General features: G+C 62.9%; 55 protein-coding genes (2 of these 55 cut by a window edge). 34 read left to right on the plus strand and 21 right to left on the minus strand.

The window, feature by feature from the left end:
- Window positions 1-2,744 carry the 3' portion of a calcium-binding protein gene (locus tag ACEOAC_RS21520; RefSeq protein ID WP_413443790.1) on the plus strand. It extends 2,497 nt beyond the left edge of the window, so only the last 2,744 of its 5,241 coding nucleotides appear in the window; the start codon falls outside the window, past its left edge; it ends in the stop codon at window positions 2,742-2,744.
- Window positions 2,745-2,860: 116 nt separating this feature from the next.
- On the opposite strand, the gene ACEOAC_RS21525 is transcribed toward ACEOAC_RS21520, so the two are convergent.
- Complete coding sequence (locus ACEOAC_RS21525; protein ID WP_413443789.1) at window positions 2,861-3,469, minus strand: cysteine hydrolase family protein; 609 nt, start codon at window positions 3,467-3,469, stop codon at window positions 2,861-2,863.
- Window positions 3,470-3,591: 122 nt separating this feature from the next.
- Here ACEOAC_RS21525 and ACEOAC_RS21530 point away from each other — a divergent pair, with 122 nt between their 5' ends.
- The 12 genes from ACEOAC_RS21530 (at window position 3,592) to ACEOAC_RS21585 (ending at window position 18,161) form a co-directional block, all read left to right on the plus strand.
- Window positions 3,592-4,494: a LysR family transcriptional regulator gene (locus ACEOAC_RS21530; RefSeq protein ID WP_413628576.1), complete on the plus strand. Its 903-nt coding sequence runs from the start codon at window positions 3,592-3,594 to the stop codon at window positions 4,492-4,494.
- A gap of 195 nt (window positions 4,495-4,689) precedes the next feature.
- On the plus strand, window positions 4,690-6,030 hold the full coding sequence (gene miaB / locus ACEOAC_RS21535) for a tRNA (N6-isopentenyl adenosine(37)-C2)-methylthiotransferase MiaB (RefSeq protein ID WP_241811328.1): 1,341 nt from the start codon (window positions 4,690-4,692) through the stop codon (window positions 6,028-6,030).
- A gap of 31 nt (window positions 6,031-6,061) precedes the next feature.
- Window positions 6,062-7,195 (plus strand): PhoH family protein, encoded by a 1,134-nt coding sequence (locus ACEOAC_RS21540; protein ID WP_413443928.1) that lies wholly within the window; start codon window positions 6,062-6,064, stop codon window positions 7,193-7,195.
- Window positions 7,182-7,637 carry an rRNA maturation RNase YbeY gene (gene ybeY / locus ACEOAC_RS21545; RefSeq protein WP_039875009.1) on the plus strand — a complete coding sequence of 152 codons (456 nt, stop codon included), beginning with the start codon at window positions 7,182-7,184 and terminating at the stop codon, window positions 7,635-7,637. The genes ACEOAC_RS21540 and ybeY overlap by 14 nt, the downstream gene beginning before the upstream one ends.
- 287 nt (window positions 7,638-7,924) lie before the next feature.
- Window positions 7,925-9,586, plus strand: a complete 1,662-nt coding sequence (locus ACEOAC_RS21550) for a methyl-accepting chemotaxis protein (RefSeq protein WP_039875050.1) — start codon at window positions 7,925-7,927, stop codon at window positions 9,584-9,586.
- Between the two features lie 277 nt (window positions 9,587-9,863).
- The gene (locus ACEOAC_RS21555) at window positions 9,864-10,742 is read left to right on the plus strand and encodes an HlyC/CorC family transporter (protein WP_413443927.1); all 879 of its coding nucleotides are present in this window, start codon (window positions 9,864-9,866) and stop codon (window positions 10,740-10,742) included.
- A 95-nt stretch (window positions 10,743-10,837) separates the two neighbouring features.
- Window positions 10,838-12,394 carry an apolipoprotein N-acyltransferase gene (lnt, locus tag ACEOAC_RS21560; RefSeq protein WP_413443926.1) on the plus strand — a complete coding sequence of 519 codons (1,557 nt, stop codon included), beginning with the start codon at window positions 10,838-10,840 and terminating at the stop codon, window positions 12,392-12,394.
- Between the two features lie 133 nt (window positions 12,395-12,527).
- Complete coding sequence (gene glyQ / locus ACEOAC_RS21565; protein WP_077237376.1) at window positions 12,528-13,439, plus strand: glycine--tRNA ligase subunit alpha; 912 nt, start codon at window positions 12,528-12,530, stop codon at window positions 13,437-13,439.
- An 82-nt stretch (window positions 13,440-13,521) separates the two neighbouring features.
- Complete coding sequence (gene glyS / locus ACEOAC_RS21570; protein WP_413443925.1) at window positions 13,522-15,642, plus strand: glycine--tRNA ligase subunit beta; 2,121 nt, start codon at window positions 13,522-13,524, stop codon at window positions 15,640-15,642.
- A gap of 87 nt (window positions 15,643-15,729) precedes the next feature.
- A complete protein-coding gene (gmhB, locus tag ACEOAC_RS21575) occupies window positions 15,730-16,287 on the plus strand; it encodes a D-glycero-beta-D-manno-heptose 1,7-bisphosphate 7-phosphatase (RefSeq protein ID WP_006462865.1) in 558 nt (185 codons plus the stop codon).
- Window positions 16,288-16,345: 58 nt separating this feature from the next.
- The gene (locus tag ACEOAC_RS21580; protein ID WP_102661735.1) at window positions 16,346-17,131 is read left to right on the plus strand and encodes a lysophospholipid acyltransferase family protein; all 786 of its coding nucleotides are present in this window, start codon (window positions 16,346-16,348) and stop codon (window positions 17,129-17,131) included.
- Window positions 17,132-17,183: 52 nt separating this feature from the next.
- Window positions 17,184-18,161, plus strand: a complete 978-nt coding sequence (locus ACEOAC_RS21585; protein ID WP_077237472.1) for a M48 family metallopeptidase — start codon at window positions 17,184-17,186, stop codon at window positions 18,159-18,161.
- 19 nt (window positions 18,162-18,180) lie between these two features.
- On the opposite strand, the gene ACEOAC_RS21590 is transcribed toward ACEOAC_RS21585, so the two are convergent.
- The 8 genes from ACEOAC_RS21590 to ACEOAC_RS21625 form a co-directional block, all read right to left on the minus strand.
- Window positions 18,181-20,313 (minus strand): TonB-dependent receptor, encoded by a 2,133-nt coding sequence (locus tag ACEOAC_RS21590; RefSeq protein WP_413443924.1) that lies wholly within the window; start codon window positions 20,311-20,313, stop codon window positions 18,181-18,183.
- Window positions 20,314-20,495: 182 nt separating this feature from the next.
- Complete coding sequence (locus ACEOAC_RS21595; protein WP_244436278.1) at window positions 20,496-21,749, minus strand: chloride channel protein; 1,254 nt, start codon at window positions 21,747-21,749, stop codon at window positions 20,496-20,498.
- Between the two features lie 158 nt (window positions 21,750-21,907).
- Window positions 21,908-22,312 (minus strand): lactoylglutathione lyase, encoded by a 405-nt coding sequence (gene gloA, locus ACEOAC_RS21600; protein ID WP_006462860.1) that lies wholly within the window; start codon window positions 22,310-22,312, stop codon window positions 21,908-21,910.
- Window positions 22,313-22,539: 227 nt separating this feature from the next.
- Window positions 22,540-22,929 carry a hypothetical protein gene (locus ACEOAC_RS21605; protein WP_006462859.1) on the minus strand — a complete coding sequence of 130 codons (390 nt, stop codon included), beginning with the start codon at window positions 22,927-22,929 and terminating at the stop codon, window positions 22,540-22,542.
- Between the two features lie 170 nt (window positions 22,930-23,099).
- A complete protein-coding gene (gene rsmA / locus ACEOAC_RS21610) occupies window positions 23,100-23,882 on the minus strand; it encodes a 16S rRNA (adenine(1518)-N(6)/adenine(1519)-N(6))-dimethyltransferase RsmA (RefSeq protein WP_241811321.1) in 783 nt (260 codons plus the stop codon).
- Window positions 23,883-23,913: 31 nt separating this feature from the next.
- On the minus strand, window positions 23,914-24,942 hold the full coding sequence (gene pdxA / locus ACEOAC_RS21615; RefSeq protein ID WP_413443923.1) for a 4-hydroxythreonine-4-phosphate dehydrogenase PdxA: 1,029 nt from the start codon (window positions 24,940-24,942) through the stop codon (window positions 23,914-23,916).
- Window positions 24,943-25,068: 126 nt separating this feature from the next.
- The gene (locus ACEOAC_RS21620) at window positions 25,069-26,577 is read right to left on the minus strand and encodes a peptidylprolyl isomerase (protein WP_241811319.1); all 1,509 of its coding nucleotides are present in this window, start codon (window positions 26,575-26,577) and stop codon (window positions 25,069-25,071) included.
- A 25-nt stretch (window positions 26,578-26,602) separates the two neighbouring features.
- Entirely contained in the window at window positions 26,603-28,888 is a 2,286-nt protein-coding gene (locus tag ACEOAC_RS21625; protein WP_413445183.1) for an LPS-assembly protein LptD, read from the minus strand.
- A 97-nt stretch (window positions 28,889-28,985) separates the two neighbouring features.
- Between ACEOAC_RS21625 and ACEOAC_RS21630 the strand changes: the two genes are divergently transcribed.
- The 5 genes from ACEOAC_RS21630 to upp all read left to right on the plus strand — a co-directional run bounded on the left by ACEOAC_RS21630 (window position 28,986) and on the right by upp (window position 34,125).
- Window positions 28,986-30,017 carry an aminoglycoside phosphotransferase family protein gene (locus ACEOAC_RS21630; protein WP_241811317.1) on the plus strand — a complete coding sequence of 344 codons (1,032 nt, stop codon included), beginning with the start codon at window positions 28,986-28,988 and terminating at the stop codon, window positions 30,015-30,017.
- Between the two features lie 10 nt (window positions 30,018-30,027).
- Window positions 30,028-30,744 carry an N-acetylmuramate alpha-1-phosphate uridylyltransferase MurU gene (gene murU, locus ACEOAC_RS21635; protein ID WP_413445184.1) on the plus strand — a complete coding sequence of 239 codons (717 nt, stop codon included), beginning with the start codon at window positions 30,028-30,030 and terminating at the stop codon, window positions 30,742-30,744.
- Window positions 30,741-32,087, plus strand: a complete 1,347-nt coding sequence (locus tag ACEOAC_RS21640) for an aminopeptidase P N-terminal domain-containing protein (RefSeq protein ID WP_413445185.1) — start codon at window positions 30,741-30,743, stop codon at window positions 32,085-32,087. The genes murU and ACEOAC_RS21640 overlap by 4 nt, the downstream gene beginning before the upstream one ends.
- Window positions 32,088-32,217: 130 nt before the next feature.
- Window positions 32,218-33,366 (plus strand): FAD-dependent monooxygenase, encoded by a 1,149-nt coding sequence (locus ACEOAC_RS21645; protein WP_413628577.1) that lies wholly within the window; start codon window positions 32,218-32,220, stop codon window positions 33,364-33,366.
- 111 nt (window positions 33,367-33,477) lie between these two features.
- Window positions 33,478-34,125 carry a uracil phosphoribosyltransferase gene (gene upp / locus ACEOAC_RS21650; protein WP_006461705.1) on the plus strand — a complete coding sequence of 216 codons (648 nt, stop codon included), beginning with the start codon at window positions 33,478-33,480 and terminating at the stop codon, window positions 34,123-34,125.
- Between the two features lie 82 nt (window positions 34,126-34,207).
- On the opposite strand, the gene ACEOAC_RS21655 is transcribed toward upp, so the two are convergent.
- The 4 genes from ACEOAC_RS21655 to ACEOAC_RS21670 form a co-directional block, all read right to left on the minus strand.
- Entirely contained in the window at window positions 34,208-35,647 is a 1,440-nt protein-coding gene (locus ACEOAC_RS21655) for an NAD(P)(+) transhydrogenase (Re/Si-specific) subunit beta (RefSeq protein WP_006461706.1), read from the minus strand.
- Window positions 35,644-35,958, minus strand: a complete 315-nt coding sequence (locus ACEOAC_RS21660; protein ID WP_006461707.1) for an NAD(P) transhydrogenase subunit alpha — start codon at window positions 35,956-35,958, stop codon at window positions 35,644-35,646. The genes ACEOAC_RS21655 and ACEOAC_RS21660 overlap by 4 nt, the downstream gene beginning before the upstream one ends.
- Before the next feature lie 62 nt (window positions 35,959-36,020).
- On the minus strand, window positions 36,021-36,383 hold the full coding sequence (panD, locus tag ACEOAC_RS21665) for an aspartate 1-decarboxylase (protein WP_006461708.1): 363 nt from the start codon (window positions 36,381-36,383) through the stop codon (window positions 36,021-36,023).
- Between the two features lie 90 nt (window positions 36,384-36,473).
- Window positions 36,474-37,589, minus strand: a complete 1,116-nt coding sequence (locus ACEOAC_RS21670) for a Re/Si-specific NAD(P)(+) transhydrogenase subunit alpha (protein ID WP_077237389.1) — start codon at window positions 37,587-37,589, stop codon at window positions 36,474-36,476.
- Window positions 37,590-37,755: 166 nt separating this feature from the next.
- On the opposite strand from ACEOAC_RS21670, the gene ACEOAC_RS21675 reads away from it, so the two are divergent.
- From ACEOAC_RS21675 to bfr, 9 genes are all read left to right on the plus strand, one after another.
- Window positions 37,756-38,247, plus strand: a complete 492-nt coding sequence (locus ACEOAC_RS21675) for an NUDIX hydrolase (RefSeq protein WP_077237390.1) — start codon at window positions 37,756-37,758, stop codon at window positions 38,245-38,247.
- Between the two features lie 39 nt (window positions 38,248-38,286).
- Window positions 38,287-39,393, plus strand: a complete 1,107-nt coding sequence (mnmA, locus tag ACEOAC_RS21680) for a tRNA 2-thiouridine(34) synthase MnmA (RefSeq protein WP_039874133.1) — start codon at window positions 38,287-38,289, stop codon at window positions 39,391-39,393.
- Window positions 39,394-39,613: 220 nt separating this feature from the next.
- A complete protein-coding gene (gene hemP, locus ACEOAC_RS21685) occupies window positions 39,614-39,802 on the plus strand; it encodes a hemin uptake protein HemP (protein ID WP_006461712.1) in 189 nt (62 codons plus the stop codon).
- A 95-nt stretch (window positions 39,803-39,897) separates the two neighbouring features.
- On the plus strand, window positions 39,898-40,221 hold the full coding sequence (locus ACEOAC_RS21690; RefSeq protein WP_006461713.1) for a hypothetical protein: 324 nt from the start codon (window positions 39,898-39,900) through the stop codon (window positions 40,219-40,221).
- Between the two features lie 30 nt (window positions 40,222-40,251).
- On the plus strand, window positions 40,252-40,479 hold the full coding sequence (locus tag ACEOAC_RS21695; RefSeq protein WP_006461714.1) for a bacterioferritin-associated ferredoxin: 228 nt from the start codon (window positions 40,252-40,254) through the stop codon (window positions 40,477-40,479).
- Between the two features lie 9 nt (window positions 40,480-40,488).
- Window positions 40,489-41,187, plus strand: coding sequence for an energy transducer TonB (locus tag ACEOAC_RS21700; RefSeq protein ID WP_413628578.1), 699 nt, complete (start codon window positions 40,489-40,491; stop codon window positions 41,185-41,187).
- 121 nt (window positions 41,188-41,308) lie between these two features.
- Window positions 41,309-42,040 carry a MotA/TolQ/ExbB proton channel family protein gene (locus ACEOAC_RS21705; protein ID WP_039874140.1) on the plus strand — a complete coding sequence of 244 codons (732 nt, stop codon included), beginning with the start codon at window positions 41,309-41,311 and terminating at the stop codon, window positions 42,038-42,040.
- Entirely contained in the window at window positions 42,040-42,456 is a 417-nt protein-coding gene (locus ACEOAC_RS21710; RefSeq protein WP_077237473.1) for an ExbD/TolR family protein, read from the plus strand. Before ACEOAC_RS21705 ends, ACEOAC_RS21710 begins: the two co-directional genes overlap by 1 nt.
- Window positions 42,457-42,724: 268 nt before the next feature.
- Complete coding sequence (gene bfr, locus ACEOAC_RS21715; protein WP_006461718.1) at window positions 42,725-43,204, plus strand: bacterioferritin; 480 nt, start codon at window positions 42,725-42,727, stop codon at window positions 43,202-43,204.
- A 100-nt stretch (window positions 43,205-43,304) separates the two neighbouring features.
- Here the strand turns inward: bfr and ACEOAC_RS21720 are convergent, their stop codons facing one another.
- On the minus strand, window positions 43,305-43,919 hold the full coding sequence (locus tag ACEOAC_RS21720; protein WP_006461719.1) for a glutathione S-transferase family protein: 615 nt from the start codon (window positions 43,917-43,919) through the stop codon (window positions 43,305-43,307).
- Between the two features lie 233 nt (window positions 43,920-44,152).
- Here ACEOAC_RS21720 and purB point away from each other — a divergent pair, with 233 nt between their 5' ends.
- The 6 genes from purB (at window position 44,153) to ACEOAC_RS21750 (ending at window position 49,792) form a co-directional block, all read left to right on the plus strand.
- Complete coding sequence (purB, locus tag ACEOAC_RS21725) at window positions 44,153-45,520, plus strand: adenylosuccinate lyase (RefSeq protein ID WP_006461720.1); 1,368 nt, start codon at window positions 44,153-44,155, stop codon at window positions 45,518-45,520.
- 353 nt (window positions 45,521-45,873) lie between these two features.
- The gene (locus ACEOAC_RS21730) at window positions 45,874-46,398 is read left to right on the plus strand and encodes a cytochrome b (RefSeq protein WP_006461723.1); all 525 of its coding nucleotides are present in this window, start codon (window positions 45,874-45,876) and stop codon (window positions 46,396-46,398) included.
- Window positions 46,399-46,450: 52 nt separating this feature from the next.
- Window positions 46,451-47,014: a YceI family protein gene (locus tag ACEOAC_RS21735; protein WP_413444816.1), complete on the plus strand. Its 564-nt coding sequence runs from the start codon at window positions 46,451-46,453 to the stop codon at window positions 47,012-47,014.
- Window positions 47,015-47,107: 93 nt separating this feature from the next.
- The gene (locus ACEOAC_RS21740; RefSeq protein ID WP_413444817.1) at window positions 47,108-47,680 is read left to right on the plus strand and encodes a YceI family protein; all 573 of its coding nucleotides are present in this window, start codon (window positions 47,108-47,110) and stop codon (window positions 47,678-47,680) included.
- Between the two features lie 213 nt (window positions 47,681-47,893).
- Window positions 47,894-48,529 (plus strand): pyridoxamine 5'-phosphate oxidase, encoded by a 636-nt coding sequence (pdxH, locus tag ACEOAC_RS21745; protein ID WP_413444818.1) that lies wholly within the window; start codon window positions 47,894-47,896, stop codon window positions 48,527-48,529.
- 57 nt (window positions 48,530-48,586) lie between these two features.
- Window positions 48,587-49,792, plus strand: coding sequence for an SAM-dependent methyltransferase (locus ACEOAC_RS21750; protein ID WP_077237398.1), 1,206 nt, complete (start codon window positions 48,587-48,589; stop codon window positions 49,790-49,792).
- Window positions 49,793-49,887: 95 nt separating this feature from the next.
- Here the strand turns inward: ACEOAC_RS21750 and msrA are convergent, their stop codons facing one another.
- A complete protein-coding gene (gene msrA, locus ACEOAC_RS21755; protein WP_006461728.1) occupies window positions 49,888-50,421 on the minus strand; it encodes a peptide-methionine (S)-S-oxide reductase MsrA in 534 nt (177 codons plus the stop codon).
- Between the two features lie 203 nt (window positions 50,422-50,624).
- Between msrA and ACEOAC_RS21760 the strand changes: the two genes are divergently transcribed.
- Entirely contained in the window at window positions 50,625-51,134 is a 510-nt protein-coding gene (locus tag ACEOAC_RS21760; RefSeq protein ID WP_006461729.1) for a flavin reductase family protein, read from the plus strand.
- Between the two features lie 60 nt (window positions 51,135-51,194).
- On the opposite strand, the gene ACEOAC_RS21765 is transcribed toward ACEOAC_RS21760, so the two are convergent.
- From ACEOAC_RS21765 to fba, 6 genes are all read right to left on the minus strand, one after another.
- Entirely contained in the window at window positions 51,195-51,932 is a 738-nt protein-coding gene (locus ACEOAC_RS21765; protein WP_241811301.1) for an OmpW/AlkL family protein, read from the minus strand.
- 370 nt (window positions 51,933-52,302) lie between these two features.
- The gene (locus ACEOAC_RS21770; protein WP_241811300.1) at window positions 52,303-53,355 is read right to left on the minus strand and encodes an L-threonylcarbamoyladenylate synthase; all 1,053 of its coding nucleotides are present in this window, start codon (window positions 53,353-53,355) and stop codon (window positions 52,303-52,305) included.
- Between the two features lie 16 nt (window positions 53,356-53,371).
- Window positions 53,372-54,577 (minus strand): 5-(carboxyamino)imidazole ribonucleotide synthase, encoded by a 1,206-nt coding sequence (locus ACEOAC_RS21775; RefSeq protein WP_413444705.1) that lies wholly within the window; start codon window positions 54,575-54,577, stop codon window positions 53,372-53,374.
- Window positions 54,574-55,071, minus strand: a complete 498-nt coding sequence (purE, locus tag ACEOAC_RS21780; protein ID WP_413444704.1) for a 5-(carboxyamino)imidazole ribonucleotide mutase — start codon at window positions 55,069-55,071, stop codon at window positions 54,574-54,576. Before purE ends, ACEOAC_RS21775 begins: the two co-directional genes overlap by 4 nt.
- A gap of 4 nt (window positions 55,072-55,075) precedes the next feature.
- On the minus strand, window positions 55,076-55,972 hold the full coding sequence (locus ACEOAC_RS21785; protein ID WP_006461734.1) for a phosphoribosylaminoimidazolesuccinocarboxamide synthase: 897 nt from the start codon (window positions 55,970-55,972) through the stop codon (window positions 55,076-55,078).
- Window positions 55,973-56,059: 87 nt separating this feature from the next.
- A protein-coding gene (gene fba / locus ACEOAC_RS21790; protein ID WP_413444703.1) for a class II fructose-bisphosphate aldolase crosses the window boundary here: on the minus strand, window positions 56,060-56,078 show its end. The gene runs 1,046 nt beyond the window's last position; the window shows 19 of its 1,065 coding nt (coding positions 1,047-1,065); its start codon lies beyond the right edge, outside the window; its stop codon occupies window positions 56,060-56,062.

Below are 56,078 nucleotides of genomic sequence, written 5' to 3' on the forward strand. Positions count from 1 at the left end.
CCTATGGTGGCGAAGGCCGGGACGATGTCACGGGCGGAGATGGCGACGACATCCTTTCTGGAGACGACCTCACGCTCAATACGGCCGGCGCAAAGCATGGGGATGACTTCGTTGACGGCGGTGCGGGCAACGACACCCTGTTCGGCAACGGCGGTCAGGACGATCTGTGGGGCGGCGAGGGGGATGACCGGATCTGGGGCGATGATGCATTCACGCCGCTCAGGTTTCACGGTGACGACTGGATTTCCGGCGGGGCCGGCAATGACAAGATCTATGCCGGTGGCGGCGATGACACTGCCTATGGAGACGAGGGCAATGACCTGGTGGTAGGGGGCGAAGGCGATGACCTGCTGTACGGTGGAGAAGGAAACGACCGCCTGGTGGGAGACCTGCCGTCTGCCGCGGATCGCGACGCGGGTACGCACCTCTATGTGAGCGCCACCGAATGGAGTGCCAAGTTCTATCAGACGCAACTGGCCAATGGCACGCTGACCAGCTATGCCGAACGCTATCAACCCGATGAGGCGGCCCCGGGCGGAAACGACGTGCTGGACGGCGGCGCGGGGGACGACACGCTGATGGGCGGACGAGGTAATGACATCCTGCTGGGCGGCACGGGCAATGATACCTACCTCTTCAATCTCGGCGATGGCGTCGACTTCATCAGAGAAGCCGCAGGAAAAGCGGGCGATGTCGATACCCTGCGACTAGGTAGCGGGCTGACGGCCGCTGCTACGGTGGTGACTCGCCAAGGCGATGATCTGAGCCTGAACTGGGGCGGCGATGATGCCGTGATCGTGAATGCCTTCTTTGCGGCAGACGAGTCGGGCCGCATCGAGCAGGTCGTGTTTGCAGATGGCACGCGATGGAGTGCGGATGCGCTTGCAGCACATGCCCGATCGGACGCGCCAGACAACGGCGGGGACGACCATATCGAAGCGGCGCACCTCTACACCCGCAGCAGTCTGGTGCGGGACAGCTTCCTCAGCAGAAACGCCAGCGTCATCAGTACCAGCGGCAAACTGGCTGATCTGGATCTGATGAGCAGCAGCTTCACCCTCAATGGGGCCTCAGTTGCCGGTGACTATGCTGCCCGTGTCATCCAGCTCGACACCCGGGTCACGGGTCAGGCCACGGCGTGGATCGGTTTCTATGACGGGGCCGTCTACAGCAAGGCCGTCCGGGTCCGGTTTGCCGACAAGGCTGATGGTGGCATCACCGCCACTGTACTCAACGCCAAATACACCGAAGGAAATGTGCTGGACACGGACTTCAACTGGGACAGCCATGGCAAACTGACCAATGTGGCAACCAGCAACTCGGGCGCCGGTTATGGCTTGGCCAGCATGCGCCTGAAGGGTGCGCCGACCTTTGCCGATGGCAGGCGCTTCGAAGGCGGCGCTGGCAATGATACGGTCGACTATCGAGCAGGCTATGTGGAGGGGACCCGCTTGGGCATCGACGCCTCGCTCGCGCGCGGGACCGTCATCGTCGGTGGCGGCACGGACAGGCTGATCGGCATCGAAAACCTGGGCGGCACCGACGCGGCCGATCGCCTGGCCGGCGACGCCAACGGCAACCGGCTCGAAGGCTATGGTGGTAATGACCTGTTTGTCACCGGCACAGGCCGGGATCAGGTGTCCGGCGGCGACGGCAACGACCGCATCGAGGTGGCACATCACTACACGCGCAGCAGCCTGACATGGGATCGTTACCTGACCAAGAACGCCAGCGTCATCAGTACCAGCGGCAAGCTGGCTGATCTGGACCTGGCCGGTAGCCACTTCATCCTCAACGGTGCTTCGGTCGCCGGCGATTACGCCGCGAGGGTGATCGAGCTCGACACCAGCGTTGCCGGTCAGGCCACGGCATGGATCGGCTTCTATGACGGGGTGGTCTACAGCAAGGCCATGCAAATCCGCTTTGCGGATCGGGTTGAGGGCGGTTTGACGGCTACCGTACTCAATGCAAAATACACATACGGCAACGTGCTCGATACGAACTTCAACTGGAACACCAACGGCAAACTGACCAATGTGGCGACCAGCCACACCGCCGGTGGCTACGGTCTGGCCAGCATGAGCTTGTACGGCCTACCAGCCTTTGATGACGACAAGGTGCTGGTGGGTGATGCCGGCAACGACACGGTCGATTACCGGGCCAATTATCTGGGGGGTGCCGGGATTGGCATCGATGCCTCGCTGGCAAGGGGCACGGTCATTCTCGGAGATGGAGCAGATACGCTGATCGGCATTGAAAACCTGGGCGGTACCGATGCAGCCGACCGCCTCGTCGGCGACGCCAATGACAACCGGATCGAAGGCTATGGAGGCAATGACATCCTTTCCGGCGGGCGAGGAAACGATATCTTGATCGGAGGGAGCGGCAGCGATACTTATCTGTACAGCGCGGGCGATGGAAAGGACATCCTTGTAGATCACGACAAGACTGGCCGCACCGATATGCTGATGTTGACGGACATTGACCGGAACCAGCTGTGGTTCCGTCATGTGGGCAATGATCTGCAGATCGATGTGCTGGGTACGGCGGACCAGATCAGGGTGAAGGACTGGTACGTCGGCGGTGCCAGCGGGACAGACAATCACATCGAGCGTATCGGCACTGCAGACGGCTGGACCCTCTACGACAGCGAAGTCGACAAGTTGGTGCACGCAATGACGGCCTTTGCGCCACCTGAGGCTAGTCAGACACGCTGGACCACCGGACAGGTGATCCTGGCGTGACGCACTGCAGGTCGTTTCCGCAGCTGGATTCGCGACTGGCGGCTCCATGAAAAGCGCTACCGGATAGGTAGCGCTTTAGCTTGAGTGTTAGAGGCTGCGAACTTCCCCGGTCATTGTCAGGCGGTCGCCAGCGCGTTCGCATCCGATACCACGGTGGCGAAACGATCCGCCAGCTCGACCAGGGCCACGCGCTGGATGTCGGCGGCGCTGATGGGCTGGCCGCCCAGCGGGTCCGGCAGGTCACGCGTGGCGCAGGCGGCAGCGACCACGGTACTGGCGTAGCCGTGATCCAGCGCAGAACGCACGGTGGCGCTGACGCACATGTGGGTGGCGAAGCCGGCCACGATCAGGGCGCGGCGACCGGTCTTCTGCAGGGACTCATCCAGGGTGGTGCCGGCAAAGGCGTTGGGCAGGCTCTTGTGCACGATCAGCTCGCCGGGCTCGGCCTGCAGGCCGTCGATGATGGCCACATGCGGCCCTTGTGGATCGAACATGGCAGCACCCGGCTTGCTATGGTGGACCACGTGGATCACCGGTGCGCCAGCAGCGCGCGCCTGTGCCAGCAGGGTGGCGATCTGGCCGACGGCAGCATCGATGCCGGCCAGCGGTGCTCGGCCGGTGGTGTATTCGGTCTGATGGTCGATGATGAGCAGGACGGCTTCCTGCCAGGTGGCGGCGCGGGAAGTGCCGCCGGCGATCTGGATCAGGGTCTGTGGCGTGGACATGGGTGACTCCTTGTCTGAAGAAGGGAAGAAGGAAATTCGAAAAGATGCTGCAGAACGTTGATGACAGGCCATCTTAGTCCGATAAAATTCGCACCACCATCCCCCGCCATCGACAGCCACCTGTGAAAAAATTGACAGCCCTTCCCCCCGCCACCCAATCCGCGCACGCAGCCTTGCAAGCCGACTGGGAGAGCCTGCGCAGCTTTGTCGCCTTCATCGACGCCGGCAGCTTTTCCGGCGCGGCGCGCTTGCTGGGGGTGACGCACGCCACCATCGGCCGCCGCCTGCAGCAGCTGGAGGCGGCGATGCAGGCGCCGCTGTTCATCCGGCGCGCCGACGATGTCGAGCTCACCCGCCTGGGCGAAAGTGTGCTGACGGCCGCCCGCGCCATGCAGGAACAGACCCGGCAACTGGCCCGCACCCTGGCCGGTGAAGACCTGCGGCTGGAAGGCAAGCTGCGCCTGGCCTGCACCGATGCCATCGGTACCCTGTTCCTGGCGCCGCGCCTGCCGGCGCTGTTGCAGCAATGGCCGGCGCTGGACGTGGAACTGGCACTGGGCCACCAGACGCTCAGCCTGGCCCGGCGCGAGGCCGACCTGGCGCTGCGTTTCGCCCGGCCGCAGGATGGCGAACTGATCGCGCGCCGGCTGGGGAGGGTGCGCTTCTACCTGTGCGGCACGCCGGCCAATGTCGCCCTGTGGCGTGGCGCCCGCAAGACGGCGCCCTTCGTCGGCTATGACGATGGCGTGCCCGACATTCCGGAGACGCAGTGGATTGCCACCCATGCGGCCGGCAACCCGGTGCGCTTTCGCAGCACCAGCCTGGTGGCGCAGTGCATGGCGGCGCGCGCCGGGGTCGGACTGGCGCTGCTGCCCAGCTACCTGCTGGCGCCGGAATTGCAGACTGTGGACGCCGCGCCACAGCTGGAGCGCGAGCTGTGGGCGGTCTTTCACCGCGACCTCAAGGCCCTGCCGCGCCTGCGTGCGGTACTGGACTGGCTGCTGGACTGCTGCGGCGAACTCTGAGCCGATTCCCGGCGATACGCCGCCCGCAGGCCACGCCCGGCCTGGCGCGGCCTGCGGTGATATAATCGCGAACCTTCGAGGATGGGCTCCTCCACCGCTGCAGCAGCAGATTCCAGCGGCCCGCCGCCCTCCTCCTTGCCGGCGCCCGCATGGGTCCATGCGGCCTCTCCAGCGCTCTACGCCTGAAACAGATTTATGCAGAAAAAAGTATTCATCAAAACCTTCGGCTGCCAGATGAACGAGTACGACTCGGACAAGATGGCCGACGTGCTCAATGCCTCCGACGGTCTCATCAAGACCGACCGTCCGGAAGAGGCGGACGTGATCTTGCTCAACACCTGTTCCATCCGCGAAAAGGCGCAGGAAAAGGTGTTTTCCGACCTGGGCCGGTTGCGCGCACTGAAGAAGGACAATCCCGACCTGCTCATCGGCGTGGGCGGTTGCGTGGCGTCACAGGAAGGGGATGCCATCATCAAGCGCGCACCCTTCGTGGACATGGTGTTCGGCCCGCAGACCCTGCACCGGCTGCCGCAGATGATCAGCGAGCGACGCTACAGCGGGCGCCCGCAGGTGGACATCAGCTTCCCGGAGATCGAGAAGTTCGACCACCTGCCCCCGGCGCGGGTGGAAGGCGCCAGTGCCTACGTGTCGATCATGGAAGGCTGCAGCAAGTATTGCAGCTACTGCGTGGTGCCCTATACCCGTGGCGAGGAAGTCTCGCGCCGCTTCGAGGACGTCTTGACCGAGGTGGCCGGCCTGGCTGATCAGGGCGTGAAGGAAATCATGCTGCTGGGCCAGAACGTGAATGCCTATCGCGGCGTGATGGAAGATGGCGAGATCGCCGACTTCGCGCTGTTGATCGAGTACATCGCCGAGCTGCCCGGCATCGAGCGCATCCGCTTCGTGACCAGCCATCCCAAGGAATTCTCGCAGCGCCTGATCGATACCTATGCCAAGGTCCCCAAGCTGTGCAACCACCTCTACCTGCCGGCCCAGCATGGCTCGGACCGTACCCTGGCGGCCATGAAGCGCGGCTATACGGCGCTGGAATACAAGTCGGTGATCCGCCGCATGCGCAAGGTGCGCCCCGATATCACGGTGCAGTCGGACTTCATCGTCGGTTTCCCCGGTGAGACCGAGGAAGATTTCGAGGCCTTGATGAAACTGGTGGCCGATGTCGGCTTCGACAACAGTTTCTCGTTTATCTTCAGCGCCCGCCCCGGCACGCCGGCAGCCAACTTGCCCGACGATACGCCGGCCGAGGTCAAGCTGGCGCGTCTGCAGCGTCTGCAGGCCGCACTCAACGACAACGCCGCCAAGATCAGCGCAGCCCAGGTCGGCTCAGTGCAGCGCATCCTGGTCGAAGGCATTTCCAAACGCCGCGAAGATGAATTGCAGGGCCGCAACGAGAGCAACCGCGTGGTCAACTTCGATGGTGGACCGAATGGCCAGCGCCTGATCGGCCAGATCATCGAGGTCCGTATCACCGAGGCCTTCCCGTTCTCGCTGCGCGGCGAGATCGTCACGCGGCATTGATATTTCAATCCCCCCCAACCGGAAACGTGCATTGAAAAAAGTCCCCAACCAGCCTCACCACTTCACCCCCCAGCCGCTGGACAACCGGCGCCTGGCCAACCTGTGCGGCGCACTCGATGAAAATCTGCGTCAGATTTCCGCCGCGCTGGACGTGACCATCTTCCGCCGTGGCGACCGCTTCGTGGTCACGGGCACCAATGCCGAACGTGCGGTGGAAGTGCTGGAGCGCTTCTATGAAAAGGCGGACCGCCCGGTCGCCGTCGACGACATCCAGCTGGCCCTGGTCGAGCAGCGCGCCAATGCCGCCGCCGATGAAGAAGCCGGCCTGCCACCGCTGCCGGCACGGCGTGGCAAGACTGCTGCGGCTGCTGCAGCTGCAGCCGCTGCCGACGACGACAAGACGGACCAGGACCCGCTGCCCGAGAGCCCGGTGTTGAAGACCCGCAAGCACGACCTGCGCGGCCGCACCCCGCACCAGAGCCAGTATCTCAACGCCATCCTGGAGCACGACATCACCTTCGGCGTGGGCCCGGCCGGCACCGGCAAGACCTATCTGGCAGTGGCCTGTGCAGTCGATGCGCTGGAGCGCGATGCCGTGCAGCGCATCGTACTCACGCGCCCGGCAGTGGAAGCGGGCGAGCGCCTGGGCTTCCTGCCGGGAGACCTGGCGCAGAAGGTCGATCCCTACCTGCGCCCGCTCTATGACGCGCTGTATGACCTGCTGGGCTTTGACCGTACGCAGAAGCTGTTCGAGAAGCAGGCCATCGAAATCGCGCCACTGGCCTACATGCGCGGGCGCACGCTGAACCACGCCTTCATCATCCTCGACGAGGCCCAGAACACCACGCCGGAACAGATGAAGATGTTTCTCACCCGCATCGGCTTCGGCAGCAAGGCCGTCATCACCGGTGACGTCACCCAGGTGGACCTGCATCATGGCCAGAAAAGCGGCCTGGTCGACGCCATCTCTGTACTGCACGATGTACGCGGCATCGCCTTCTCGCGCTTTACCAGTGCCGACGTGGTGCGTCACCCGCTGGTGGCGCGCATCGTCGATGCCTATGACGCCGCCGGCAACAGCCGCCCCGATACCGCGCGCGCCACTGCCCGCACCGCCACCAATCTCTTGACCAAGTCCGCCAGGCCCCACAATGCCAAAACCTAAACTTACGCTGTCGGTGCAATACGCCGACGACCGCCTCAAAGAGGCCATCACCCGTCCCCTGCTGCGCCGCTGGGTGCAGGCCGCACTGTTCGCGCCGGCCGAACTGACGCTGCGTTTCGTGGGCAGCGAGGAAGGCCGCGACCTGAACCGCGACTATCGCGGCAAGGACTACGCCACCAACGTGTTGACCTTCGCCTATACCGAAGACGAGGACAGTGAAGTCACCCAGGCCGACATCATCTTCTGTACTGACGTACTGGAAAAGGAAGCGGCCGAGCAGAAGAAGAGCGTGGAAGAACACACCGCCCACCTGGTGGTGCACGGCGTATTGCATGCGCAGGGCTACGACCATGAGGACGACGAAGAAGCCAACGAGATGGAGGCGCTGGAAACCGAGATCCTGGCCGGGTTGGGCTATGGCAATCCTTATGCCGCGCGCTGACGCGATGCGCTGAGGGTGCCGCCCTTGCCTTGATGGATGAACGGTCTGCTGCGGCAGGCCGTTTTTTTCGTCTGCTTGCCGGACATCAAGCAGTTGCCAACCTGGCTACGACAAATCTGATCGATGGGAGCACATCGATATTCAAACCCGAGATTGTGATGACGGTATATCAATGAAGCCCGTCTTTCACATCGGTTTTTCTGCAAACTTTAAGGAAAAACCTGATGGGAATTTGCCTCCTGCTGGACAAGAATGGAGGCACACAATTATTCATCGGGGAGAAGGTCATGAAGAACTGGAAGATCGGCCACCGTCTTGGCCTGGGTTTCGCAGCAGTCCTGGTATTGCTGGTGGCAGTGGCCGCTTTCGGCCTGCAGCAGGTGTCGCGCCTGAACGATCGCATCGTCTTCCTGACCTCCATTGACGAGGGCAAGCTGGAAGCCTTGTCCAAAGTGCAATTCGCCATCGGCCTGCGCGCCATCGCAGCCCGCAACCTGACCCTGGTGACTGATGCCGCCGAGCAAAAGAATGATCTGGCGCTGGTGGGCTCTTCGCAGCAGGACATCGACGCCGGCATGGCCGCACTGACCAAGCTGATGCAGGACCCGGCCACCACCCAGCAGGAACGCGACATGCTGGAGCAGTTGCGCAAGCTGGAAGCGCAGTATCTGCCGGTGGCCGTCAACATCGTCAAGCTGGCCACTTCGCAGCAGACCGATGCCGCGCGTGCTTCGCTGGTCAAGGATTGCATGCCTATCCTGAACCGCGTCATCACCCATGTTGCACAATTCAACAAGATGCTGCGCAGCAATTCGGAAGCCAACGTGGAACAGGCCGAAGCCGCCTATGACCTCGCCAAATGGACCATGCTGGGCGCCAGCCTGGCCGCCCTGATGCTGGGAGGCCTGATCGCCTGGCTGCTGACCCGCTCCATCTCCCGTCCGCTGGCCCAGGCCGTGAGTGTGGCGCAAAGCGTGCAGGCCGGTGACCTGGGCAGCCATATCGAAGTGAACAGCAAGGATGAGCTGGGTCAGTTGATGGCCGCACTCAAGGGCATGAACGAGAGCCTGGTGGCCATCGTGGGCGAAGTGCGCCATGGCACCGACACCATCGCCGTGGCTTCCGACGAAATCAAGCGCGGCAACATGGACCTGTCCAACCGCACCGAACAGCAGGCCAGCTCGCTCCAGGAGACCGCCTCGGCCATGGAACAGCTGACCGCCACCGTCAAGCAGACCGCCGACAATGCCCGTGAAGCCCGTCGCCTGGCCGATAACGCATCGCAAGTCGCTGCCAAGGGTGGCGCCGCAGTGGGCCGGGTGGTAGAGACCATGCATTCGATCAGCGCGTCCTCGCACAAGATCGTGGACATCATCAGCGTCATCGATGGCATCGCTTTCCAGACCAACATCCTGGCCCTGAATGCGGCCGTCGAAGCGGCCCGTGCCGGCGAACAAGGCCGCGGCTTTGCGGTGGTGGCCTCCGAAGTGCGCACCCTGGCGCAACGCTCGGCGGTCGCCGCCAAGGAAATCGAAGCACTGATCAACGAGTCGGTGGCCAAGGTGGCTGCCGGCGAACAGCAGGTCGGCGAAGCCGGATCGACCATGCAGGAAGTGGTCAAGAGCATCGGCAGCGTGACCCAGATCGTGCAGGACATCAGCGCCGCCAGCAGCGAGCAGACCACCGGCCTGGAACAGATCAACAGCGCCGTCGCCCTGATCGACGAAGCCACCCAGCAGAACGCCGCACTGGTGGAAGAAGCAGCCGCTGCCGCCGCGTCGATGCAGCAGCAGACCGAAGCGCTGACCGATGTGGTGAGCGTGTTCAAGCTCTCCCCCACCCAGGGCCAGGCAGCACCGGTTGCCGTCTCCGCCAACCCGCAGCGCAGCCAGCAGCAGCGCGCCGAGGTGCAGGGCGGCGGGCAGATGGAAGCGCTCAGCTATGCCTAAGCAGGCATAAGCGGGCATAAGCGGGCATAAGCGGGCATAAACGGACAACAGCGAGCGCCCAGCGATACGATTTCCCTGAAGTAGTTCTTGCCGGCATCAGTGATGCCGGCTTTTTTCGTCCATGCGCAACGACACCGCCGGCTTGCGTTTCCGGGCGGCAAGCGCGGCGCCAAGGATGAGCTGGAGAGCGCTGTTGCCGGGTCCCTTTAGTGGACTTGTCACATAATTGTTGTATCCTATGGCTCTTCGAAACTACGTCGGGCTCGCGCCTAACGCCATGCAAGATCACCCTAGTAGCGTCAAATCTGACGCTAAACCCCATCGTTCTCTGTTTGAACGACTCACCGCACTGATTTCCCCCGAGCCCGAGAACCGGGCAGAACTGCTCGAAGTGTTGCATGACGCCCACGAGCGCAACCTGATCGATGCCGATGCGCTGTCGATGATCGAAGGCGTGTTCCAGGTGTCCGACCTGGCCGTGCGCGACATCATGGTCCCGCGCTCGCAGATGGACACCATCGATATCTCCAAACCCATCGAGACCTGGATGCCGGAAGTGCTGGCGACCTCGCACTCGCGCTTCCCCGCCGTGGATGGCGAGCGCGACAAGGTCATCGGCATCCTGCTGGCCAAGGACCTGCTGCGTTACTATGCGGAGGAATCCTTCGACGTGCGCGACATGCTGCGCCCGGCCATCTTCATCCCTGAATCCAAGCGCCTCAACGTACTGCTGCGCGACTTCCGCGCCAACCGCAATCACATGGCCGTGGTGGTCGACGAATATGGTGGCGTGGCCGGCCTGATCACCATCGAGGACGTGCTGGAACAGATCGTCGGCGACATCGAGGACGAATACGATTTCGACGAAGCCGAAGACAACGTGCTGGCCCTCAAGGACGGTCCGAACGGTCCGCGCTGGCGCGTCAAGGCGCTCACCGAACTGGCCCAGTTCAACGAGGAAGTGGGCAGCCGCTTCTCCGAGGACGAGGCCGATACCATCGGCGGGCTGGTCGCCAACCATGTGGGCCGCGTGCCGCGCAAGGGCGACGAGTTCGATATCGATGGCCTGCATTTCGAAGTGCTGCGCGCCGATGCGCGCCAGGTGCATGTACTGCTGGTGTCCAAGCTCCCCCCGGCACCGGTGGACGAAGAGTGACGTTCTGATCTGCCAGCCTTTCCAGCGTGAATTCCCCTGCCTCCCCTGAATTGCACTCCCCGCCCGGGGAGGTCGCCGCTCGCGGTCGCCTTGCCATGACCGTCGGCCTGTTGCTGCCGGTGGCGGCAGGTGCGCTGAATGTCTTCGCCTTTGCCCCGTTCAAGTGGTGGCCGCTGCAGATCGTCGCGCTGGCCTGGCTGTTCCACGGTGTACTGGCACGGCCGCAGGCCAGTGTGCGCGGCCACTTCCTGCGTGGCTGGCTGTATGGCTTCGGCTGGTCGGCGGCAGGCGTGCACTGGCTCTACATCAGCATGCACGACTACGGTGGCATGCCGGGCTGGATGGCGGCGCTGGCAGTAGGCCTGCTGGCGCTGTACCTGGGTCTCTATGCCGGCGCGGCCACGGCCCTGGCGGGCTGGCTGCGCAATCGCTGGTCGTCTTCGCCCCTGCTGCTGGCGCTGTTCATGCTGCCGGCCCTGTGGACCTTGTCGGAATGGCTGCGCGGTTGGGTATTCACCGGTTTCCCCTGGCTGATCTCGGGCTATGCCCACACGGTGGGGCCGTTGGCCGGCTTCGCCCCGGTCGGCGGGGTCTATCTGGTGGGCTGGGTCGCGGCGCTCATTGCCGGCAGCCTGGCCCTGCTGTGGATGGGGCTGTGCCGCAAGGGTGTGGCCGGTACCGGCCAGCGCATCGTGCTGCCGCTGTGCGCGGCCGCCCTGCTCTGTGCAGGCGGCGTGGCACTGCGGCTGGTGAAGTGGACTGCGCCACAGGGCCAGCCGATCACGGTGCGGCTCCTGCAAGGCAACATCCCGCAGGAAATGAAGTTCTCCAACGATGCCCTGGTATCCACGCTGGGGATGTATGAACAGATGATCAGCGCGGCCCCGGCGGACCTGATCGCCACGCCGGAAACCGCCATCCCGCTGCTGCCCCAGCAATTGCCGCCGGATTACCTGGAACGCATCGCCCACTTTGCGCAACTCAGCGGTAGTCACCTGGCGCTGGGCATCCCGCTGTCCGATGGACCGCAGCAGTATGCCAATTCGGTGCTTGGCTTCGGCCCCGGCGTCGGGTCGGCACTGATGCCTTACCGCTATGACAAGCACCACCTGGTCCCCTTCGGCGAGTTCATCCCGCCCGGTTTCCGCTGGTTCGTCGACCTGATGCATATCCCGCTGGGTGACATGACGCGCGGCGCGCCGGTGCAATCGCCCATGGGCGTGAAGGACCAGTGGATCCTGCCCAACATCTGCTACGAAGACCTGTTCGGCGAGGAAATCGCCGGTCAGTTGCGCGATGCCTACCGCGCCGGCCAGCCGCAGGCCAGCGTGCTGCTGAACCTGTCCAACATCGCCTGGTTCGGCAACTCCATCGCCCTGCCCCAGCACCTGCAGATTTCGCAGATGCGTACCCTGGAAACCGGCCGCCCGATGCTGCGGGCCACCAATACCGGCGCCACCGCCGTGATCCTGCCGGGCGGTGCCACCAGCGAGCTGCCGCCCTATACCCGCGGCGTACTGGCCGGCCAGGTGCAGGGCTATGGCGGCCAGACACCCTACATTCTGCTGGGCAACAAGCTCATCGTCGGCATTGCGCTGTTGATGCTGCTGCTGGCCTGGGGCCGCAACAAGGCTGCCCGTATCCGGCACTGATGCCGGCACTGATGCCCGCGCTGGCCCCCAGCGCGCCGCCGGTCCCGTCCAAAACCGGGTCAAACGCCCCAAAAGACGCTAAAATCCAAGGTTTTCGCAATTCCTCCGCCGGTTCGCCAGGCAACCACACACGATGCTGACATTTCAACAAATCATCCTCAAGTTGCAAGAATATTGGGACGCCCAGGGCTGCGCGCTGCTGCAACCTTATGACATGGAAGTCGGCGCAGGTACCTCGCACACCGCGACCTTCCTGCGCGCGATCGGCCCCGAGCCGTGGCGCGCCGCCTATGTCCAGCCCTCGCGCCGTCCCAAGGATGGCCGCTATGGCGAAAACCCCAACCGCATGCAGCATTACTACCAGTACCAGGTGGTGTTGAAGCCGGCCCCGGAAAACATCCTGGACCTGTACCTGGGTTCGCTGGAAGCCCTGGGCCTGGACCTGAAGCAGAACGATGTGCGCTTCGTCGAGGATGACTGGGAAAATCCCACCCTGGGCGCCTGGGGCCTGGGCTGGGAAGTCTGGCTCAATGGTATGGAAGTGACGCAGTTCACCTATTTCCAGCAGGTCGGCGGTCTGGACTGCAAGCCGGTGCTGGGCGAGATCACCTATGGCATCGAACGCCTGGCGATGTACCTGCAGGGCGTGGAAAACGTCTATGACCTGGTCTGGACCGAATGGACCGAGAACGGCGTCAAGAAACACCTGACCTATGGCGATGTGTTCCACCAGAATGAGGTGGAGCAATCGACCTTCAACTTCGAGTATTCCAACACCGAGTTCCTGTTCTCGCTGTTCTCCAACTACGAAGCCGAAGCCAAGCGCCTGATGGAGGTGCCGCTGGCACTGCCGGCCTACGAGCAGGTCCTCAAGGCGGCACACACCTTCAACATGCTCGACGCCCGTGGCGCCATCTCGGTGACCGAGCGTGCCGCCTACATCGGTCGCATCCGCAACCTCTCGCGTTCGGTGGCGCAGGCCTACTTCGAATCGCGCGAACGCCTGGGCTTCCCGATGCTGGGCGAGGCCAAGGTTGCAGCCTGAAGAGCGGGCTGAACACGGCCAATGACATCATGCGGCGTCGGCCCAGGGCCGGCGTCCCGAGCAAGACAGCAAGACAGACAACATGAACCAGACACTCCTCGTAGAACTCGTCACCGAAGAACTGCCACCCAAGGCCTTGGCCAAGCTGGGCGATGCTTTTGCATCCGGCATTTTCAACGGCCTGCAAAGCCGCGGCTATCTCGAATCCGATGCCGCCGCCACCGCCCATGCGACTCCGCGCCGGCTGGCCGTGTCCATCACCGGCGTGCGCGCCGCCTCGCCCGACAAATCCATCCGTGAAAAGGTCTTGCCGGTCACCGTGGCGCTGGACGCCGAAGGCCGTCCGGCCGCACCGCTGGTGAAAAAGCTGGCCGCCCTGGCCGCCGCCACCGGTGCCACCGTGATCACCCCGGACCAGCTCGAACGCGCGCAGGACGGCAAGGCCGAGAGTTTCTTCTACACCTACACCGCCAAGGGCTCGGCCCTGGCCGTGGGCCTGCAGGCGGCGCTGGAAGAGAGCCTGTCCAAGCTGCCCATCCCCAAGCTGATGAGCTATCAGCGCCAGTTCGGCCGTGCTGCCGGCGAGACGGTGCACTTCGTCCGCCCGGCGCACTACCTGGTGGCACTGCTGGGCAACGACGTGGTGCCGATCAACATCCTGGGCCTGGATGCCGGCCGTACCACGCTGGGCCATCGCTTCCTGTCCTCCGGTGCGCTGCAGATCAGCGCGCCGCAAACCTACGTGGAAACCCTGGCTGCGCAAGGCAAGGTCATCGCCAGCTTCACCGAGCGCCGCGAAAAGATCCGCACCGCGCTGCTGGCCAAGGCGGGGGCCGACCAGGTGCTGATGCCCGATTCGCTGCTGGACGAAGTGACGGCCCTGGTCGAATGGCCGGTGGTCTATGAATGCAAGTTCGAGGATGAATTCCTGGCCGTACCGCAGGAATGCCTGATCCTGACCATGCAGACCAACCAGAAGTATTTCGCGCTGACCGACAACGCCGGCAAGCTGCGTTCGCGCTTCCTGATCGTCTCCAACCTGGAGACCGCCCATCCGGAACACATCATCGGCGGCAACGAGCGCGTGGTGCGCCCGCGCCTGTCGGATGCCAAGTTCTTCTTCGAGCAGGACAAGAAGAAGACCCTGGCCGAACGTGTCCCGCAACTGGCCAACGTGGTCTACCACAACAAGCTGGGCAACCAGCTGCAGCGTACCGAGCGCGTGCAGGCGCTGGCCGGCAAGATTGCCACGCTGATGGGCGGCGATGTGGCCCTGGCCGAACGCGGCGCCCTGCTGGCCAAGGCCGACCTGTTGACCGACATGGTGGGTGAATTCCCCGAACTGCAGGGCATCATGGGTACTTACTATGCGCGCCATGACGGCGAGCCCGACGAAGTCGCCCTGGCCGCCTCCGAACACTACCAGCCGCGCTTTGCCGGCGATGCGCTGCCCGCCAGCGCGACCGGTACCGCCGTGGCCCTGGCCGACAAGCTGGAAACCCTGGTCGGCATCTGGGGCATCGGCCTGCAGCCGACCGGCGACAAGGACCCGTTCGCCCTGCGTCGTCACGCCCTGGGCGTGCTGCGCATGCTGGTTGAAAAACGCCTGCCGCTGTCGTTGACCGCGCTGCTGGACGCGGCTGCGGCTCTGTTCGCCGGCAATGCCAATTTCAAGGACCCGCGTGCCGACGTGCGTGCCTTCATCTACGACCGCCTGCGTGGCCTGCTGCGCGAGCGCGGCTTTGCGCAGAACGAAGTCGAAGCGGTAGTGGCGCAGCAACCCGAGGTGCTGGACAACGTGGTCGAACGCTTGCAAGCCGTGCAGGCCTTCGCTGCCCTGCCGGAGGCTGAAGCCCTGGCTGCGGCCAACAAGCGCATCACCAACATCCTGAAGAAGATCGAAGGCGTGGCCATCGATGCCCACGGCGCGGTGCAGGAAAGCCTGCTGCAGGAAGCGGCCGAACAGGGCCTCTTCGCGGCCATGCAGACCACCCGTCCACAGGTGGAGGCCGCCTACGCCAAGGGCGACTTTGCCGGCGCCCTGAAGGCGCTGGCGCAATTGCGCCAGAACGTCGATGCCTTCTTCAACGACGTCATGGTCAACGCCGAGGACGAGCAACTGCGCAAGAATCGCCAGGCACTGCTGGCGGCGCTGCACGGCATGTTGAACCAGGTGGCCGATATTTCCAAGCTGGCGGCGTAAGCAACGCGCCACGCCCGACCGTCGTACCGATCCGCCGCGCATGGGCCTGTTCCTGCGCGGCGGTGTTCATGAAGGGAAGCAGCAGGCATGAAACTGATCATCCTCGATCGCGATGGCGTCATCAATCATGATTCCGACGCCTACATCAAGTCCCCCGACGAGTGGATCCCCATCAAGGGTTCACTGGAGGCGATCGCGCGCCTGAACCAGGCCGGCTATCGCGTCGTGGTGGCGACCAACCAGTCCGGCGTGGCGCGCGGCCTGTACGACATCAAGACCCTCAACGCCATCCACCAGAAGATGCACACGGCGGCCCAGCAGGTCGGTGCCGATATCGATGCGGTATTCTTCTGCCCGCACTCGGACGCCGACAACTGCGATTGCCGCAAGCCCAAGCCGGGCATGTTCCACGAGATCGCCAAGCGCTTCAACATCAGCCTGCGCGGTGGCGTGACCACCGTCGGCGATTCGCTGCGCGACCTGCAGGCCGGCTATGTGGCCGGCTGCGCGCCCTTCCTGGTGCTCACCGGCAAGGGCGAGAAGACCCAGGCCAAGGGCGGTCTGCCGCCTGGCACGCTGGTTTTCCCGGATTTATCGGCTGTGGTTGATTTCATCCTGAAGTCGCCGGTCGGGGTTTCGGTATAGTGCCGGCAGCCCGTCGCAAGGCGGGCAGCATCCCCTCACAACAACAACATGCCTTGGCATGGGAGAAACGATTTTGCGCCTAGTACTGATCCTGCGTTCGGTAGTCTTCATGGTCCTGATGGCCGTGGCCACTATCATCTGGTCCTTCGCCTGCCTGCTGTCGGCCCCCTTCCCTTACGCCCAGCGATACTGGTGGACGTCGCGCTGGAACGTCTTCGTGATCTGGACCGCGCGCGTGATCTGCGGCATCCGCTACGAGATACGCGGCAAGGAGAACCTGCCCGATGCGCCGGCAATCCTGCTGTCCAAGCACCAGTCGGCCTGGGAAACCATCTTCTACGTCATCAACAGCCCGCGTCCGCTGGTGTTCGTATTCAAGAAGGAACTGACCTATGTGCCCTTCTTCGGCTGGGGCATCGCCCTGCTGCGCATGATCCCGATCGACCGCAAGAAAGGACGTGACGCCTTTGCCCAGGTACTGGAACATGGCCGCCGCCGCCTGCAGGATGGTCAGTGGATCATGATGTTCCCCGAAGGCACGCGCACCGCAGTCGGCTCGCAAGGCAAGTACAAGGCCGGCGGTTCGCGCCTGGCGGTGGAAACCAATACCCTGGTGGTACCGGTGGCGATGAACTCCGGGGAGTGCTGGCCCAAGGGCAGCTTCATCAAGAAACCGGGGCTGATCACGGTGTCCATCGGCAAGCCGATTTCGCCGGAAGGCCTCAATCCCCAGGAGTTGAACGAGCGCGTCGAAAATTGGATAGAATCGGAGATGCGCGTGATTTCGCCGGACGTCTACAAAAACAGCGCGCCCCGGCCGGCCGCCCAAGCTGCTTCCCAGTAATGCTGCGCGGCCTCCATCCTTAGCCTATTGCCCCCAGGACGCCGCGACCACCTTGATACACCTGCGCAAACCCAAGCCCAATCCCGACCAGCTCTCGCTGCAACTGGACTTGTTTGCGGCGCCCGCAACTGCGACTGCGCCACCGGCCGAACTCGGCCCGGCGCTGCCTTCGCCGACGGTACAGCCACCGCTGATCGTCACGCCCAATCCGGTGGTGCATGCCGCGCCGCTGCCCACGCCCCTGATCGCACCGCCAGCGACACCGGCCAACCCGTTGCCGGCCCCACCCAGCGGGCGACCGGCCGATGGCAAGCGGCGCATCCACCTGGGTGAACACACCATCGATTTCGCCTTGTTGCGTTCCAAGCGCCGAACCATCGGCTTCCTGGTCAGCGATGAAGGTCTACGCGTGACCGCGCCCAAGTGGGTGACCCTGGCCGAAATCGACAATGCCATCCGCGAAAAGCAACGCTGGATCCTCACCAAGCTCAACGAACGTCGCGAGCGCTCGGCACGACGCCTGCAACCGCAGATGCAATGGCGTGACGGCGCCACCCTGCCCTACCTGGGCCAGGACATCACCCTGCGAATCCGTACCGGCCAGCGCCAGGCGGTGTTCCTCGATGAGGTGACGCGCGAACTGAACATCAGCCTGCCGGCCGATGCCGGCGAGCAGCAATTGAAGGATCGCGTGCAGGGCTGGCTGCAGGCGCGCGCTGAAGAGCTGTTCGGCAAGCGCCTGATGATCTATGCCGAAAAGCTGGGCGTGACCTATCGCTCCTATGCGCTGTCGTCGGCCACCACGCAGTGGGGCTCCTGCACCTCGGATGCGCGCATCCGCCTGAACTGGCGGCTGATGCATTTTGCCCTGCCGCTGATCGACTACGTGATCGCCCACGAACTGGCGCACCTGCGCGAGATGAACCACAGCCCGCGCTTCTGGGCCACGGTGCAATCGATCTTCCCCGAGTTCGAATCGGCCAAGAAGGCCTTGCGCGACAGCGCGCCGGAAACCCTGCCGATCTTCTGACCGGCGCGCCCTGGCGTGCTCAGAAACTCACATTCACGCCCACATCCAGCGAACGTCCATAGCCGGGCAAGGCTTGCAGGCTGCCGCTCTTGGCATTGGCCAGTCCCGACAGATAGACCCCGCCCAGCGGGTCGGCGTAATTGCGGTTGAACAGATTGCTGATGCCCGCATTGACGCTGATGGCCTGGTTGAAGCGATAAGTGGTCCTGAGATTGACGACGGTGTAGCTGGCGGTGACCGGTTCCAGTCGATTGCTGTCCACCAGCGTCTTACGGGCCACGTAGTTCAATTCGGCGCGGTGGGTCCAGGCACCGCGTTTCTGTTCCAGCGCAGCCAGCACGTTGAAAGGCATCATGTGATAGAGGTTGCCGCCGTCGACTCGCTTGCCGCGCGTGAGACCGGCCTTGCCGGTGAAGGCAATGTCACCCAGGCCAGCGGTGCGCCACAGCGGCCATTTCCACGAGGCATTGATGCCGTACAGACGGGCGTCGTGGTTGGCGAACTGCAGTAGCTTGCCGGAGGCACTGCTCACGCTGTAGGGATTGAAGCTGCCGATCACATCCGCATCAATGTAGTTCTCGACATAGCTGAAGTAGGGCGTGAGCCTGAAGAACCAGCGCGGCCCGGCACCATCGCCACCCTCACTGTCCTCGCTGTGCCAGTCCGCCGTGGCCGACAGCGTATGCGCCACCTCCGGCTTGAGGTCGATATTGCCGACATAACCGTTGCCATCGCCGAACCAGTTGGTCATGGTCATGGCCATGGTGCCGCGACCCCAGGTGTAGCGCTCGTACAGGTTGGGAGAGCGAGTCTTGCGGGCATAACCGAACTCGTAGGTGTGACCGGCATCGGCCTCCAGGCGCGCCAGCGCCGTGACATCGATGTTGTTGTCGCGCCGTGCGTGATCCCGTGCGTTGAAGGCGTTGGCCGCCATCAGGTCGGTCATATTCATCATGCCGGTACCGTAAGGCTGCACGTTGCCGGCATCGGTCCTGACCAGTTCGTCGCGTACGCCGACCAGGGTGGTCCAGCGCGCATCGAGCTTGTGCTCCCATTCGGCGAACAGTGCCATGCGCTCGCGACTGCCATCGTTGATGTTCACATAGGTGCTCGGCCCCATCATCATCGAGCCCGGTACCGGCGGCCAGAAATCATCGAGGTGGAAGCTGTGGAATTCGTTGCCCAGACGAAGCACGCTGGCACCGTCCTGACCCAGATCGATGTCCGCGCGCACGCTGTAGCCCATGTCGCGGCCTCGGGTATCCATGGGCATGGTGCCGCTGCGCTCTGCGCTGAAGAAGCCCATCTCGTGTTCGGTACGCTGCCAATACAATTTGGTCAACAGCTTGCCCCAGCCAAAGCGACGGTCGTAGCCCAGGTTGGCGAAGGTGGAACGATTTCCCGTCATGTCCATGTACTGGTTCGGGAAGCCTTGATAGGGAATGTATTGCTGGCCGACCTTGAGCACCAGCTGCTGGTCGTCTCCCCGCGCCGCCAGCGTCAATGCGTGGTTGTTGCTCTCGAACTGGCTGCCGAGGACCTTGTCGCCGTTACCGTTGACATAGCTCTCGGCACGCGACTGGCTCCCCACGTAGCTGACGGACAGACTATCGCTGGCCACCGTGGCATTGACGGAGGTCGATACTTCGGAGTTGACGCTGCGTGCCGAGACCGAGAACCCACCCTTGCTCAACAACTGCCCCGCCTGTTGTGAAAACTGTGGTGCCGGCGAAGACAGTTCGATGCTGCCACCGATACTGTCGCCGCCAATGCTGACCGGCGTGATGCCGGCCACCACCCGCGTCATGCCGACCTGCGATGGTGGCATGTAGGACATGGGCGCGTTCATCTGGTTACCGCAGGCGGCGGTGACTTCCATCCCATCCAGGCGGATCTTGAGGCGGTCGGCGGCAAAGCCGTTGAGCACCGGCAGTGCCGAGACGCCACCGGCGGCAGCGGCATAGAAGCCTGGTTGGTCGCGCAGCAGCGCGGTGCTGTCAGCGCTTGCCGCAGTGGCTGCGGTGCTCGGAGCCGACGACTCGCCATGGACTGTGACGGTGGGCAGACGGGTGTCGTCGGTGCTTTGTGCCAGCGCATGGCCGCACGCAGCGAAGGCCAGCGCAATGGCGCAGGCGCAAGGTGTCAATTGCATGGAACTCCCCTGTGATTGTCGTTATCGGTAGGCTGACAATTATCAGGAAGAGCGGCGCTGCAGGGCTGCGACATATTGTCGCGACCCGCCGCTTGAAGCGACGACGATGACGGTGATGCAAAGAGGACAAGGGGATGGGCAACTGCGTCAAATTGACGCAGTTGCCGGACGACTCATCAGAATCAATGCTTCAGGTAACGCTCTGCCAGGGTTTCATACAGCGGCGGCGCAAAGACCTTGGAGACGGCTGACGCGATCAAGGCAGTCGCCATCAACGAAATCACCAGTGCGTGGCCGTCGACCATTTCCATCACGATCACGAAGGCGGTGATCGGTGACTGCGTCACTGCCGCCAGGTAGCCGACCATGGCCAGCGCCACCAGCATGGGCAGCGAAGTCCCGCCGAAGAGCAGGTGCAGCAGGTTGCCGAAACCGGCGCCGATGGACAGCGAGGGCGCGAAAATCCCGCCCGGCAGGCCCGGCAGGTAAGAACCGATCATCGAGGCGAACTTCAGGAAGGGATAGAACACCGACAATCCCTGGCCATCATTGAGCAAGCCGTGCGCCTGCTCGTAGCCGCTTCCGAAGGTGGCGCCACCGGCCGCTACGCCGATGACGGCGACGACGAAACCGCAACCGGCGGCAAAGGCCACCGGACGTTCGGCACGCAGGGTCACGACGGGAGCAGGAATCCAGCGGGTGGGATTGAGGATCAGCCAGCAGAACAGGCCACCGGCCACGCCGGTCAGCACGGCCGTGACCACCACCGCCAGGATCAGCCGGCCGCTGGTCTCGCCGGGAAAGGCAATCGAACCGAAATAGGTGTAGTTGCCATTAATGGACAGCGCCACCAGGCCGGCGAAGATGATGGTGGTGATGACCACCCCGCTGGCGCGTTGTTCGAAGCTGCGCGAGAGTTCTTCGATGGCGAAGACGATCCCGGCCAACGGGGTATTGAACGCGGCAGCCAGACCGGCTGCCGCGCCGGCCAGGATCAGGCGGCGCTCCATGTGTTCGTATCCGGCTGGATACAGACGGCGCAGGTTGTACATGATGGCCGCGCCGATCTGCACCGTCGGGCCTTCCCGGCCGATGGTCATGCCACCGGCAATGGCCACCACCGAGAGCACGATCTTGCCGACCATGACACGAATGGAAAGCAGCGCATTGCCACGCTCGGCGGTATCCCCGTGCAAGGTAGCGATGGCCTGGGGAATGCCGCTGCCTTCAGACCCGGGGAAGTAGCGCCGCGTGATCCAGACGCAGGCGGCACAGACGGCCGGCGTCAATAGCAACGGCAGCCAGGGCGAGCGATGTTCGATGCTGCGAAAGACACCGAAACCGATCTCGATAGCCTGCGCATACAGGACCGCCACCAGGCCGACGATGATGGCACCGCTCCAGAGAATGCCGTATTCGACCCACAGGCGACGCATGTGGCTTTTGGAAAGTTGGTAGAGGCTCAATTGGCGTTCCTGTTGTCGTTGTTGGTGCAGTGATGTGGCTTCCACGTGGGTACCGGAGTAGCGACCGGCCAGTCTTCGCAATGAAAAAAGCCCGCATGAGCGGGCTGGCAGGCTGGCAGTCGCTCGCCTCAGTCGGCGGCGTTGTACTGCTCTTTCTTCTGGATGAACTCGATCTTGTAGCCATCCGGGTCGGTGACGAAGGCGATCACGGTCTTGCCGTGCTTCATCGGGCCGGCTTCGCGGGTGACCGCGCCGCCCTTGGCCTTGACCGCGTCGCAGGCGGCATAGGCGTCATCGACCTCGATGGCGATATGACCGTAGGCGTTGCCCAGGTCGTAGGATTCGGTGTCCCAGTTATGGGTCAGTTCGAGCACGGTGTGATCACGTTCTTCGCCGTAACCGACGAAAGCCAGCGTGAACTTGCCGTCAGGGTAGTCATTCCTGCGCAGCAGCTTCATGCCCAGCACCTGGGTATAGAAATCGATGGAACGATCCAGATTTCCCACACGCAGCATCGTATGCAACATTCTCACTTGGCGACTCCTTTTGATTCATGGCTAATGTGACGCAAGCCGACATTATCCCCGATTTGGGGGACTCGCGCCCAGGCGGGCAGATGCGGGGCGGTCAGGCAGTCGGTGGCCAGCAGAGGGAGACTCAAAAAAAAACGGGCAATCCGTGGATTGCCCGTTTTTCCTCAAGATGGCTAACGCCGTGGATGTCCTGGACCGTTAGCGGGTGACCAGTCCCGTGTCCTGCCTCAACGGCCGTAGTAGTAAGCGGAACGGTCGTCGTAGCGATAACGGTCGTCGTAACGATAGGTGCGCACTTCGGTACGCTCAACGTAACGCACCGGGCGCGGCGGCGGAGGTGCGTAATAACGCGGTTGCTCGTACACCACCTGCTGCGGCGGCTGGTAGTACACCGGCTGGGGGGCCTGGTAATAGACCTGCTGTGGCGGGGCCTGATAGACCGGTGCGGAATTGGCGTTGGCGATCAGCGATCCGATGGCGACGGCGCCGATGATACCGGCAGCGATGGCCGCTCCGTTGCCGCCCCGGTCATGCGCCATGGCGGGCGCGCTGACGACTGCAGCAGAAGCAAGAAGAGTGGTGGCGATCAATACCGATGCGATTTTTTTGCTGGCCATGATTGGCTCCTGTCAAAGTAGTCCGCGATCTGTCGCGGCACGATTCCAATATAAGACAGCTTCAGCTCAAATCCACCAAATATGAAACTTCGTTACAGTTCTTACGGATGGGCCAAGCGTCTGTAATAAAGTGCAACGCGGCACCATCCAGTGGCGCGAACCAGGGTGAATCAGGCCTGGCGGGCCGCCAGCAGGTTGGCCAATGCCACGAACTGTTGCACCGGCACGGCTTCCGGCCGGTCCTGGGGATCGACGCCGGCCTGGCGCAGTTCGTCTTCGCTGAACAGGCCCGCCACGCAGTTGCGGATGACCTTGCGACGTTGCGAGAAGGCCTTGGTCACCACCTGCTCCAGCAGGGCCTGCTGGCAGGGCATGGGCTGGGCCAGCGGGATCATGCGCACGATGGCGGAATCGACCTTGGGCGGCGGGTCGAAGGCGGTAGGAGGCACCACGAACAGCAGCTCCATGTGATACCGCCATTGCAGCATCACCGACAGGCGCCCGTAGGCCTTGCCACCCGGTTCGGCCACCATACGCTCGACCACTTCCTTTTGCAGCATGAAGTGCTGGTCCTGCACCTGCGGGGCGATCTCGGCCAGGTGGAACAGCAGCGGGCTGGAGATGTTGTAGGGGAGGTTGCCGACCACGCGCAGCTTGCGCCCTTCCGGTACCGGGATGCTGGCGAAATCGAACTTGAGCGCGTCGGCCGAATGCACGGTCAGGCGGGCGGCATCGAAGCGCTTCTTGAGGCGTTCCACCAGATCGCGATCCAGTTCCACCACATGCAGGTGGCGCAGTTCCTCCAGCAGCAAGGCCGTCATCGCCGCCAGGCCGGGACCGATTTCAACCATGGCGTCATCGGCGGCGGGTGCGATGGAGCGGATGATGTCGTGCAGCACCAGGTCGTCGGTGAGGAAGTTCTGGCCGAAGCGCTTGCGCGGGATATGTTTCATGGTCTGCTCTTGTGTTTTGTTGCGGCGGGCCTCAGCGGCCCATGTTCTGTTGCCGGCGCGCCATGTCGGCGGCGGCGCGGATGGCCACCAGCATGCTGCCGTGGTCGGCGTGTCCCAGGCCAGCGGCGGCCAGGTCCAGGGCGGTGCCGTGATCGACCGAGGTGCGGATCAGGGGCAGTCCGAGCGTGATGTTGATGCCATGTCCGAAACTGGCGAACTTGAGCACTGGCAGGCCCTGGTCATGGTACATGGCCAGCACGCAATCGGCTTGCTCCAGGTACTTGGGCTGGAACAGGGTGTCTGCCGGATACGGGCCTCGGGCATCGATGCCGCGGGCACGGGCGGCCTCCAGCGCGGGCGTGATGACCTCGATTTCCTCTCGGCCCAGATAACCGTTTTCACCGGCATGCGGGTTGAGTCCGGTGACAAGAATGCGCGGGCTGGCGATGCCGAACTTGCCACGCAGGTCGGCCTGCAGGATATCCAGCGTACGCGCCAGGCTGGCGGCAGTAATGGCGGCCGGCACATCCTTCAAGGCCAGGTGCGTGGTGGCCAGGGCCACACGCAGATGGGGGGCATCGCCACCGGCCAGCATCATCACGACCTGCGGGGTGTGGGTGACCTCGGCCAGGTATTCGGTATGGCCGGTAAAGGCGACGCCGGCATCGTTGATGCTGCTTTTTTGCAGCGGGGCGGTGACGATGGCGGCGAAAGCGCCATCCAGTGCCCCCTGCACGGCCAGGTCCAGTGTCTGCAGCACGGCGCGGCCATTGCGCGCATCCAGTACGCCCGGGCGCACCGGCTCGGCCACGGGGCAGTCAATGACGGTGAGGCAGTCCTGCGGGAAGTGCGGCAGGCCGCTGTTGCGCCAGGCCTGGATGGAGATGGCGGCCACGCGCATGGCCGGATCGATGTCATGGGCGGTCTGGGCCAGCAGCGCGGCATCCCCCAACAGGATGCAACGCACCTGCGCGCGCAGCTCCCAGGCGGCACGCAGGGAAATCTCTGGACCGATGCCGGCCGGTTCGCCGCAGGTCAGGGCAAGAATGGGTCGGTTCATGGCGTCTTCAGGACTCACGATAGCGGGCTTCAAAAATGCAAGAGCCGGCAACGGGGCCGGCCTCTTGCGCGGGAGGGAGGGCACAAAGGCGCCCTCTTATCCTCTTGTCACTACACTTCACTGCACTTACTCGTCGTTGCGGTACTCGACGTAGGCGCGGTCGCGGATCTGGCGCATCCAGTCCTCGGTGGCTTCCTCGATCTTGCGATCGCGGATGGCCTGGCGCGCAGCCTGGCGGGTGCGTTCCTTGGAAGCGTCGTCGGTCTTGCGCTCGACCACCTGGATCAGGTGGTAACCGAACGGGGTCTCGATGGGCTGGCTGACTTCGCCCGGCTTCAACTGGTCCATGGCGCGTTCGAACTCGGGGACGGTGTCACCGGGGTAGATCCAGCCCAGGTCACCGCCTTTGGAGGCGGACAGATCATTGGAGTACAGCTTGGCCAGTTCCTCGAAAGAGGCGCCGTGGTCCAGGCGTTCCTTGAGTTCGGTCAGCTTGCGCTTGGCTTCGGCGGCAGTGACCACCTGGTTGACCTTGATCAGGATGTGGCGCACATGGGTCTGCTGCACAGCCGGGGCAGCGGCCTGGGTACCACCGGCGTCGCGGCGGCCGACCAGCTTGAGGATGTGGAAGCCATTACCACTCTTGAGCAGGCCGCTGACCTGGCCATCCTGCAGCTTGGCCACGCCGTCGAGGAACAGCTGCGGCAGGCGATCGGTCGGACGCCAGCCGAGATCGCCACCGGTGAGGGCGTCGGCAGAGTCGGAATACGCGGCCGCGGTCTTGGCGAAATCAGCACCGGTCTTCAGTTGACGCAGGACATCCTCGGCGCGTTCACGACGGGCGGCCAGTTGTTCGGGGGATGCGTTTTCGGGCACGCGGATCAGGATCTGGGCGATGTCGAGTTCCTGGCGCTGGCCACCGGCATTGGCTTCGGCGGCGAGGTAGTTGTCGATCTCGGATTCTGTGACCACCACCTTGTTGTCGACCTCGCGCTCGCGCAGGCGCTGGCTGAGGATTTCACGGCGGATCTCTTCGCGGAAGCTGGCGTAGTTCATGCCCTCGGATTCCAGGCGGGCGCGGAATTCCGGCATCGACAGCTTGTTCTGTTCGGCAATGCGCTGCATGGCACGATCCAGCATGCTGTCGTCGACCACGATGCCGTTTTCCTTGGCCATCTGGGCCTGGGCCCGTTCGACGATCATGCGTTCGACCAGTTGACGCACCAGTTGCGCACGCGGCGGCAGCTGCACGTTCTGCGCAGCCATGCGCTTTTCCACGCTGGCCAGGCGTTCGGCCACTTCCTGGCGGGTGATGACTTCGTTATTCACCACCACCAGGATCGAATCCACCGGGCGCGGATCGACGCGGCCGCCGGTTGTGGTGGCCGGGGTGGCCACCGCTGCCGCAGGTGCTGCGGCCGGCACCGCCGGCTTGGCGGCAGCCGGCTTGGTGGCGGGCTTGGACGCCGCCTTGGCCGGTGCGGCCTGCTGGGTGCTGGCTGCGGTCTCGGGCGGTGTCACGGGGATGATGGTGGTCGCGAACTGCGCATGCGCATTGCTGATCACGCCCAGCATGCACAGCAGCGCGGTCACTGTTTTGGTTGTTGCGAGGTGTGGTGTACGCATATTACGCATGGACTAATCGTTGGTTCGTAAAAGGTTAGAAGTTGTTGTTGCCGGTCATGGAGTCCGGCAGGTTCACGTTCTGGTAACCGGGCACGCTGCTCTTGATCGCCTCCATCGGGTTGGAACCGATCTTTGAGAAGCCGTTGAGTTCGAGCTGGATGAAGAAGCCTGTGGACGCCTTGGTAGAGGACGTCGGGATGCGCTGCGCGACCACCCGGAAGACCCAGCAATCGGCCTTGTATTCGAAGCCGGCCAGGCCTTCGGCCACGGTGCGGTCGGGGATGGAGTAGTTCATGCGGCCCACGGCGTAGATACGCTGGGTCAGGGGCCATTGACCGGAGATGTCCACCTGCTTGAGCGGGTCGAGCACGCCGGTGTAGGGATTGATATAGGTACGGTCGAGACGGTATTGCAGGTTCAGCACGCGCTTGGGGGCGGGCTGCCAGCGGATGCCGAAGGTCGAACGCACCATCTGGCGCAGGGTTTCGCTGTACTGCACCGTGTTGTCGGTGGAGAATTCGCGCGTGATCTGGCCACCCAGTGCCAGCAGCAGGTCGGACTTGCTGCCCAGGTTCGTGGTCGTGGTGCCACTGATGCCGACCTTGGGGTCGGTGAAGTAATAGCGTTGACCGACTGCGGCGCGCAGGCGCTCCAGGCCGTTCTCCTCGATCAGGCGGGAGGTCACGGCAGCGGTCAGCTGGTTGGCATCGCTGATACGGTCGTGGCCGACGAAGCGGTTCTCGGTAAAGATCTGGGCAAAGTTGAAGTCCGCCAGGGCCGAGTCGAATACCGGGAATTGCGACTGGTCACGATAAGGCGTACGCACGTAGTACAAGCGTGGCTCCAGCGTTTGCGTCATGCTGCGGCCGAGCAGGTTGGATTCACGCTCGAAGATCATGCCCGAGTCCAGCGACAGGGTCGGCAAGGTACGCGAGAAGGTGGTCGGCTGCCCAACTGAAGTGTTGTTCAGGCTGTATTGCGTGGCATCCAGGATCACCTTGGGCGTGATGAAGTAGCCGGGACGGATGATCGGATACGACACGGTCTGCGTCACATAGCTGCGATCGCCCCCGACCAGGTCGCCGCTGCTGAAACGGGTGAATTCGGCGACCGTATTGAAATCGAAGCCGCCGACGTCATAGCGGGTACCGTTGAAAGTCAGCTGCGGTACACGGTCATAGGGCTTGGAAATCGGGGCATTGACGTCCTGCAGCAACTGGTACTTGGAGACCAGGCCGGTCACGTTCCAATACGTGCTGCTGTAGCTGAGGCTGACATTACGCTGCAACAGGCGCTGCGTACTGCCGGTGATGGAATGCGAGAAATCGGACGGATAGTCGTTGTCGGAAGCCTTGTTCAGATTCCACGCCAGCTGCAGGCCGGGGGCCAGGGTCTGGTTATGGATCGAGGACAGCGAATAGCGCCCCGTGCCTGTAACCCGGTCCTGTATGCCCTCGACATAGGTGACACCGTTGTAGCTATCGCCCATGTAACGGGTTTCGGCCCCCATTTGCAGGCCGCGACGGGCGATGTACTTCGGCACCAGCGTCAGATCATAGTTGGGCGCCAGGTTGAAGTAATAAGGAACCGCCAGTTCGGCGCCCCCATTGCTGGTCATGCCGATGGTGGGCGGCAATACACCCGACTTGCGCTCGCCCGACAGAGGGAACGACATCCAGGGCGAACCCAGAATGGGCACATCCTTGAAGTACAGCAAGCCGCTATGCATGGTGCCCTCGTCACGGCCGCTGTCCAGATCCATGGTGTTGGCACGCAGATACCAGTCCGGATCAGGCGCCTCGCAGGTACTGTAGGTCCCCTGGGTAACCTTGGCCTGATCGTCGGAGATGAAATCGATGCGTTCGGCCTTGCCGCGTCCGCCGTTCTTGCCCAGCAGATAAGTCGGCTTGGTCACATAGCCCGCGCCGGTGCCCATGTTCATCTCGGCATAGTCGCCGGTGTACTGGTCCTGCAGGCGCTGCATCCAGACGTGTCCGGTCGCTTCGACCTCGTCCTGGATGATGCGGTATTCGGCCTTGTCGGACTTGATGGTGGTGCTGCCCTTGACCAGTTCGACGTCGCGATCGAGGTTGACCTGGCGATCCGGACGGCCGGTCATCTGCTCGGCACTGACATTGACCGGGGCATCCTGGTCCTGCGCCGGGGTGGGTGCTGGCGAGGCCGTGGGCAGGCTCATCTGCGCGTGCACGGAAAGCGGCAACAGGGCCGAGGCCGAAGCCACCACCATTGCCGAAGAAAACAGACGCGCCAGCCGCCAGTTGACAGTACGTTCAGTTAAAGACTTGGAAAACCGGATCATGAAAAGAGAGGCTAGATACCGTGCAGGCGGATTTTTTGGGGTTAATCCCTTATTATATGGGAACTCAACCACGTCCAACGATTTCCTCAGATAGTTCATGTCTTCACCTGGTTCTAACCCCGATTCCCGCCTGTCCGAACTGCAAGCCTGGCTGTCCACCCTGGCCGCCACGCCCGTGCTGCCCTCTTCCCTGCGCCCGGCCTCGGCCGACGCCAGTTTCCGCCGATATTTCCGCGTGGACACACCGGACGGTGGCACGGCCATCGTCATGGATGCCCCACCGCCGCAGGAAGACGTTCGCCCCTTCGTCAAGGTCGCCGGCCTCTTCGGCGAAACCGGCGTGACCGTGCCCAAGGTGTTGGCACAGGATGCGGAACGCGGTTTCCTGCTGCTTTCGGACCTGGGTTCGACCACCTACCTGTCGCAACTGTCGGCCGATAGCGCGCACGCACTATACATGGACGCGATCGAGGCCCTGGTACTTTTACAAGCGCAAAGCAAGCCCGAAGCGCTGCCAGAGTATGACCGGCCGCTGCTGCTGCGCGAGCTGGAACTGTTCCGCGAGTGGTATATCGGCAAGCACCTGGGCGTGACGCTCACCGACGAGCAGAATGCGGTGCTGGACAAGACCTTCGACGCCATCCTGGCCAACAACCTGGCGCAAGCGCAGGTCTATGTGCATCGGGACTACCATTCGCGCAACCTGATGGTGATGCCCAAGGGCAATCCGGGCATCCTCGATTTCCAGGATGCGGTCTATGGCCCCATCACCTATGACCTGGTTTCGCTGCTGCGCGATGCCTACATCCAGTGGGACGAGGAAATGGTGCTGGACTGGGCCATCCGTTACTGGGAAAAGGCGCGCCGCGCCGGCCTGCCAGTGACACCCGACATCGACAGTTTCTACCGTGACTTCGAGTGGATGGGCCTGCAGCGCCATCTGAAGGTACTCGGCATCTTCGCCCGTCTGTGGCATCGCGATGGCAAGGATGGCTACCTGAAGGACATCCCGCTGGTGATGGAATACACCCTCAAGACCGCGCGCCGCTACGTGGCCTTCACCCCGCTGGTGCGCCTGATCGAAAAGCTGGAACAGGAACACGCACCCAAGTTCGGCTACACCTTCTGAGGCGCCGACCATGAAAGCCATGATCTTCGCCGCCGGACGCGGCGAGCGTATGCGTCCGCTGACCGATACCTGCCCCAAGCCGCTGTTGAAGGTCCGCGGCCGACCGTTGATCGTCTGGCAGATCCTGTCGCTGGTGCGCGCCGGCATCACCGAGATCGTCATCAACCATGCCCATCTGGGGCAGATGATCGAAGACACCCTGGGTGACGGCAGCCGCTACGGTGCGCAATTGCGCTACTCGGCCGAAGGCACGGCGCTGGAAACCGCAGGCGGCATCGCCCAGGCGCGCCACCTGCTGGGCGAGGAGCCTTTCATTGCAGTATCCGGCGACATCTGGTGCCCGCACTTCGATTACTCCGAACTGCTGAGCGTGCTGGAAGACGAAGACCCGTGGGGCAATCCGCTGCCGGAAGACAAACGCGACATGGCCTGGCTGTATCTGGTCAAGAATCCGCCCTTCCATCCAGCAGGCGACTTCGCACTGAACAATTTTGCCCTCTCCAATGACGGTGAACCCAAGCTGACCTTCGCCAACATTGGCGTGTACCGCCCGCAGATGTTCGATGGCATCACCCCTGGCGAGCATGCCAAACTTGGCCCGCTGCTGCGCGAGTATGCGGCGCAAGGCCGTATCGGTGGTGACGTCTATCGCGGCGTGTGGCACAACGTCGGTACCATCGAACAACTGGAAGCACTGAACCAGCCGCCCCAAGGAAACCAGCCATGAGCTTCGACGCCACTCCCTTCGCCGCCCGCCGGGCGCGTCTGATCGCCAGCCTGCAACAAGCCGGAGGGGGCGTGGCCATCATCCCGACCGCACCCGAGGTGATGCGCAACCGCGATGCCGACTATCCGTATCGCCATGACAGCTATTTCTACTACCTGACCGGTTTCACCGAACCTGAGGCGGTGCTGGTGCTAGTGGCCGGCAAGGAAAACCGTAGCATCCTGTTCTGCCGCGACAAGAACCTGGAACGCGAGATCTGGGACGGCTACCGTCACGGCCCGCAAGCCGCACAGCAGCTGTTCGCCCTGGACGCCGCCCATCCCATCGAGGAACTGGACAAGAGCATGCCGGCCCTGCTGGCCGACGCCCGCGCGGTCTACTTTGCACTGGGCCAGGACGAGAGGCGTGATGCGCAATTGCAGCGCTGGCTGCAAGGCGTGCGTGCACTGGCCCGCAGCGGCGTGTCGGCGCCGGGTGCAGTGGTCGATGTGAACGTGTTGCTGGACGACATGCGCCTGTTCAAGGACGCCTTCGAGATCGACCTCATGAAGCGCGCCGGCGTCATTTCCGCAGAGGCGCATTGCCGCGCCATGCGCATCTGCCGCCCCGGTCTGCGTGAATACCACCTGGAAGCCGAGCTGCTGCACGAATTCCGTCGCAACGGTTCGCAATATCCGGCCTACGGCTCCATCGTCGCCACCGGTGCCAACAGTTGCGTGCTGCACTATCGCGCCGGCGACGCCGAGATCAAGGACGGCGATCTGGTACTCATCGACGCCGGCTGCGAACTGGACAGCTACGCCTCCGACATCACCCGCACCTTCCCGGCCAACGGCCGCTTCAGTGGTCCGCAAAAGGCACTGTATGAAATCGTGCTGGCCGCGCAGGCGGCCGCCATCACCGAAACCGCACCGGGCAAGCGTTTCATGGACGGACATGATGCCGCCGTGCGCGTACTGGCGCAGGGCATGCTGGACACCGGCCTGCTGGACAAGAGCAAGGTCGGCTCGCTGGAGGACGTCATCGAAAAGGGCGACTATCGTCAGTTCTACATGCACCGCACCGGCCACTGGCTGGGTATGGATGTGCATGACGTGGGCGACTATCGCGATCCGGCCACCGCCGACGGCAGCAAACCCTGGCGTACGCTACAGGCGGGCATGGTGCTGACCATCGAACCTGGCATCTATGTGCGTCCGGGTGAAGGCGTGCCGGAACAGTTCTGGAACATCGGCATCCGCATCGAGGATGACGCCCATGTCACCCCCGCCGGCTGCGAGCTGCTGACCACCGGCGTACCCACCCGGGTCGACGATATCGAAGCCCTGATGCGCCAGGGCTGACCGGTGGGCATCGGGATCACCGCTGCCCGCCCCCAGGAATCCACGGCATGCGCCGGATCAAGCCCGGTCGCCGTGGCTCCGCTACAATGACGCCTTCCCGAATCTTTCATCCAAGGCATCATCCGGCATCATGCAATCCGTCGATTTCGATCTGATCATCTGTGGTGGCGGCCCGGTCGGCCAGAGCGTGGCCGGTCTGCTGGCACGTCGTAAGCGACCTGCGGCGCGCATCGCCGTGATCGACATGAAGACGCCCGAGCAGGCCGCCGCCGACCCACGCACCATCGCGCTTTCCTATGGCAGCCGCCAGATCCTGGAAGAACTGGGCGCCTGGGACGACATCGGCCGCAGCGCCACCGCCATCGAACAGATCCACGTCTCGCGCCGCGGTCATTTCGGCCGCACATTACTGGACCGCAAGGACTACGACCTGCCAGCGCTGGGCTATGTGGCCCGCTACGGGGAAGTCAACCGGGCGCTGGCGACCGCCATCGCGCCATTAGGATTGACGCTGATGCGACCGGCCGAGGCGCAGGACATCAGCGAAGAGGACGACCACGTTGCCGTCACCCTCAAGGACGGCCAGGTGCTGCGCGCTGCACTGGTGATCCAGGCCGAGGGCGGCGTCTTCGGTGAGCAGCAGCAAAAGACCCTGCAGCGTGACTACCAGCAACTGGGCGTGATCGCCCATGTGCATGCCGACCAGCCCGTCGCGCACCGCGCCTTCGAGCGCTTCACCGATGAAGGCCCGCTGGCGCTGCTGCCGCAGGACGATGGCTATGCCCTGGTCTGGTGTGTCCGTCCGGCCACCGGCGAACAGCTGCTGGCGCTGGACGACACCGCCTTCCTGGCTGCCCTGCAGCGGACCTTCGGCGAGCGGCTCGGGCGCTTCACCCGCATCAGCCCGCGCCACGCCTTCCCGCTGGGCCTGAACGCCCGCCCCGGCCAGGGCCGGCGTGTCGTGGCCATCGGCAATGCCGCGCAGACGCTGCATCCCGTCGCCGGCCAGGGCCTGAATCTTGGCCTGCGCGACGCCCGTGTACTGGCCGATGTGCTGGCCCGTGACCTCACGCCGCAAGCGCTGCAGGCCTTCGACCGCCAACGTGACCAGGACCGGGGCCTGACCATCCGCTTGACCGACCTGATGGCGCGCATCTTCGCTGGCTCACCCCAGGGCTCGCCGCTGCAGGCCGCGCTAGGCCTGTCGCTGGGGGCCATCGACCTGCTGCCCGGTGCGCGCGCCCTGCTGGCCGGGCAGATGATGTTCGGCCGTCGCTGATGTGAATAAAGCTGCATGCGCGCGGTACCAGCCCGTCGCGCATGCGGTCAGGAAATGCGACAATGCTGGCTCGCGGCGCCAGCCGCCCCACCTAGCAGACACGCATTTGCCATGAAACAAGACCCGCGCTTCAAGAACCTCTTCATCCTCGACCATCCGCTGATCCAGCACAAGTTGTCGCACATGCGCGACAAGCGCACCTCCACACGTACCTTCCGTGATCTGCTGCGTGAAATCACGCTACTGATGGGTTATGAAATCACGCGTGACCTGCCGCTGACCACCGAGACCATCGAGACCCCGCTGGTCACCTACGAGGCGCCTGTGATCGCCGGCAAGAAGCTGGCCGTGGTGCCGGTGCTGCGCGCTGGCGTAGGCATGAGCGATGGCCTGCTGGAACTGATTCCTTCAGCCCGCGTGGGCCATATCGGCGTCTACCGTGACGAGAACCACCTGCCGGTGGAATACCTGGTGCGCCTGCCTGACCTGCAGGACCGCATCATGATCCTGTGCGACCCCATGGTGGCCACCGGCAACTCCGCCGTCTATGCCGTCGATGCGCTGAAGAAGCGCGGCGTGCCGGCTTCGCACATCGTCTTCGTGGCACTGGTCGCCGCCCCGGAAGGCGTGCAGGTCTTCGCCGATGCGCACCCAGACGTGAAGCTCTATGTCGCCTCGCTGGACTCTCACCTGGACGAGGACGCCTACATCGTGCCGGGCCTGGGCGATGCAGGGGATCGCATCTTCGGCACCAAATAAGCGACCTGGCAGTCGCCAAGAAAAAACGGGTTGCGCATCATGCGCAACCCGTTTTTTTCTTGCCTGCCAGCTCAGGCGGGAGTCAGTCCACCGCCTTGACCATATCCTCGATGACCTTCTTGGCATCGCCAAAGACCATCATGGTCTTGTCCATGTAGAACAGTTCGTTGTCCAGCCCGGCATAACCGGCGGCCATGGAGCGCTTGTTCACGATCACGGTCTTGGCCTTGTAGGCCTCCAGGATGGGCATGCCGGCGATCGGCGACTTCGGGTCCTTGGCGGCCGGGTTGACCACGTCGTTGGCCCCCAGCACCAGTACCACATCGGCCTGGGAAAATTCGCTGTTGATGTCTTCCATCTCGAAGACCTGGTCGTAGGGCACTTCGGCCTCGGCCAGCAGCACGTTCATGTGACCGGGCATGCGACCGGCCACCGGGTGGATCGCATACTTCACGGTCACGCCGTTGTGGGTGAGCTTTTCGGTCAATTCCTTCAGGGCATGCTGGGCGCGCGCCACTGCCAGGCCGTAGCCGGGCACGATGATGACGGTCTCGGCATTGCCCATCAGGAAGGCCGCATCATCGGCCGAACCGGACTTGACGTTGCGCTGCTGCTGCGCGCCGCCACCGGCGGCGGCGGCCTCACCGCCAAAGCCGCCCAAAATCACGTTGAAGAAGGAGCGGTTCATCGCCTTGCACATGATGTAGGACAGGATCGCGCCGGACGAGCCGACCAGCGAACCGGCGATGATGAGCATGGAATTGTTCAGCGAAAAGCCGATGCCGGCTGCCGCCCAGCCGGAATAGCTGTTGAGCATCGAGACCACCACCGGCATGTCGGCGCCACCGATGGGGATGATGATCAGCACGCCCAGGGCGAAGGCGATGGCGGCCATGATGATGAAGGGCAGCCAGTTCTGCGTGAGGACGAAGATGATGCCGAAGCCGATCATCGCCACCGCCAGCAGCAGGTTCAGGAAGTGCTGGCCGGAGAAATTGACCGGGGCGCCCTGGAACAGGCGGAATTTGTATTTGCCCGAGAGCTTGCCGAAAGCGATCACCGAGCCGGAGAAGGTGATGGCGCCGACGAAGGTACCGATGAAGAGCTCCACACGGTTGCCCACCGGGATGGCCTGCCCATGGCCGGAAATGCCCAGCGCCCAGGGTTCGGCCACGGCGGCCACCGCGATGCAGACCGCCGCCAGGCCGATCAGCGAGTGCATCGCCGCGACCAGTTCGGGCATCTTGGTCATTTCGACGCTGCGCGCCAGGTAGGCGCCGATGCCGCCGCCCACGATCACGCCGGCCGCCACCAGCAGGTAGCCGATGTCACCGGAGGCATTGCCGCCCTCGCTCTTGAGCTTCACGATCAGGGCCAGGGTGGTCAGTACCGCGATGAGCATGCCGGCGATACCGAAGCTGTTGCCGCGTCGTGCCGTGGCCGGGTGCGACAGGCCTTTGAGCGCCTGGATGAAGCAGATCGATGCGATCAGGTACAACAGGGTCACCACATTCATGCTCATGCTTGTTCTCCCGACTTGGCCTTGGGCTCTTTCTTCTTGAACATTTCCAGCATGCGCTGGGTCACCATGAAGCCGCCGAACACGTTGACCGCCGCCAGCGCCACGGCCAGCGTACCGGCAATGCGGCCCACCGTGCCTTCGGTCAGGCCTGCGGCCAGCATGGCGCCGATGATGATGATGGCCGAGATGGCATTGGTCACCGCCATGAGCGGTGTGTGCAAGGCGGGAGTGACGGTCCAGACCACGTGGTAGCCGACATAGATGGCCAGCACGAAGATGATCAGGTTGATGATGGTGTGGCTGACTTCCATGTTGTTCCTCCTTGTGGCACGACCGGCCAAAGCGGCTGGCCGTGCGGATTATTGGTGAGGGGTCAGATCGCTTTGAGGCTGGTGATGCGGTTCTTGTCGTCCACGAAGACGACCTTGGGCTTGTAGGTGGCGACTTCTTCATCGCTCATTGGCGCATAGGTGCAGATGATCAGCAGGTCACCCAGATGCGCCAGGCGGGCAGCTGCGCCATTGAGCGAAATCTCGCCGCTGCCGCGCTTGCCACGAATGGCATAGGTGGAGAAGCGCTCGCCGTTGTTGACGTTGTAGAGCTCGATCTTCTCGAACTCGCGGATGTCGGCCGCTTCCAGCAGGTCTTCGTCGATTCCGCAGGAGCCTTCGTAGTTCAGGTCACACTGGGTGACCGAGGCGCGATGGATCTTCGCGCGCAGCATGATGCGTTGCATGTACTTCTTCCTTCTTTGTTTCCGTGGGTGATGATTTGCGGCTAAAGGGCCGGGATTGCCCGGGTTTTCCGCCGCCCCGGGCCGGCAGATTCATTTGCGCAGGATTTCGCCGCCCTGGCAGAGCAGCGTGGCCGCAACGATGTCGTCTTCCCGGTTGATGACCAGCTTGCCCTCGGCGTCGATGATCAGCTTCAGGAAGTCCAGCACGTTACGGGCATACAGGGCCGAGGCATCGGCCGCCACCAGGGCCGCCAGGTTGCCTTCGCCGATGATGTGCACACCGTGCTTGACGACGGTCTTGCCGGGTTCCGACAAGGGGCAGTTGCCCCCCTGGTCGACCGCCATGTCCAGGATCACCGAACCGGGCTTCATGGCCTTGACGGTCTCTTCGCTGATGAGCACCGGTGCCTTGCGGCCGGGGATCAGGGCGGTCGTGATGATGATGTCAGCCTGTCTGGCGCGCTCATGCACCAGTTCTGCCTGGCGCTTCATCCAGTCCGGCGGCATGGGACGGGCATAGCCGCCCACGCCCTGGGCGATTTCCTTCTCTTCGTCGGTCAGGAAGGGAACATCCAGGAATTTGGCGCCGAGCGACTCGATCTGCTCCTTCACGGCCGGACGTACATCAGAGGCCTCGATCACCGCACCCAGGCGCTTGGCGGTGGCAATGGCCTGCAGGCCGGCCACGCCGGCACCCATGATCAGCATGCGGGCGGCCTTGACGGTGCCGGCGGCAGTCATGAGCATGGGCATGAAGCGCTGGTAGGTGTTGGCCGCCATCAGTACGGCCTTGTAGCCGGCGATGTTGGCCTGCGAAGACAGCACGTCCATGGATTGTGCCCGCGTGGTACGCGGCGCGGCCTCAAGGGCGAAGGCCGTGAGCCCGGCGGCTGCCATGGCGGCGATGTTGTCGGCATCGAAGGGGTTGAGCATGCCAACGATCACCGTGCCTGGCGTGATGCGGGCCCGCTCGCTCTGGCTGGGCGCCCGCACCTTGAGCAGGATTTCGGCGCTGTAGACCGCCTCGGCACTGCCGATGCTGGCGCCAACGGCGACATAGGCCTCGTCAGGAATGCTGGACTTGATCCCGGCCCCGGATTCGACCATCACCTCGTGCCTGGCGGCCACCAGTTTCTTGACGGTTTCGGGGGTGGCGGCGACACGGGTTTCTCCGTCCCGGCTTTCGGCGGGGATCGCTATCCTCATTCCTGGCTCCTTTTTTTGTGGATTCTTGCCCCAATCTTACACGACTGCCCTTGTCGGCCAAGTAATTTACCGATCCATGAGAACCGCCGCAGCCGCTTGTGTGGCGAGGGCTGGCGCTGAAGAGTCGGCCCCGACAGGGTAGAATGCCGGATTCACGAGGTCATCAATGTCTGAAGTCTGGAAACCCTCTGTCACCGTCGCCGCCGTCATCGAGCGCGACGGCCGCTTCCTGATGGTGGAAGAACATAGCGCCGGCGGGCTGCGCATAAACCAGCCGGCCGGGCACCTGGAACCGGGCGAGTCGCTCATCGCGGCAGCGGTGCGCGAGGCGCTGGAAGAATCGGCCCACGTGTTCAGCCCTACCGCTCTGGTCGGCACCTACCTGTCGCGCAACGTGTCGTCCTCCCGCGGCGGGATGTCGGTCACCTACCTGCGCTTCGCCTTTGCCGGGACGGTCGGCGATGCGCTCGACCGGCCACTGGATGAGGGCATCGTCCGTGCCGTCTGGATGACGCGCGACGAACTGGCGGCCTGTGCCCAGCGCCACCGCAGCCCGCTGGTACTGCGCTGCGTGGACGACTACCTGCGCGGCCAGCGGGCACCGCTGGAGCTGGTGCATACCGATCCCAGCGCGATCGGGGACTTGCCGGATCATTGAGCGACAGCAGCGCTGCCTGTCGCATAGAACGGAAACAACATGAGCAAGAAAAGAGTAGTCATCGGCATGTCGGGCGGCGTGGATTCGTCGGTTTCGGCATGGCTGCTGAAGGAGCAGGGTTATGAAGTCATCGGCCTGTTCATGAAGAACTGGGAAGATGACGACGATTCGGAATACTGCTCCACCCGCGAAGACTGGATCGACGCGGTCAGCGTGGCCGATGTGGTCGGGGTGGACATCGAGGCGGTCAACTTCGCCTCCGAATACAAGGACCGCGTCTTTGCCGAATTCCTGCGCGAATACCAGGCGGGACGCACACCCAACCCGGACGTGCTGTGCAATGCCGAAATCAAGTTCAAGGCCTTCCTGGACCACGCCATGAAGCTGGGCGCCGATCTGATCGCCACCGGCCACTATGCGCGCGTACGCCAGGGTCCGCAGGGCGACTTCCAGCTGCTCAAGGCGATGGACGCCAGCAAGGACCAAAGCTACTTCCTGCATCGCCTGAACCAGGAGCAGCTCTCGCGCACCGTCTTCCCGCTGGGGGAGATCCACAAGACCGAAGTGCGCAAGATCGCCGAGCAACTGCAACTGCCCAATGCGAAGAAGAAGGATTCGACCGGTATCTGCTTCATCGGCGAGCGGCCCTTCCGCGAATTCCTCAACCGTTACCTCTCCTACAAACCGGGGCCGATCAAGACCGCCGATGGCCAGACGGTGGGCGAGCATGTGGGCCTGTCGTTCTATACGCTGGGCCAGCGCAAGGGCATCGGCATCGGCGGCCTGAAGGCGCACCAGAATGCCGACGGCCATGGCGACGCCTGGTACGTGGCGCGCAAGGATGTGGACAACAACACCCTCTATATCGTGCAAGGCCATGACCACCCCTGGCTGCTGTCGCCCACGCTCTCGGCCGGCCAGGTCAGCTGGGTCGCTGGCCACGCGCCGCAACTGCCGGCGCTGTCGGCCAAGACGCGCTATCGCCAGGCTGACGTCCCCTGTGGCTTCAGCGACGCTGGTGCCAGCTTCTCGCTGGCCTTCGACAATGCCCAGTGGGCCGTCACGCCGGGGCAATCCGCCGTGTTGTACGACGGCGACGTCTGCCTGGGTGGCGGCATCATCGAAACTGGCGCATTGCCCGACTAGATATTCCTGTAGATCAACATTCTGACGCCCCGACGGTGATTTCACCTCGGGGCGTTTTCTTTTGAGCAACATCTCGGCGATGGGTGGGCCTTGAACTGTCAGCCTGATGGCGCCAGATGATAAAAATTATCAATCACACCGATAAAAGGGCTTGCAATCCGGCCGCAAATGGCAAATAATCTAAATAAGAATTGTTCGCATTTAATAGGAGGTGATTGTAATGAGCCAACTGAACGACAACAGCATGGAACGTCGCAACAAGCCGGGCACTACCGCCAACGGAACTCCGATCACCCGCATCAAGAGCACGGACCTATTCCGTCAGATGCGCGAACTGGAGATCGATCATGGCGGTCGCATCTACAAGCTGCGACTGACGCAATTGAACAAGCTGATCCTGACGGCCTGATCCGGTCGTCTTCAGGAGAAGGTGGATAAACAGGCCAGCCAGCGTCGTTCGTCATGACGCGTCGCCAGCCAAGCTAGCCCAGCGAGGAGAGTTTGATGGTTACCGAGAACATGACGTCCGCATTTGTGGAACCCAACAACGCACCGGCCCAACCTGAACTTCTGGTGTCCGCCGTGTTGCATCTGATGTCGCACTACACCGCCAACAACAGCCAGGAAACGCAAAGCTGCGTGAAGCTGGCCTCGGTGATCGAAAGACACCTGAAAGCGCTGGCGGAATTGCCCAACCTGGCGCCGGTACTGCGGGCGACCTGCCAGCAGTTGTCGGAACAATGGGCGCATGTGGTGGAACGGACGATGCCCCCGCCGGAAAAATTCAATTTCTTCTCGCGCATGGTTGCAGGAGCGAGATCTGCATAGAGCCTGATGAAGCAGGCAGCAAGGCGTACAATGATCGTATGTGTTTGTAACAACATCTCCGAAGGCAAGATCCATCAGGCGGTCGATGCAGGCATGACGTCCATGGCCGAGTTGCGCAAGCAGCTCGGCGTGGGTACTTGCTGCGGCAAGTGCCATTCCTGCGCCAAGAATGTCCTGCGCGAGTGTCTCAGCAATACCCGACAAACACAGCAGGGCGCCCGTCCGGTGGTATTCCATCCCGCCTTCGCGGCCGCCTGAACAAGATCAATGAACGCCATTTCACCGTCTCTCATGAGTGTCAGCCCACCCAGCGCCCTGTTGCGCCAGGCACGCAAGATCGGCCCGCTGGGCCTGATCATCCTGTTGCACATCGCTTTCTTCTGGGCGCTGCAAAGCGGCCTGGTCAAGCAGGCCGTCAATGCCGTCCCCAAGGAAGTCATCGCCACTTTCATCGTGCCGGAAAAGGCCCCTGAACCGGCACCTCCCAAGGCCGAGCCGGTCCCGCCCAAGCAGGTGAAGATCGTCAAGAAGGTGGTCGCGCCGCCCAAGCCGATCCCGGTGACGGAAACGCCAACCCCGACCAGCATCACCGCACCACCGCAACCGCCGCAGCCGGCCACGCCTGCGCCTCAGGCAGCCGCCGAGCCGACCCCGGCACCGGCCGCACCACCGGGTCCGGTCCTGCCCAAGCAGATCACGTCCGGCATCGAATACATCGAGAAACCGAATCCGAGCTACCCCAGCGTCTCGCGCCGCATGGGTGAAGAAGGCGTGGTCGAGTTCCGCGTCACCGTCAACACCAGCGGCCGCGCGGAAAAGGTGGAGATCACCAAGTCCTCAGGCTATTCCCGCCTGGACGATGCAGCGCGTACGGCCATCATGCGTGCCGTGTTCAAGCCCTACATCGAGAATGGCAAGGCCATCACCGTCAGCACGGTCGGCAGCCTGGCTTTCCGCCTGAACTGAGACCGCTGAGTCCGGACCACGCAGCACTGGACAGCATCGACAGCATTTTGCCGGGCCTGGCCCGGCGTCGTATCCGTTTCATCATCCCCTCATCTGATAGACACAAATAGAAGGAAATATCATGGAAGTTAGTCCCTACGGATTGGAAAGCCTCTGGGCGCAAGGCGATTTCGTGACCAAGGGCGTCGCCGTCCTGTTGCTGGCCATGTCGATCGCATCGTGGTACGTGATCATCACCAAAGCGCTGCAGCTGCTGCGTTTCCGCAAGGCCTCGGCGGCCGCCGGCCACCAGTTCTGGGATACCACCAGCCTGCCTGAAGGCGTGGCCACCCTGGGTCAGGAAAATCCCTTCGCCGATGTCGCCCGCGCCGGCGTCACCGCCATGAGCCACCACACCGCCCACAAGGGCCACCTGCATGACCAGCTGTCGGTGAGCGACTGGGTCACCCTGTCGCTGCGCCAGGCCATCGACGAAGCCTCCGGCAAGCTGCAGACCGGCATGGCCGTGCTGGCTTCGGTGGGTTCCACCGCACCGTTCGTGGGTCTGTTCGGGACCGTCTGGGGCATCTATCACGCGCTGGTGTCCATCGGCACCACCGGCCAGGCCAGCATCGACAAGGTCGCCGGCCCTGTGGGCGAAGCCCTGATCATGACCGCACTCGGCCTGGCAGTGGCCATTCCCGCCACCTTTGGCTACAACGCCCTGGTACGCGGCAACAAGACCACCATCGCCAAGCTCAACAAGTTCGGCTTCGACCTGCATGCCCTGTTCGTCACCGGCGCCCGCGCCGCCGATGAAGACGGCCAGCCCAATGGTGGCAAGGCCAAGCTGACCGCCGTCGGGAGGGCATGATGGCAATGGGTTCCCTGTCCGATTCGGACGACGACTTCAATCCGGAGATCAACACCACCCCGCTGGTGGACGTGATGCTGGTGCTGCTGATCATCTTCATCATCACCATCCCGGTGATGAACCACGCGGTCAAGATCGACCTGCCCAAGGCCAGCAGCCAGCCTGACCAGGTCAAGCCGGAAAGCATCAACCTGTCCATCGACGCGACCGGAAATGTCTTCTGGAACGAAGAAAAGATCGACAGCAGCGAGCTGGGTGCGCGCATTGCCGTGGCGGCCCAGAAGCAACCGCAGCCCGAACTGCACCTGCGCGCCGAACGCACCACCCAGTACGAAAAGGTGGCGCAGGTCATGGCGGCCGCGCAATCGGGCGGTCTCACCAAGATCGGTTTCGTGACGGATCCCGAGAAAAAGTAAGCCGCGAAACAAGCCGCGATGCGACCGCCTGCCGGTCGCCCGATGTCCATCCCAAGGGATGGCCGAAAAAACCTCCCTCGCCCGCCGACGGAGGTTTTTTCGTTTTCATTCACTCGCAGCAACAAAGGCAAGAATGATTCGCGCTAATTAATGATGAAGATTGGAAACGGCTGCGCTATGATCCGTCCGTCAACGCCGTGGCCAGGCAGCCATCCGCCCCCCAGCAAACGCGGCTCCCCCTTCAATCCCCCATTTTTTCGAGGTGCCCATGAAAGGCGATCCCGCAGTCATCAAGTTGCTCAATGCCCAGCTGACCAACGAACTTACCGCCATCAACCAGTATTTCCTGCATGCCCGCATGTACAAGCACTGGGGTCTGGACAAGATCGGCGCCAAGGAATACGCCGAATCCATCGGCGAAATGAAGCATGCCGACAAGCTGATCGACCGCATCCTGATGCTGGACGGCCTGCCCAACCTGCAGGCGCTGCACAAGCTGATGATCGGTGAAAACACCAAGGAAATGATCGAATGCGACCTGAAGCTGGAACAGGCCGCCCACAAGACCGTCAAGGAAGGCATCGCCACCTGCGAACAGCATGGCGACTATGTCTCCCGTGAACTGTTCCAGATGATCCTGGACGACACCGAAGAACACATCGACTGGCTGGAAACCCAGCTGGACCTGATCGACAAGGTCGGCATCCAGAATTACCTGCAAAGTCAGATGTCGCCTGCCAGCGAATAAAGCTGCGCTGCCCAGGCAGACAAACAAAAAGCGCGCTCGGTTGAGCGCGCTTTTTTGTTGACCTTGTTTGAGGACCTTGTCCCCTACAGCAGGGACAGCCTCAGAGGTGCGGCACCGTATCCTTGAACGACACCCGCTCCGACACCTTGTCGAACAGGCGCGCCAGTTGCGGATAGTCATCGCGCCAGGCCTGATCCGGGAAGCGGAAGCTCAGCCAGCCCAGAGCACAGCAGACCGCCACATCGGCCAGGGTGTAATGATTACCCACGCAGAAAGGCTTTTCGCCCAGACCCTCGGCCATTGCCTTGAGCGAGGCCTCGACCTTGCTCCACTGACGCTTGATCCATTCCGGGCTCTGCTGCTTGGTCGGCCGCATGGTCTTTTCCAGGCGCACCAGCACGGCGGCATCCAGCATGCCGTCCGCCAGCGCTTCCCAGCACTTGATCTCGGCGCGTTCGCGACCATTGGGGGGCAGCAGCTTGCCCACAGGGGTCAGGGTATCGAGATACTCGACGATCACGCGGGAGTCGAACATGGCGCCACCGTCATCCATCAGCAGGCAAGGCACCTTGCCCAGCGGATTGTTTTCTTGGATGGTGGTCGATGCGCTCCAGACATCTTCCAGGATGAATTCGTAATCGATCTTTTTTTCAGCCATCACGACGCGCACCTTGCGCACGAAGGGACTGGCATTGGAGCCGATGAGTTTTAGCATAGCAAGTGGAGTAATGATCTGAGTCGATTATAACATTCGCATTTCTTGGCAAAATCGTGAAGACTAATGCCAGGAACGGAAAGCAACGGTCTGCCAATAGAGTGTGCTGGCCGGAAAACTGGGCTGCCCAGCGCGCGGATGGTAAAATGCCGGCCTCGGGCGATTCGGGTTTTTAGGCAAATGCCTCTGAAAACTCGCCAATCTTCAGTCAACGCATCTCATCCGTTTCCATCATGTCCCTCTCTGCTCTCTCGGCCCTGTCCCCGCTGGACGGCCGCTACGCCTCCAAGACCGATAAACTGCGTCCGCTGCTCTCCGAAGCGGGCTTCATGCACCATCGCGTGAAGGTCGAGATTGCCTGGCTGCAAGCCCTGTCCGAGGCCGGCTTTGCCGAGATCAAGCCGTTCTCCGCCGAGGCGCGCGCCTTGCTGGACAAGCTGGCCGCCGACTTCACCGAGGCCGACGCCGCCCGCATCAAGGAAATCGAAGCCGTCACCAACCATGACGTGAAGGCGGTCGAATACTGGCTCAAGGAAAAAGTGAAGGATGTGCCGGAGCTGGTGGCCGCCTCCGAATTCATCCACTTCGCCTGCACCTCCGAAGACATCAACAACACCTCGCACGGCATGATGTTGAAGGCCGCCCGCGACACCGTCGTGCTGCCCTCGTTGCAAGCCGTGATCGCCCGCCTGACCGAACTGGCGCACGAGCACGCCGCCGTGCCGATGCTCTCGCGTACCCACGGCCAGCCGGCCAGCCCCACCACCCTGGGCAAGGAAGTGGCCAACGTCGTGGCACGCCTGCAACGCGCTGCCAAGCGCATCGCCGCCGTCGAGATCCTGGGCAAGATGAATGGCGCCGTTGGCAACTACAACGCCCACCTCTCGGCCTACCCGCAGACCGACTGGGCCGCCTTCTCCAAGCAGGTGGTGGAACAGCGCCTGGGCCTGGTCTTCAATCCCTACACCATCCAGATCGAGCCGCATGACTACATGGCCGAACTGTTCGATGCCGTCGCCCGTACCAATACCATCCTGCTGGATCTGAACCGCGACATCTGGGGCTACATCTCCCTGGGCTACTTCAAGCAACGCACCAAGGCTGGCGAAATCGGTTCCTCGACCATGCCGCACAAGGTCAACCCGATCGACTTCGAGAACTCCGAAGGCAACCTGGGGATGGCCAACGCCGTGTTGAAGCACCTCGCCGAAAAGCTGCCGGTCTCGCGCTGGCAGCGCGACCTGACCGACTCCACCGTGCTGCGCAACATCGGCGTGGGCTTCGGTTACACCGTGCTGGCCTACGATAGCTGCCTGCGCGGCCTGAACAAGCTGGAAGTGAACCCGCAACGCCTGGCCGACGACCTCGACGCCACCTGGGAAGTGCTGGCCGAGCCGGTGCAGACCGTGATGCGTCGCTATGGCATCGAGAATCCGTATGAACAACTGAAGGAACTGACCCGCGGCAAGGGTATTTCCAAGGATGCGCTGCGTGACTTCATCAACGGCCTGGCCATCCCCCAGGAGGCCAAGGACCATCTGCTGGCCATGACCCCGGCCAACTACATCGGCACCGCCGTGGAACTGGCCAAGACCATCTGATCCTGCCAGTCCCGCTCGCCCGCCTTTGGAATGGCGCACAGCAATGTGCGCCATTTTTCATTTGCGCAGAGAATAAACTGAAGCAAAACTGATTACTCGCAAAACCGGATGGCTGAAGTACCATTTCGACCAGTAATGCGAGTAGCCAAAGCTCTTTATACTCATCAGCGTCAAAAAGAGTGGCATCATCCCTTGCCGCCGGGAATGCAAGGCCTTGACGCCGCGCATCTCGTGAAGACTTCGCCTTGAAGACTTCATGGCGAACACTTCCCCCGACGCAAGAACGAGCTGCCCGCCCTGCAGAACCATTGCAGAGCTAGCCGCTCCAACCGCCACCAACTTCTGCCTGCCCTATGGATCGCTACACCAAACCCGCCGTACTGCTGCACTGGCTGATTGCCCTGCTGATCATTTCCGCCTTCGGGCTGGGCCTGACCATGGTCGACATTCCTGGCCTGACGCCGACCAAACTGAAGTATTTTTCCTGGCACAAGTGGCTGGGTGTGACCGTCCTGGCCCTGGTCTGCGTGCGCTTGCTGTGGCGCCTCACGCACAAGGCACCGGCCTACCCGCGCAACATGCCGCAATGGCAGCAGTCGGCTGCCCATGGCCTGCACCTGGGCCTGTACGTGCTGATGTTTGCCATTCCTGTTTCCGGCTATCTCTACAGCCTGGCCGCCGGCGTGCCGGTGGTCTACCTGGGCGTGGTGCCGCTGCCGGTGCTGATCGCACCCAATCCCGAACTCAAGCCACTGCTCAAGGCCACCCATTACTGGCTCAACATGACGCTGCTGGCGGCCTTCGCGCTGCACGTACTGGCTGCGCTGAAGCACCAGTTCATCGATCGTGACAATATCTTCAAGCGCATGCTGCCCTGAACCTGCATCGCCTGATTCTTCATATCTTGCTCGTTTTTACACGGAACCCGACATGACCCTCTCCCGCTTCATCCGCCCCTCCCTGCTGGCCCTGGCTGCCGCTTCCTTCACATTGGCTGCACAAGCGGCTCCGTTAAAAGTGGATGCCGCCAAGAGCGCCGTGACCGCCACCTTCAAGCAGCTCAACGTCCCGGTGGACGCCAAGTTCAAGAAGTTCACCTCCACCATCGATTTCGATGCCGCCAAGCCGGCCGAAGGCAAGGCTTCGGTGGAGATCGACGTCGCCAGCTTCGACCTGGGCGAGCCTGAGTACAACAAGGAAGTGCTGAAGAAGGAATGGTTCAACGCCGCGCAGTTCCCCAAGGCCACTTTTGTCACCAGCAGCATCAAGCCGACCGGCAGCGGCAAGTTTGACGTGGCCGGCAAGCTGACCATCAAGGGCAAGAGCACCGACGTCTCCTTCCCCCTGACCGTGAAGAAGGAAGGCAGCACCCAGGTCTTCGACGGTACCCTGCCCATCAAGCGCCTGACCTACAACATCGGCGAAGGCGAATGGAAGGACACCGGCATGGTGGCCGATGAAGTCACGATCAAGTTCCACATCGTCGCACAGTAAGCCAACAATAAAACAGCAGCTCCGCGCCATGTCGCACCGCCTCGCAGCGGGCTTCCCCCAGCGCTTTTTTCTCTCAACAAGGAATCGAATCACATGAAACTGAACCACCTCCTGCTCGCCCTGGTCGCCGCTGGCGCCGCCGTTTCCGCCAACGCTGCCGACACCTACAGCATCGATCCCAGCCACACCTATCCCAGCTTCGAAGCTGACCACATGGGCGTGTCGATCTGGCGCGGCAAGTTCGACAAGACCAGCGGCACCGTCACCCTGGATCGCGCTGCCAAGACCGGTACCGTCGACATCATCGTGGACACCACCTCCATCGACTTCGGCATGAGCAAGATGAACGATCACGCCAAGAGCGCCGATATGTTCGACGTCGCCAAGTATCCGACCGCCGAGTACAAGGGCACGATCAAGTTCAACGGCGACAAGCCGGCCACCGTGGAAGGCAACCTGACCCTGCATGGCGTCACCAAGCCGGTCACCCTGACCCTGAACAAGTTCACCTGCATCCAGCACCCGATGCTCAAGCGCGAAGTCTGCGGTGGCGACGCCTCGGCCACCTTCAACCGCGCCGACTTCGGTATCGACTACGGCGCCAAGTATGGTTTCTCCACCGAGACCAAGCTGGCCATCCAGGTCGAAGCGATCAAGACCAACTGATTCGCTTTTCCAACGCAGAGGTGAAGCTCTGCAGCAGGAAACAAACAAAAGCCGATGCGATAATGCATCGGCTTTTTTGTTTGTGCGGCTTGCTTGCGATCATGGAGCAATTTGCCGCAACGCCGCACAATGGCTCGCATTCGCCGTTTTGCTGCCCTGCAAAACTTTTTAAAACGCGCTAATCTAAGCGCCGTTCCCCAAGGAGCAAGTAGCATGTCGTTAGCAGACCTACGTAAAGACTACAGCCGCGCCAGCTTGTCCGAGCTCGATACCGCCGCCGACCCGATCGACCAGTTCGCGATCTGGTTCGATGAGGCGACCCGAGCGCAGATCCCCGAGCCCAACGCCATGAGCGTGGCCACGGTCGGGGCCGATGGACGCCCCTCGTCGCGCATCGTGCTGATCAAGCAGTTCGACCAGCAGGGCTTTACCTGGTTTACCAACTACGACAGCCGCAAAGGCGTGGACGTCGCCGCCCAGCCTTACGTGGCCTTGCTGTTTCACTGGGTAGAACTGGAACGCCAGGTTCGCATCGAAGGAAAGATCGAACGCGTTACCAAGGAAGAAAGTGACGCTTACTTCTACAGTCGCCCCCTGGCCAGCCAGCTCGGTGCGATTGCATCGCAGCAGAGCCGTACCGTGGCCGACCGCGAGACGCTGGAACAGCAATACGAAACAACCAAGCAGCAATTCGGGGAGCATCCATCCCGCCCGGCGCACTGGGGCGGCTACCGTGTCATTCCCGATCGCATCGAATTTTGGCAAGGCCGCCCCTCCCGTATGCACGACCGCGTGCTCTACACGCGTGATGCCAACGGACAATGGCAGCGGCAGCGCCTGCAGCCCTGAAGGAAGTAGCATGCCTGGCAGGGCGCAAAGCATTCATCACTGACGCGGAGGAAAATCGTGTTTTGGGAAAAGAAGCTTGACGCCTGGGTGGAAAACATCCGCAACGTATCCGCCCTGCCCCTGCGGCTGGTGCTGTGGAACGGACAGCAGTACGACTTCGGCACCGGCGCGCCGGAAGTCACCTTGAAAGTCCCGCATGCATCGGCCATCACCTCACTGTTGACGCCCTCCCTCTCCAACCTCGGCGAAGCCTACGTCGAGGGCAAGATCGAAGTCGAGGGCAAGGTCAAGAACATCATCAACGTGGCCAATGCCCTGGCCGCCAACACCCTCAAGGCCGAAGGCCGGCTGGGCCGCATGGTGCGCAGCGTGACGCACACCAAGAAGCGCGACGCCGAAGCCATCCAGTACCACTACGACGTTTCCAACGACTTCTACAAGCTGTTCCTCGACGAGAACATGGTCTACTCCTGCGCCTACTTCGAGAACGGCGACGAGGACCTGGGCAGCGCGCAGTTGAAGAAGATCGACCACATCCTGGAAAAGATCCAGCTCAAGCCCGGCCAGACCCTGCTCGACATCGGCTGTGGCTGGGGTGCGCTGGTGCTGCGGGCGGCGCAGAAGTACGGTGCCCGCTGTGTGGGGGTGACGCTGTCGAAGAACCAGTATGCGCTGGCGCGCGAACGGGTCGAAGCCGCCGGGCTCTCGGACCGCATCGACATCCGCCTGCAGGACTACCGCGATGTCACCGGCAGCTTCGATCGCATCACCTCGGTGGGCATGTTCGAGCACGTCGGCATCAAGAACCTGCCGGGCTACTTCGCCCAGATCCGCAAGTTGCTGGCCGATGGCGGCATGGCAATGAACCACGGCATCACCAGTACCGATATCGAAAACGGCGAGTCACCCTACGGTGCCGGCGAATTCATCGACAAGTACGTCTTCCCGGCCGGTGAGCTGCCGCATATCAGCACCGTGCTCAAGACCATGCAGGAGGGTGGGCTGGAAGCCTTCGACGTCGAAAACCTGCGGCGCCACTATGCCCGTACCTGCGGCATCTGGGCCGACAACTTCGAGGCCAATACCGAGGCCATCCACAAGGTCACCGACGAGAAGCATTACCGTATCTGGCGCGTCTACCTGGCCGGCAGCTCCTACGGCTTCGAACGCGACTGGATTTCGCTCTACCAGGTCATCTGCACCAAGGCCGGCAACAGCGCACAGACGCTGCCTTGGTCACGCAAGTACATTTATCAAAAATAAGATTTCGCCGACACCATCAAGCAAGAACGGGCATGCCGCGGCATGCCCGTTCTGCTTTCTGCCCCACGCATCCGGGCAGTACCTGTCTCACCTCGCTATGCCGGCTTGCTCTTCTCGGCAAACACCTCGCGCAGCTTGGCCACCTTGGGCGCAACCACGAAGGCGCAATAGCCCTGGAACGGATGCTGCACAAAATAGTTCTGGTGATAATCCTCGGCCCGGTAGTACGTCTGCGGCGCCGATAGCTCGGTCACGATCGGGGCATCCCACACCAGGGCCATCTCGGCGATGATGTGTTTGGCGACGTCATGCTGCACCTCGTCCTGGTAATAGATCACCGAACGGTACTGGGTACCGACGTCGTTCCCCTGGCGGTTCAGGGTGGTCGGATCGTGGATGGTGAAGAAGATCTCCAGGATCTCGCGATAGCTGATCTGCTGCGGATCGAAGGCCAGCTTGACCACCTCCGCATGCCCGGTCTGCCCGCCGCACACCTGTTCATAACTGGGATCGACGACACTGCCGCCGGTATAGCCGGACTCCACCGACTGCACGCCCCTGACCTGCTGGTAAACCGCTTCCAGACACCAGAAGCAGCCGCCGCCCAGTACTGCGATTTCCGTGGCCATGCTGTTCTCCCGTTGAGTTGCTTGTGATAAAACTTTACTCCAATTCAGCACTTCATGTATGGCTGACGTGAATGATTGTCAAGACTGCGCCGCAGCATGACGGCGGCAGAAGCAGGCCGTATCCGCTATCATGTGCACATCTGCGCCATGCCGGCTGACCGCAACAATGCGGCCCGGGCGCCCCGACCCAGACCATACTCCCGATGCACACACGTTTTCCCCGCGCCGACGCGCGCCAGTTCGACGCCGCGCATTTCCGCCAGGCCCTGTCCCAGTTCGCCACCGGTGTCACCGTCATCACCACCCGTCTGGCCGATGGCACCCTGCTGGGCCTGACCGCCAGCTCCTTCAATTCGGTCTCGCTGGACCCGCCGCTGGTGCTCTGGAGCCTGGGCACGCGCGCCAACAGCATGCCGGTCTTCTCCGGCAATTCGCATTACGTCATCAACATCCTCGGTGCCGAGCAGGCGCATCTGGCGCAGCAGTTCGCCAGCAGGATGGAAAACCGCTTCGAGGGCGTGCCCTATACGCTTTCACGTACCGGGCAGCCAGTGCTGGAGGGCGTGTCGGCCTGGTTCGAATGCCACAACCGCAGCCAGTATCCGGAGGGCGACCACGTCATCTTCGTCGGCGAAGTCGAACATTGCGAAGTCCAGCCGCAATCGGCACTGGTCTTCCACAACGGACGCTTCAGTAAAACCGAAGACGTCTGAGCACCACCGTGATGGACGAAAAAAAAGCGCCCTCGGGCGCTTTTTTCGTCCGGGACCCGCTTAGAACTTGTAGCCCACCGACAGGAAGGTCACGATCGGATCCAGCGTGATGGTGGTCTTGTAGCGCTGGGGACCCAGGGCCGCAGCGGCACCGGCCGGCTGTGCGGTGATATCCGCATCGGTCTTGAGCGGAATGTAGGACACCGACAGGCTGGCCGACCAGCGGTCGTTGAAGGCGTAGGTGGCGCCGCCGGTCAGCACGGGCGACCAGGAGGAGCTCAGCGAGGCGCTGGCGGTACCACCAGTGTTCAGCGATGCCGAATTCTGGAAATTGCGCGACAGCGACACGTCGGAATACCACACATAGGTCACGCCGGCGCCCACGAAGGGACGGAAGGTGTCATTGGCACCACCGAAGTAATACTTGGCGACGATGGCCGGGCTCCACTGCTTGGCCTTGCCCAGTTCGCCCAGGGCTTGCAGGTCACCGGTACCCTTGAGCTTGAACTCGGGCGGAATGCCCAGGTCGGCGGTCAGCGCGAAGTTGTCGGTGAAGAAGTGGGTGAAGGCGATCCCCACGGTATCGGCATTGCTGACCGAGGAGGTGCGGTTGGGATAGCTGGCAGCGCCAGGACCGTTGAGCTTGGTCAGGCCGCCACTGGAATCCTGCGGCGCCAGGTGGAACCAGCCCAGGTTGACCACGTTGCTGCCCGCAGTCTGTGCCATGGCCGGCGCAGCAAAGGCTGCCATCACGGACAACGCGGCGAGTTTGGGCAAGAAGGAAAATTGTTTTTGCATTGCTGTCTCCAAGAGTTTGCGGGCGTGGCCCGGATTTTTTATTCCCGACGGCTGGCGTCTGACGGGATTGTGTTCACGGCTGGTTACCGCTTTTCATTATTCAGCGTAAGTTCACGTCACTGCGGATGACCCTGCTTTTACGCTGATGAAACAAAAAGAACGCGCGTGCTATTCTTTGGAGATACTATGCCAGCTTTGTCATATTTTGTATAGAAGTTGTGAAGCCCCCGTCGGACCCTGTAGGCTTTTGGCAACCGGCGACTGAGCTACTGACCGCAGAGTCAGTACCAGCGCGGCTGACAGCGGGGTAACAGCGCGACAGTGGGCGTTCGGGAGAGCGAGAAAACAGGAAGGGGAAGACGGCCTCAGCTCAAGCGTTGAGCAGTCTTTCCAGCACGCCTTGAGAATCAAAGGCCGCACGGCGCAGCCTGTCGTTGACACCTTGCCACGCCGGCGTCGCCGGCAGTGACTCGACCACGATCAGGTCGGCACCGGTATGGTCCATGTCGCGCAGCGCAGCATAGAGATCGTGTGCATAGGCGTCGACCGACGCCGGCATCGCGCGCACGACCGTCGCGCTTACCTTGCCTTCGTGCTGCCCACCGCCGATCAAGGCCACCTTCTTGCCGATGGCGGCCAGACGCGCCAGCACGTCCTGCAGCCGGCCCGGCTCAACCTGCACCACCGGCGTATGCGGCGCATAGTGGGCGTCGAGCGTCCCGGAAGCACGTGGCGCGGTGGCGTCGGGCGTGGCCAGCGGCACGCCCAGCACGGCGGCGATGCGGTCCGCGCTGATCTGGCCGGGGCGCAGCAGCACCGGGCCGTGGGTCTCCACGCGGGAGAGATCGACGATGGTCGACTCGATGCCGACTTCACTCTGCCCACCATCAAGCACGTAATCCACCAGGCTGTCGGCATCGCTGCCGAATTCCTCGCGGACATGGTCTGCCGTGGTCGGGCTGACGTGACCGAACTTGTTGGCGGAGGGGCCGGCGATACCACCTTTGCCGCCACGGAATTCACGCAGCAGCGCCTGCGCCACCGGGTGCGCAGGGCAACGCAGTCCCACCGAGTCCTGGCCACCGGCCACGGCGTCGGGGATATGCGCTGCGCGCTTCAGGATCAGGGTCAGCGGACCGGGCCAGAACGAGGCGATCAGGCGTCTCGCTTCCACCGGGACCGATGCGGCCCAATAGCCGATGTCAGCCTCCGGCGAGACATGCACGATCACCGGATGATTGGCAGGTCGCCCCTTGGCCGCATAGATGGCGGCAATCGCCGCCGGGTTCTCGGCATCGCCGCCGAGACCATAGACCGTCTCGGTCGGGAACGCCACCAGGCCGCCCTGCTCCAGCTTGCGGGCGGCGTGCATGACGGCGGCGGCATCGATATGCGGGGCCGGGGAAGTGCTCTTGTCGTTCATCGCCTGGTCCTGCCGCTTACAGTGGGATACCCAGAATGCCGCAGGCCGCAGCCAGCTGCTGCTGCGCACCTTCCAGGGTGGCACCGGTGAAGGTGACATGACCCATCTTGCGACCGCGTCGCGCCTCGGCCTTGCCGTACAGGTGCAGGTGCGCACCGGGCAACGCCAGGACCTGGTCCCAGGCCGGTTCGCGCTGGCTGTCGCCATCGCCTTCATACCAGACGTCACCCAGGATGTTGAGCATGACCGACGGCGAATGCTGGCGGGTATCGCCCAGCGGCAATTGGGCCATGGCGCGCGCCTGCTGTTCGAACTGGCTGGTGACGCAGGCATCGATGGTGTAGTGGCCGCTGTTGTGCGGACGCGGCGCCATTTCGTTGACCACCAGCGCGCCATCCTCCAGCACAAAGAATTCGATGCACAACACACCCACGTACTGCATCGCGCCGATGATCTGCAACGCTGCCTGCTGCGCGCGCTCGGCGGCATCCGGCTTGATGTTGGGACCGGGGACGGTGGTGGTGAAGAGGATGCCATCGCGATGCACGTTCTCGGCGATCGGATAGACCACGGCCTGGCCATCATGCCCCCGCGCCACCAGCACGGAAACTTCATAGGCCAGCGCCAGCATCTTTTCCAGCACGCAGGTCACGCCTTTCATGGCGGCGAAGGCCGTGCGCACTTCCTCGACACTGCGCACGCGCACCTGGCCCTTACCGTCATAGCCCATGCGGGCGGTCTTGAGGATGCCGGGCAGCAGGTTCGCATCGAGACCGTCGATGTCGGCTTCGGTATTGATCACCAGATGCGGGGCCGGCAGTACGCCGGAACGCGATCCGCACTCGGTGAAGAAAGCCTTCTCGGCCGTGCGGTCCTGGGCGATCGACACGCCCGAGGCCGCCGGTGCCACGAAGGTCTGGGCCGCCAACGTCGCCAGGCTCTTGGCCGAGACATTCTCGAATTCGGTGGTGACCGCAGCGCACAGCGCACCCAGCTCGGCCAGCGCCGGACCGTTATCGTAGGCGGCGGTGATCAGACGGTCCGCCACCTGACCGGCCGGACAGTCGGCATCGGCTTCCAGCACGGCGACCTTGAAGCCCATGCTCTGCGCGGCATGCGCGAACATACGCCCCAACTGGCCGCCTCCCATCACGCCCAACCAGGTGGCCGGGGTGGTCGAGGGAACGGCAGGGCTAAGCGAGGGTGCGGACTGCTGGGTCATACAGGCAACTTCATATCGAGAGCGACTTGCGTCTGGGTCTTGCGGAAGGCTTCCAGCTTCTCAGCCAGCGCCTCATCGGTGGTGGCCAGCATGGCGATGGCCGACAGAGCCGCATTGGCGGCACCGGCTTCGCCGATGGCATAGGTCGCCACCGGAATGCCCTTGGGCATCTGCACGATGGACAACAGCGAATCTTCGCCACGCAGATACTTGGACGGCACCGGCACGCCCAGCACCGGCACGATGGTCTTGGCGGCGATCATGCCCGGCAGGTGGGCAGCACCACCGGCACCGGCGATGATGGCGCGCAGGCCGCGCGCGCGGGCGCTCTCGGCATAGGCAAACATCTGGTCCGGCATGCGGTGCGCGGAAATCACCTGCGCTTCGAACGGGACGCCGAAGTCCTTCAGGATGGCGACCGCATTCTGCATCACCTCCCAGTCCGAGGACGAACCCATGACCACACCCACCAGGGGCTTGACGGTATCGCTCATGATCTCAGTCCTTCAGCTTGTTGCCGGTCAGGCGTTCCAGCGCTTCGCGGTACTTGGCGCCGGTCTTCTCGATGACGTCGGCCGGCAGCGGCGGCGCCGGCGGGGTCTTTTGCCAGCCATCGACGGTTTCCAGGTAGTCGCGCACGAACTGCTTGTCGAAGGACGGCGGCGAGATACCGACCTGGTAGCTGTCGGCCGGCCAGAAGCGCGAGGAGTCGGCGGTCAGCACTTCATCCATCAGGTGCAGCACGCCGTTGTCATCCAGGCCGAACTCGAACTTGGTGTCGGCGATGATGATGCCGCGGGTGGCGGCGTAGTCGGCGGCTTCCTTGTAGAGCTGGATGGCGACGTCGCGGATCTTGTGCGCCAGCTCGGTGCCGATGCGCTTCTCGGTCTCCTCGAAGCTGATGTTTTCGTCATGCTCGCCCAGGTCGGCCTTGGCGGCCGGGGTGAAGATCGGCTGTTCCAGCTTGGAAGCCTGTTGCAGGCCGGCCGGCAGCTGGATGCCGCAGATCGCGCCGGTGGCCTGGTAGTCCTTCCAGCCGGAACCGATGATGTAGCCGCGCACCACGGCTTCCACCAGGATGGGCTTCAGGCGCTTGGCCACCACGGCGCGTCCGCGCACCTGTTCCACTTCGGCCGGGCTCACCACGGATTCCGGATCGACGCCGGTCAGGTGGTTGGGCACGATGTGGCCGAGTTTCTCGAACCAGAAATCGCTCATCTGGTTCAAGACCTTGCCCTTGCCCGGGATCGGTTCGTTCATGATGACATCGAAGGCCGACAGGCGATCGGTGGTCACGATCAACAGCTTGTCGTCGCCGACGGCGTAGTTTTCGCGGACCTTGCCGGTGCCCAGCAGAGGCAGGGAAGTGATCGAGGATTTGTACAGACTGCTCATGATGGTCTTTTCGTAAAGTCAAAAACCGGAACCGCCATGTTCAGGGCGATTCCGGTCGGTTAGTGCCGGCGCTTGATTGCTCAGCGCTTACTGGACGATCTGCGAC

It is taken from the genome of Herbaspirillum frisingense, assembly GCF_047325095.1.
Classification (GTDB): Bacteria; Pseudomonadota; Gammaproteobacteria; order Burkholderiales; family Burkholderiaceae_D; genus Herbaspirillum; species Herbaspirillum frisingense.

What these genes read in the sequence shown, in the direction of transcription:
- ACEOAC_RS21525 (WP_413443789.1), bottom strand. Translation starts at nt 3,469, where the DNA reads ATGTCCACGCCACAGACCCTGATCCAGATCGCCGGCGGCACTTCCCGC.
- miaB (WP_241811328.1), top strand. Translation starts at nt 4,690, where the DNA reads ATGCAGAAAAAAGTATTCATCAAAACCTTCGGCTGCCAGATGAACGAG.
- ybeY (WP_039875009.1), top strand. Translation starts at nt 7,182, where the DNA reads ATGCCAAAACCTAAACTTACGCTGTCGGTGCAATACGCCGACGACCGC.
- ACEOAC_RS21550 (WP_039875050.1), top strand. Translation starts at nt 7,925, where the DNA reads ATGAAGAACTGGAAGATCGGCCACCGTCTTGGCCTGGGTTTCGCAGCA.
- ACEOAC_RS21555 (WP_413443927.1), top strand. Translation starts at nt 9,864, where the DNA reads ATGCAAGATCACCCTAGTAGCGTCAAATCTGACGCTAAACCCCATCGT.
- lnt (WP_413443926.1), top strand. Translation starts at nt 10,838, where the DNA reads ATGACCGTCGGCCTGTTGCTGCCGGTGGCGGCAGGTGCGCTGAATGTC.
- glyQ (WP_077237376.1), top strand. Translation starts at nt 12,528, where the DNA reads ATGCTGACATTTCAACAAATCATCCTCAAGTTGCAAGAATATTGGGAC.
- glyS (WP_413443925.1), top strand. Translation starts at nt 13,522, where the DNA reads ATGAACCAGACACTCCTCGTAGAACTCGTCACCGAAGAACTGCCACCC.
- gmhB (WP_006462865.1), top strand. Translation starts at nt 15,730, where the DNA reads ATGAAACTGATCATCCTCGATCGCGATGGCGTCATCAATCATGATTCC.
- ACEOAC_RS21580 (WP_102661735.1), top strand. Translation starts at nt 16,346, where the DNA reads ATGGGAGAAACGATTTTGCGCCTAGTACTGATCCTGCGTTCGGTAGTC.
- ACEOAC_RS21590 (WP_413443924.1), bottom strand. Translation starts at nt 20,313, where the DNA reads ATGCAATTGACACCTTGCGCCTGCGCCATTGCGCTGGCCTTCGCTGCG.
- ACEOAC_RS21595 (WP_244436278.1), bottom strand. Translation starts at nt 21,749, where the DNA reads ATGCGTCGCCTGTGGGTCGAATACGGCATTCTCTGGAGCGGTGCCATC.
- ACEOAC_RS21605 (WP_006462859.1), bottom strand. Translation starts at nt 22,929, where the DNA reads ATGGCCAGCAAAAAAATCGCATCGGTATTGATCGCCACCACTCTTCTT.
- rsmA (WP_241811321.1), bottom strand. Translation starts at nt 23,882, where the DNA reads ATGAAACATATCCCGCGCAAGCGCTTCGGCCAGAACTTCCTCACCGAC.
- pdxA (WP_413443923.1), bottom strand. Translation starts at nt 24,942, where the DNA reads ATGAACCGACCCATTCTTGCCCTGACCTGCGGCGAACCGGCCGGCATC.
- ACEOAC_RS21620 (WP_241811319.1), bottom strand. Translation starts at nt 26,577, where the DNA reads ATGCGTAATATGCGTACACCACACCTCGCAACAACCAAAACAGTGACC.
- ACEOAC_RS21625 (WP_413445183.1), bottom strand. Translation starts at nt 28,888, where the DNA reads ATGATCCGGTTTTCCAAGTCTTTAACTGAACGTACTGTCAACTGGCGG.
- ACEOAC_RS21630 (WP_241811317.1), top strand. Translation starts at nt 28,986, where the DNA reads ATGTCTTCACCTGGTTCTAACCCCGATTCCCGCCTGTCCGAACTGCAA.
- murU (WP_413445184.1), top strand. Translation starts at nt 30,028, where the DNA reads ATGAAAGCCATGATCTTCGCCGCCGGACGCGGCGAGCGTATGCGTCCG.
- ACEOAC_RS21640 (WP_413445185.1), top strand. Translation starts at nt 30,741, where the DNA reads ATGAGCTTCGACGCCACTCCCTTCGCCGCCCGCCGGGCGCGTCTGATC.
- ACEOAC_RS21645 (WP_413628577.1), top strand. Translation starts at nt 32,218, where the DNA reads ATGCAATCCGTCGATTTCGATCTGATCATCTGTGGTGGCGGCCCGGTC.
- upp (WP_006461705.1), top strand. Translation starts at nt 33,478, where the DNA reads ATGAAACAAGACCCGCGCTTCAAGAACCTCTTCATCCTCGACCATCCG.
- ACEOAC_RS21655 (WP_006461706.1), bottom strand. Translation starts at nt 35,647, where the DNA reads ATGAGCATGAATGTGGTGACCCTGTTGTACCTGATCGCATCGATCTGC.
- ACEOAC_RS21660 (WP_006461707.1), bottom strand. Translation starts at nt 35,958, where the DNA reads ATGGAAGTCAGCCACACCATCATCAACCTGATCATCTTCGTGCTGGCC.
- panD (WP_006461708.1), bottom strand. Translation starts at nt 36,383, where the DNA reads ATGCAACGCATCATGCTGCGCGCGAAGATCCATCGCGCCTCGGTCACC.
- ACEOAC_RS21670 (WP_077237389.1), bottom strand. Translation starts at nt 37,589, where the DNA reads ATGAGGATAGCGATCCCCGCCGAAAGCCGGGACGGAGAAACCCGTGTC.
- ACEOAC_RS21675 (WP_077237390.1), top strand. Translation starts at nt 37,756, where the DNA reads ATGTCTGAAGTCTGGAAACCCTCTGTCACCGTCGCCGCCGTCATCGAG.
- mnmA (WP_039874133.1), top strand. Translation starts at nt 38,287, where the DNA reads ATGAGCAAGAAAAGAGTAGTCATCGGCATGTCGGGCGGCGTGGATTCG.
- hemP (WP_006461712.1), top strand. Translation starts at nt 39,614, where the DNA reads ATGAGCCAACTGAACGACAACAGCATGGAACGTCGCAACAAGCCGGGC.
- ACEOAC_RS21690 (WP_006461713.1), top strand. Translation starts at nt 39,898, where the DNA reads ATGGTTACCGAGAACATGACGTCCGCATTTGTGGAACCCAACAACGCA.
- ACEOAC_RS21695 (WP_006461714.1), top strand. Translation starts at nt 40,252, where the DNA reads ATGATCGTATGTGTTTGTAACAACATCTCCGAAGGCAAGATCCATCAG.
- ACEOAC_RS21700 (WP_413628578.1), top strand. Translation starts at nt 40,489, where the DNA reads ATGAACGCCATTTCACCGTCTCTCATGAGTGTCAGCCCACCCAGCGCC.
- ACEOAC_RS21705 (WP_039874140.1), top strand. Translation starts at nt 41,309, where the DNA reads ATGGAAGTTAGTCCCTACGGATTGGAAAGCCTCTGGGCGCAAGGCGAT.
- ACEOAC_RS21710 (WP_077237473.1), top strand. Translation starts at nt 42,040, where the DNA reads ATGGCAATGGGTTCCCTGTCCGATTCGGACGACGACTTCAATCCGGAG.
- bfr (WP_006461718.1), top strand. Translation starts at nt 42,725, where the DNA reads ATGAAAGGCGATCCCGCAGTCATCAAGTTGCTCAATGCCCAGCTGACC.
- ACEOAC_RS21720 (WP_006461719.1), bottom strand. Translation starts at nt 43,919, where the DNA reads ATGCTAAAACTCATCGGCTCCAATGCCAGTCCCTTCGTGCGCAAGGTG.
- purB (WP_006461720.1), top strand. Translation starts at nt 44,153, where the DNA reads ATGTCCCTCTCTGCTCTCTCGGCCCTGTCCCCGCTGGACGGCCGCTAC.
- ACEOAC_RS21730 (WP_006461723.1), top strand. Translation starts at nt 45,874, where the DNA reads ATGGATCGCTACACCAAACCCGCCGTACTGCTGCACTGGCTGATTGCC.
- ACEOAC_RS21735 (WP_413444816.1), top strand. Translation starts at nt 46,451, where the DNA reads ATGACCCTCTCCCGCTTCATCCGCCCCTCCCTGCTGGCCCTGGCTGCC.
- ACEOAC_RS21740 (WP_413444817.1), top strand. Translation starts at nt 47,108, where the DNA reads ATGAAACTGAACCACCTCCTGCTCGCCCTGGTCGCCGCTGGCGCCGCC.
- pdxH (WP_413444818.1), top strand. Translation starts at nt 47,894, where the DNA reads ATGTCGTTAGCAGACCTACGTAAAGACTACAGCCGCGCCAGCTTGTCC.
- msrA (WP_006461728.1), bottom strand. Translation starts at nt 50,421, where the DNA reads ATGGCCACGGAAATCGCAGTACTGGGCGGCGGCTGCTTCTGGTGTCTG.
- ACEOAC_RS21760 (WP_006461729.1), top strand. Translation starts at nt 50,625, where the DNA reads ATGCACACACGTTTTCCCCGCGCCGACGCGCGCCAGTTCGACGCCGCG.
- ACEOAC_RS21765 (WP_241811301.1), bottom strand. Translation starts at nt 51,932, where the DNA reads ATGCAAAAACAATTTTCCTTCTTGCCCAAACTCGCCGCGTTGTCCGTG.
- ACEOAC_RS21770 (WP_241811300.1), bottom strand. Translation starts at nt 53,355, where the DNA reads ATGAACGACAAGAGCACTTCCCCGGCCCCGCATATCGATGCCGCCGCC.
- ACEOAC_RS21775 (WP_413444705.1), bottom strand. Translation starts at nt 54,577, where the DNA reads ATGACCCAGCAGTCCGCACCCTCGCTTAGCCCTGCCGTTCCCTCGACC.
- purE (WP_413444704.1), bottom strand. Translation starts at nt 55,071, where the DNA reads ATGAGCGATACCGTCAAGCCCCTGGTGGGTGTGGTCATGGGTTCGTCC.
- ACEOAC_RS21785 (WP_006461734.1), bottom strand. Translation starts at nt 55,972, where the DNA reads ATGAGCAGTCTGTACAAATCCTCGATCACTTCCCTGCCTCTGCTGGGC.